We start from the raw sequence: 57,671 nt of genomic DNA on the forward strand, positions 1-57,671 counted from the left end.
GTACGTCCTCATGAACCCTTTATGAGGCACTATATCTCTGCTTTTTGCTTTTGTACTTCCTCATGAACTCTTTATGAGGCACTATATCTCTGCTTTTTGCCTTTTTACTTCCTCATGAACCCTTTATGAGGCACTCTATCTCTGCTTTTTGCTTTTGTACTTCCTCATGAACTCTTTATGAGGCACTATATCTCTGCTTTTTGCTTTTGTACTTCCTCATGAACTCTATATGAAGCACTATATCTCTGCTTTTTGCTTTTTTAACTTCCTCATGAACCCTATATGAGGCACTATATCTCTGCTTTTTGCTTTTGTACTTCCTCATGAACTCTTTATGAGGCATTATATCTCTGCTTTTTGCTTTTGTACTTCCTCATGAACTCTTTTTGAGGCACTATATCTCATCTTCTTGCTAATTTACTTCCTCATGAAACCTAGTTTGCAGGTCCTTTCATCCTTTTGCGTTTTCTCTACTAATAAACCTCAGTATGTTATTACCTTTCAATACATAAAAAAAAAATTGCCTATATTCTTTTATAAGCAATTTTTGCATTTTGTTTATTCAATTTCTCCTGTCCAAGCAAGCATTCCGCCAGTCATATTCACAACATTAAATCCATGACTTTCTAAAAACTGTACTGCTCGACTACTTCTGCCACCAGCATGGCATACAACGATGTATTCATTAGTTTTATCAAGGTCTGCCATACGGAATTCGATTAAACCAAGTGGAATATGCGTCGCACCTGGGATCATTCCGTTTGCTACTTCATCCGCCTCGCGAACATCAATTATATTAATTGAATTTCCATTCTTTAATAAATCTTCAAGTTTTTCTGCTGTAATTTCTCTCATTCATTATTCTCCTTTATTAAGACCAGGTGCTCATTCCGCCTTTTACATTTGTAATATTGGTATAACCCATTTTTTTAAGAACTTTACATGCTTTTTTACTTCTCATTCCACTTTGGCAAATAATAATTGTTTCTTGATTTTTTGAAAGATGATTTAAATTTTGCTTTAACAAATGCAATGGAATATTTTTGAATTCTTTTATATGTCTTCCTTTATATTCTGCAGGTGTTCTAACATCAATGAATTGTTTTTCCTTACTTTTCAATTCATTTTTTAATTCATTTGTTGAAATTTGCTTTACCCCTTTAATTGGAAGAAAAGTTTGTACTAGAAAATAAGCAATTAATACGATGATTAGAATATTTAACATTACTTTTTAGGTCCTACTTTCAAGAAGTTGATGTTCAGAAATATTTTGGCCAGCGATAAGTTTTACGAATATTTTTTATCTGCTTTTTACTAATAAGTTAACTGCTTCTTTTACAAGCTCTTCTGCACTTTCTCCATTTTCATCAGCTAATCTTACACATTCTATTAGATTCGTACTAACGATGACTCCTATTGTACGATCCATTGCTGCTCTTACTGCTGATAATTGAGTGATAACATCTTTACACCCTTTATCTTCATCCATCATTTTTAAAATGCCTCTAAGTTGCCCTTCAATTCGTTTTACTCTATTTTTTATTTGATCATCATAAGACATAGAATTCTTTCCTTTCTTAGTAAAATTTTTACATTAGTTAAATTGAACTATATACCCAGATAGGTATGAAGTCAATAAAATTGCCGTCATTTTAGATTACTAGAAAGAGAAGATAGTTAATTTCATTTTAAACAGCATAAAAGCCTGGTATTTAACTATTCCAGGCTTTACTTCTTCACATATTTATTACTAAGAAAGGTATGGTGATGATCGCTACGATCATTAATAACCAATTATTCTTCTTAATATGAATAATTTCTTCCTCCAATAACAGCTCTTCATTTTTTTTCATTATATATTCCTACTTTCAGTTTTGATTAATTTATTCTTATATTTAAGATTTATTTCCTTAAATAAAGCTTAAAATACCTGTAAGTATCAATTTTATTACTTTTTTATTTTATATAATGAAAATGAAATTTTAATGAAAAACCTTTTTTTAATTTCTACAATCCCTATTTATTCCATTTTACTTTTTCTACTAGTGTATTATTCTTACTCGATCAAAAGGAAAAAAAACTCCTTCAACCTTTCCGACTATTTCAGACTGTTTAATATACCCTAAACCATTTCTGCTATCTTTACTATTTAGTCGATTATCACCCATTACTAAATACGACCCGCTAGGTACTTTAACTTGATTAAATTGAAGATATTCTTTATAGACATTTTTTAAATGATCATTTAAATAGTTTTCAGCTAAATGTTTTCCATTAATATATAGGTTCCCGTTCGTTAAATTAACGTTATCACTTGGCAATCCAATGATTCTTTTGACATAATACTTAGGGTCATTTTGTTTTTTTATAATGACAACTTCGCCTCTATTTATTGATGAAATATGAAATGAGGCTTTATTTACAAACAAATAATCATGATTATGTAAGGTGGGTTGCATCGAAGCACCTTGAACAATAAAGGGTGAAAAAATAAAAATCTTAACAATTAATGCGATTGTAAAAGAATAGACTATTATTTTAAAAGTTTGCCATGAAGATTCCTTTTTTCGTATTTTCAAATTTGTATCCCCTTTAAATTTATTGTCTCCACATTTTACCATAACATGATTAATTATTTGAATATTCCTTACAAATATTTAATGAAAAAAATAGCAAAGCTTTCTGTTTCACTTTGCCATTTCTTCAATGATTAAATCAGATAAATTAAACTTGTTTTGAGACAGATTCTACTGCTTGCTCTCTAAGTCGGAATTTCTGTATTTTTCCAGAGGCAGTCATGGGATACTCTTTTACAAATTCTATATATCGAGGAATTTTATGTTTTGAGATTTTTCCCTTACAGTACATTCGAATATCCTCTGGTGTAATTTTTATTCCTTCTTTAAGAATAATGCAAGCCATTACTTCTTCCCCATACACATGATCAGGTACTCCAACAACTTGAACATCTAACACATCTGGGTAAGTATATAAAAATTCTTCAATTTCACGAGGGTAAATATTTTCTCCCCCACGGATAATCATGTCTTTGAGCCTACCTGTAACTTTGCAATAGCCATTCTCATCCATGATTGCTAAATCTCCTGTATGTAACCAACCATCTTCATCAATCGCAGTACGAGTAGCTTCTTCATTTTTGTAGTAACCTTTCATAACATGATAACCTCTAGTACATAGTTCACCTTGTACACCACGTGGTACTTCATTTGAAGTGCCTGGTTCTACTATTTTCACTTCAACATTTGGTAATGCCTTACCAACCGTTTCAACTCGTACCTCAATTGGATCATTCGTTCTAGTTTGTGTGATAACTGGAGAAGACTCCGTTTGACCATATGCAATTGTAATCTCTGTAATACCCATTTTTTCGATTACTGCCTTCATAACCTCAATTGGACAGTTTGAACCTGCCATAATTCCAGTTCGTAATGTTGACAAATCATATTTAGAAAAATCAGGTTCATTTAATTCTGCGATAAACATTGTAGGAACTCCATGTAATCCAGTACATTTTTCATCTTGTACAGTTTGAAGTACTCTCTTTGGACTGAAGTCTTGTACAGGTACCATCGTTGCTCCAACAGTAACACAAGCCATGGTGCCTAAAACACATCCAAAGCAATGGAAAAATGGAACGGGTATGCATAAACGATCTGTCTTTTTTAATTCCATACAATTCGCAATATTGAACCCATTATTAACGATATTTGAGTGTGTAAGCATTACACCTTTTGGGAAACCAGTCGTTCCAGATGTATATTGCATGTTTATAACATCGTACGGACTCATTGTTGCAATTCGCTTATCCAACTCTATGTCTGAAGTATTTTTAGCCATAGAAATAAGTTCATTCCAAGAGAATGTTCCAGGATATTTTTTCTCACCTAGAACAATTACGTTCCGTAAAAATGGCAGTCGACTGCTATGAAGTTCTCCAGGAACAGCCTCCTTTAATTCTGGTATAATTTCATAAAGCATTTCAATATATGAAGAATCTTTATACTGATCCATTAAAATAATCGTTGTTGAATCAGATTGCTTTAACAAATATTCTAGTTCTGCTGTACGATAATTTGTGTTTACTGTAACAAGAACTCCACCCATTTTGCCAGTTGCAAATTGGGAAGTAAGCCATTCAGGTGTATTTGAAGACCATATTGCAATATGATCACCTTTTTGAATTCTAAGACTCATCAAACCTTTTGCTACTTCTCTACAGTGATTTTCAAATTGTTCGTAATTCATCCTTAAACCTCTATCCGCATAGACAACAGCCTCATGAGTAGGATGTAATTTCGCTTTTTCTTCTAATAGTTTCCCGATCGTAATATCTAGTAAATTTGTCATCTTATCCTCCTTAATTGGTTCCCTTCCAAAAGGACGCGTTATTAGCACTTAAATTAAACACAATTAAGAATATTCTATGTTTTTAGACTTTTCCCTTTAAAAAAACTTCTTTAAAAGTAGAAAAGCCACAAGGAATTTCTTTTTCCATGTGGCTTTTGTTTTTTAGTTAATTTATTTGAGAGTTAAAATTAAAATATCTTTCCTATATTATACGTTACATAGCAACGTTATTATCATTCTTCACCACTTCTGGTTTAAATTCGCGTTCCCATTTAGCAATTACAACTGCTGCTAAAGAGTTACCTACTACGTTTACTGCAGTTCTAGCCATATCTAGAATACGGTCAATACCAGCAATAAATGCTAAACCTTCAACTGGAATTCCTACTGTACCTAATGTTGCTAATAATACAACGAACGATACGCCTGGAACACCTGCAATACCTTTTGAAGTGACCATTAGAACTAACATTAGTGAAATTTGATCTGTGATTGATAAATGAATACCATACATTTGAGCGATGAAAATTGCTGCTAATGCTTGATATAAAGTTGATCCATCAAGATTGAATGAATAACCAGTCGGAATAACGAATGAAGAAATGGATCTTGGTACTCCGAATTTTTCTACTTTTTCCATAATTTTAGGTAAAACTGTTTCTGAACTCGCAGTAGAATATGCTAAGATCAGTTCATCTTTAATTAATTTAATGAACTTAAATATATTAACTCCTACCATTTTAGCTACTAAGCCTAATACTACAACGATAAAGAATGCCATCGTTATATAAACAGTTATGACTAATTTTCCAAGTGGAATTAAAGATTCTAATCCAAACTTTGAAACTGTAACTCCGATTAATGCAAAAACACCAAATGGAGCAAATTTCATAATTTGATTTGTAATGTAAAACATTGTATCAGCTGTTCCTTGGAAAAATGCTAATACTGGCTTTCCTCTTTCTCCTACCGCTGTAATCCCAAGACCAAACAACACTGAGAAAAAGATAATTGCTAACATATTTCCTTCAACAAAAGCTGAAAAAATATTTGGCGGTACGATATTTACAAATGTATCTGCAAACCCATGACTTTTCACTTGTTTTGCTGTTTCAACATAAGTATTTATATCAGTTTTGTGAAGAATACTCATATCTACACCAGCACCTGGTTTAACGATATTCGCTACTAATAATCCGATTAAAATTGCAATTGTTGTAATAATCTCAAAGTACAGAATCGTTTTTCCGCCTAAACGGCCAAGTTTTTTTGTGTCACCAACACTAGCAACACCTACAATAATACTTGAAACAACGATAGGTATTACAATCATTTTAATCAGACGTAAAAAAATGTCTCCGATTGGTTGTAAATAGTCAGCAACCTTTGGATTTCCATAAAAAATTGCGCCTACAATGATCCCGATAACAAGACCAATTAATATTTGCCAAGCTAAGCCAATTTTTTTCATAATAAAAGTCCCCCTTGTAGTAGAATTTTGCCAAGTTTTTTAATTTACAAAAAATAACAAAACCATTTAAATTTTTTTTAAATGGTTTAAGCACTACTTGGCTTATTAAGATATCGATGGAACTCTCATAAATTACCCATCATTTCCATAATTTACTTTTTGATTATATTCAGAATTTACAATCAAAAAAAGTTATAAAAAACAGTATAACAGAAATCTTTACAATTTCAATTTTACTATATTTTCCAAATTTCGAATAAGGTACATTACAATTCTACTAAAAAACTAAGATTTTGACAAATTCCCTTTATTATTTTTTAATTTTTTTTTAATTTTTAACCAAATAATTACATATTTGTATTTATTTTCAGAAAAAACTTGCATTTTCCAAATCATTTAAAACCCCTTTGTTTACAGGGAATAAGAAGAAAAAAGTTAAATATTATCAAGACTCTTATTTACGAATCTGTTCGTTTTGTTTATTATATAAGATGAATAATTTGGAAATTTAATTTATTTTTTAATAATTAATGAAAATGCTTTCAAAATATTTTTTTTGAAAGTGATTTTACATATTTTGTATAATCAGCCTTGATTATTACTAAAATAAGTTAGTAATTTATGTTTAAGAAGTGAGGTAAATTAATTGAAAACTAAAGTAAACCCAAAAGCAGTTATTGTCATTTTTGGAGCAACAGGAGACCTAGCAAAAAGAAAGCTTTTTATTTCAATATATAGATTATTTTTGAGCCAAAAAATTGATGAAGGTTTTGCGGTTGTAGGTGTAGGTAGAAGACCTTGGTCAAATGATGAGTTTCGTGAAACTGTAAAAAAATCAATTCAATCTATTACTTCATCTGATACTGAAATTGAAAGCTTTTTATCTCATTTTTATTACCATCAATTTGAAGTATTAGAACCGTCTTCGTATATAGAATTAGGAAATTTATTAACAAACTTGGATAATCATTACTTAATTCCTGGTAACCGTGTTTTCTTCCTTGCAATGGCACCTGAATTTTTCGGAACAATTGCTAAACAGTTAAAACAAAATGGATTGGCTGATACTGAAGGTTGGAGTCGAATAGTAATCGAAAAACCATTTGGACATGATTTACCGAGTGCAATTGAATTGAATGATGAAATTCGTGAAGCATTTTCAGAAAATCAAATCTACCGTATAGATCATTACTTAGGGAAAGAAATGGTTCAAAATATTGAAGTAATCCGTTTTGCAAATGCCATGTTTGAACCGCTATGGAATAATCGATTTATTTCAAATATCCAAATTACTTCTAGTGAAATTCTAGGTGTTGAAGACCGAGGAAAATACTATGAGAATTCTGGCGCTTTAAAAGATATGGTCCAGAATCATATGCTTCAAGTGGCGGCACTTCTTGCTATGGAGCCTCCGATTAAATTAACAACTGAAGAAATTCGTAGTGAAAAAGTTAAAGTATTTAAAGCTCTACGTAAAATTGATGAAAACGAAGTAAAAGATTACTTTGTTCGCGGACAATATGATGCTGGTGTAATTAACAGTGAAGAGGTTCCAGCATATAGAAATGAAAACAATGTTAACCCTGAGTCACAAACTGAAACATTTGTTGCGGGCAAACTTTTTATCGATAATTTTAGATGGGCTGGTGTTCCATTCTATATTCGAACAGGAAAAAGAATGGCGACAAAATCTACTAAGATTATTGTTCAGTTTTCAGATATACCAATGAATCTTTATTACAATACAAAAGAGACAATGTCTCCAAATTTATTAATTATACATATTCAACCAGACGAAGGAATTACATTGCAATTAAATGCAAAAAGATCTGGCTCAGAAGAAGGCTACACAAAGCCAATTCAATTAACATTTAATAATAATTGTGTTGATTGTGTTAATACACCAGAAGCATATGAGCGATTAATTTATGATTGTATGTTAGGTGATGGGACAAACTTTACACATTGGGATGAAGTAAAATATTCTTGGAGCTTTGTTGATGTCATCTCAAAAGCTTGGGACAATAATTTAGCACCACTTACAACATATAGTTCTGGTACAATGGGTCCAAACGAAGCTGATACTTTATTGACAGTTGATGGTCACAAATGGTGGCCAGTTACTGATCGATTAAATGAAAATTAAAAACGATTTATCGATAAAAAAAGTTACCTCCTCATAATAGCGAGGGGGTAACTTTTTTATGTTTCAAAAACCATGTTAAATTATGTCCACTGAGTATGGAACTTACCTTCTTTATCGATTCGTTCATAAGTATGCGCACCAAAATAATCTCTTTGTGCTTGAATTAAATTTGCAGGAAGTGTTTCAGTACGATAACTATCAAAATAAGCTAATGCTGCAGAGAAACATGGGATTGGTACACCAGCTTCAATTGCTACTACGCTAATCTTACGTAATGCACCTTGATAACTTTCTACGATTTCTTTGAAATATGGGTCAAGTAATAAGTTAGAAAGATTTGCATCTAGATCGTAAGCTTCTTTAATTTTTTGTAAGAAAGCCGCTCGAATAATACATCCACCTCTGAAAATCATTGCAATATCACCATATTGTAAATCCCAGTTATACTCATCAGATGCAGCTCTTAATTGAGCAAATCCTTGAGCATAAGAACAAATTTTACTCATATAAAGAGCTTTACGCACATCTTCAATAAGTTGCTCTTTATCACCATTATATGTACTAGTTGATGGACCAGATAATAATTTACTTGCTTTTACTCTTTCATCCTTCATTGCAGAAATAAAACGTGCAAATACAGACTCAGTAATAATTGAAGTAGGTACACCTAAATCTAGTGTGCTTTGACTAGTCCATTTCCCTGTACCTTTTTGTCCTGCTTTGTCTAAAATAACATCTACAAGTGGTTTACCTGTTTCTTCGTCTGTTTTAGTAAAGATATCAGCTGTAATTTCAATTAAATAGCTATCAAGCTCACCCTTATTCCAATCACTAAATACATGATGTAATTCGTCAGCACTTAAGCCAAGTACATTTTTTAATAAAAAGTAAGCTTCTGAGATTAATTGCATATCTCCATATTCAATTCCATTATGGACCATTTTTACGTAATGACCGGCACCATCAGGGCCAATATATGTTGTACAAGGCTCATTATTTACTTTTGCAGCAATCGCTTCAAAAATAGGTTTTACTAGTTCAAATGCTTCTTTTTGACCACCAGGCATAATTGAAGGACCTTTTAAAGCTCCCTCTTCTCCACCTGAAACACCTGTTCCAATAAAATGAATTCCACTATCAGAAAGCATTTTGTTTCGTCTTTGAGTGTCTTTATAGTATGTATTTCCACCATCAATTAAAATATCACCTTTATCAAGATGAGGTAATAATTGTTCAATTGTTGAATCAGTAGGTGCTCCTGCTTTTACCATTATCAATATTTTTCTAGGTGTTTCAAGAGAATTTACAAATTCTTCAATTGAAATTGTTCCAACGACATTTTTACCTTCTGCTTCTTTTAAAAATTCTTCTGTTTTTTCAACTGAGCGGTTATATACAGAAATTGAGAAACCTCTACTTTCAATATTTAAAGCTAGGTTTTTTCCCATTACTGCTAACCCAATTACGCCTATTTGTTGTTTAGCCAATTCAATTAGTCCTTTCTAATTAAAATTTGCAAGGGTTTTTAAATTAAAAATTGTAAAAAATTTACTATCCTTAATATATCCTCCGTTTAGTTTTACTATCCTGTTTAATATTCTAACGACTAACCGAGCAAAATCCTTGCATACCATAAACTTAAGGTCAATAATGATATTAACATAACAAGCGCGATGAATAAATGTAAACATGGTCTGTTCATTAAAATTTTATAATTTGAAAAGAAGGGAAACTATGGTAATAAATTACAACGACAATAAATGGACTCAGCTTTTATTTACTTTAATTATAGCAATTATTGGTGGATTTTTATTTCAATTGATTAAACTCCCAATACCTTGGCTCCTTGGACCGATGTTTTTTGTACTTATACTTTCTAAAATTAAAGGGATAAAATTGTATTGGCCGAGTAAAATTCGAGATACAGCCATGATTATAATCGGTTATACAATTGGGCTATCATTTACATCTTCTACGTTTATTCAAATCGGACATCAATTAACTTCTATGATTTTGATGACCTTTCTACTCATCCTTTTTACAATTACCATCTCGATTATAATTTCTAAAGTATTTAAAATACATTATCCAACTGTTCTATTAGGTAGTATTCCAGGTGGATTAAGTCAAATGATTGCTCTTGCAGAAGAGATTAAAGATATTGACTTCACAATTGTCACATTCTTACAAATTTCTAGGCTTATGATGATTATTTTTATGGTCCCATTATTAATTTTCAGTCCATTTTTTAACGTACATAAAAGTTCGATCTCAGAAGCCATTCACCACACTTCAGCAAGCTGGCATGGCTTATTTCCAAATATCATTATTTTTGCGATTGCATGTACGCTCCTGGGGCTTCTAGGGAAGAAAATAAATTTTCCTACTGCATTACTTTTAGGACCAATGATCGCTACCATTATACTTAATTTATCAGGACTACATGGACCTGCCTTACCATCTGTTATTTTAAATTGTTCTCAGCTAATGATGGGAAGTTATATTGGCTTATTATTGAAACCAGAAAACTTAACTAACAAATTAAAAATAGTTTTAGTTTCAGTCTTAAGTGGAGTCGTTTTATTAACATTTTCGCTATTGTCTAGTAAATTTTTAACACATATTCACACCATTGATCATATTAGTGCCTTACTAAGTTTAGCACCTGGTGGAATGGATCAAATGGCATTAATTGCAAAAGAAGTAGACGCAGATATAACTGTCATTATGTGTTATCAACTATTTAGAACACTATTTATCTTTATTGTTGTACCATATTTATTAAGATATATTTTTAGAGCAAGGATTCAAGAAAGTAAGATAAAGAGAATAAGTAACGAATAAAAAAGCAAGGAAAATAACCTTTCCTTGCTTTTTTATTCTTCATAGATCATCTTTCTAGTCATGCCACCATCAATTATGATATTTTGACCGTTGATAAAATTATTTTCTGGATCAGCTAAATAAATACAAGCTTTAGCGATATCTTCAGGCTTACCTACTCGATTTGACCAATGTTGAAGATGATCAGTTTCTTTTAATTCTTCATTTTGATCAACTTGAATCCATCCAGGGCTAATGCAGTTTACTGTTATACCATTTGGCTGTAGCGATGCTGCTAATGAATGGGTAATTGATACAATTCCACCCTTTGATGCTGCATAAGCTTCTGAATTTGGCTCCGACATAATCGCTCTCGTAGATGCCATATTTATTATTCTTCCTCCATTATTCATCACTTTAGCAGCTTCTCTTGAGGAAATAAAAACGCTTCTCAAATTAGTATTAATTACTTGATCCCATTCATCTGTTGATAAACTTAAAAATGGCTTAAAAGCGGAAATTCCTGCATTATTAATTAAAATATCAAGTTTACCAATGTTATCAATGACATTGCGAATAAGATTTATGATGTCTTCCTCTTTACTGACATCAGTCTTAAAAAATATTGCCCTCCCACCATTTTCCTCAATTTTCTTGACAACTCTATGACCTTTTTGTTCATTAACATCTGCTATAAAAACAATTGCACCTAATTTTCCAAATGCAAATGCAATCCCCTCTCCAATTCCATTCGCACCACCGGTAATAATAATTGATTTTCCTTTAAACTTTTCATCCATATTTTTTATACCTCTTCATACAATTTGTCTATTATTATTATTATTTCCAGCATTAACAAAAAAAGCCGTCAAATGACAGCTTTTAATTAATTTAGTTCGAATTAAGTTATCTCAACATTGAGGTTGATTTTTGCTTAAACCAACCTTTTTTAATAAATAGATTAACATATCTTTTTCAGCTGAATTTAGTTGAGAAAATAAGTTATGAATCATTTCACTATGAGCCGGAAAGATGCAACTAATTACTCTTCTACCCTCTTCTGTCAAAGCTGCATAAATAACTCGTCGATCTTTTGGACAATGAACGCGTTTAATATATCCCCTTGCCTCTAATTTATCTAATACATACGTCATATTTCCGCTTGAGATTAATATCCTTTTTCCAATCTGTTGAATTGGCTGATCTCCTTTATGATAAAGCAATTCTAAGACTGCAAACTCAGTCAAATTCAAACCAAAACATTTAATATTATTAATAGAAGCATCAGTCAAAAATCGATTTGATTTACATATTTCAGAATATAACTGGAGCGAATTAGTTGAAATTTCATTTTGATTCAAATCATATCAACCCCTTTCAACTATCTTGAATTAGAGATAATTTTAAAGTATTTTTTGAAAGTAGTCAATGTCCTAAACAATGTTTGTTTAAATAGATAATGAAATTTCTGTGAACGGTTTTAGTTTACATAACAATATTACTAATTGGTGTATGACGCTACAACTTTATTAACATTTACTAAAGTTCAGTACTTTTCAAAAATAGTATTCCAGGGATATAAAAATGGAGCAAATAAAAAATTCGATCAGGATTTGGATTTTAGTACCTTATGATTTTACCTTGCATTAATCCTAGAATGGGCAACAGGTATGAGTATGTATATTTCACTTTATAGCTTGTTTACTTACCCATGAACCTCTTATGAGTAACTACTTTTCTGATTTTTCCATGTTTATTTAATCATGAGTCTCTTATGAGTAAATACATTCCAGTTTTATGCTTGTTTACTTACTCATAAACTCCTCATGAGGATACAAAAACAATACAAATAAAAAGGACATTTTGATTAAAAAATGTCCTTTTTACCAATAACAGCATATATCTATCTTTCAACTATATAACTCTTTAGATTTTACTTTGATTAGCAAGTGCCATTTCTTTAACTTGTTCTTCTGATAAGTCATAGAACTTAAGGAAGATGAATAATGCAATTATACATCCTACTGCTCCACCTAGATTAAATGTCGCCCATAAGGATTTTAGAGTAGTAGCAGTTTGAGTTACGGCATGTCCATTTGTTGCGGCTTTATAGCCTGCAATACCTATGATCCACATACCAAGTCCTCCGGAAATTGCTCCAATAATTTTAGAACTGAATGTTTGCGTTGCAAATATAACTGCTTCAAAACGTGTACCATTTTTATAGCAATCATACTCAACTGAATCAGCAAAGAACATTGGATAAATAACAAGCTGTGGTGCGATTAACATTGCTTTAAGAACTGAAACGCCTAAAAATAATCCGAAATTTTCGTATGCAACAAAGTATGTGACTATTGATAGTAATGCATTTGCCCCTAAAGCAAAAGACATAAGTTTAATCTTTCCATATTTGTTTACTAACTTTGGAACAAAAGGAGCAACTAGAACTACAGGTAGAATACCAATTCCAAGGATTAGTGAAACTTTAGTTGCGTCTTTATAAATATCAGTAGCTACGAAAGGTGCTAAAGTGTTAGTAAAGTTAACGCCGTTTGCAATGATATTTACGATTACGATTGTTTTTAAATATTTATTATTTAATAGTGAATGCAAAATTTCTTTGATTGCTGGTTCTTTTTTATTTGATATAACTCGCTCTTTTACAAATCTTGTCAATGACATGACTAAAAATGCAATGATTGAAAAGATTAATACTGAAATCATGTAATTATTATTAGTAGCCCTTAATACGCTTGGGAATGCAGCTACTGCTACAAGTATACCGACAATCCCTGTAATTTGATTGTTTGCTAGTAGAACTGTTCGTTCTTCAGGATTAGGAGTAATAACCGTCGAAAATGCGAAAGCAGGTGCATCTGCAGCAGCATAAAGTGTACCCCATATTAAATAAGTGATAGCTGCATATCCTATACGTACACCTTCAGAAGCTGCAAGTAATTGATCACTAAATCCGAAACAAAGAAAAGTCATAATAGGTACAGTAATTGATGCTAGATTTACCCAAGGTTTAAATTTACCACTCTTTAAATTTAATCGTTCTATAATTGTAGCAAGCGTTGGATCAACAAATGCATCCCAGATTCTTGCTAGTAAAAGTATACTTCCTACAGTTGTTGCACTAATTCCTAAAACACTAGTATAATAAACTGCTAAAAATGAAGATACAATGAAGAAAATTATATTTTGACCAAAGAAATATGAGCTGTACATGAAACGCTCTGATTTTTTTGTAACAAAAGTATTTTTCGGTTTCGCATTTTTTTCTACAACTATTCGTTCATTTAAAATTGAATTTTTCCCCATAATCCCGCTCCCCATATCTTAATGATTACATTGTTTGCTTTAATAGTTCCGCTGCTGTTTCTTCGTCAAAAATATTATTTAAAAACTTAGATATCATCACTTGTTTTTCTTTTTCATCTAACCCCATGTCAATATCGCTATTTTGAAGAAACTGAAACATCATCATTAAGAACTGCTTAGCCTCTTCCTGTGCAGCCTTTCCGTTAATTGTTGCTGCTTCAAATGAGGCATGATTTAAAGTAATTAAGTTTAACTCTTCCATATATGCTTTTAAACGAATTAAAAAATCCTCATAATTTCGTTCAATTGTCCAACTTGATTCTGCAAGTGCATTGATTCTAGGTGAAATCATATATTCTAATATTTCGGGAGTAGTAACCCTTTCAGTCCAAATTGCGCCTTCAATTCCTAACACGTTTGAAGCATTTAAGGCAGGATTTGGATTATAATCATAAGTCTTTTGTAAAGTTACAATTGAATATGGATAATCAAAATAGCAATTAAACATTTCAGAGAAAATGACTTCTTGTCCATTTTCAAAGTATGACTTGCAATAGCTTTCTTCAGTAAATTCAACCCAATATTGTGTTGTCAGTTTGTTTTCAACCTCTTTAGATCGTAAAGTTTCATTCCAACAAATGACTTGTTTACCATGTTGAGTTAAATGATCAGTTATTCGTTTACTAAATGCATATTGTAGATCATCAAAATTATGGATGTTATTTTTTTTCATAAGTGCTAAACAATGAGGACAGGTTTTCCAATTTGTTTTTGGAACTTCATCTCCACCTATGTGGAATTTAGATGAAGGGAAAAGCTGAACGATTTCATCTAATAGAGCAAATATCCAAGTATATGTTGATTCTTTTCCAGGACAAAGAACTGTCTTATACACACCAGCACTACTTGCTAATTCTATATTTTCCTCAAAACAGCTAAGACTTGGATTAGCGATTAACATGGCAGTAACATGTCCTGGCATATCTATTTCTGGTATAACTTCAACCCCTCTTGCTTCGGCATATTTGATTACATCTTTTATCTCATCTTGCGTATAATATTCTTGATTTTCAGTTAATTTAGGATATACTTTTGATTCAATTCTCCAACCTTGGTCATCGGATAAATGCCAGTGAAGCACATTTAATTTATTTAACGACATTTCTTCGATCATCTTTTTCATTACATCTACGTCGAAGAAATTTCTACTAACATCTACAAGTAATCCTCGATGCTTATATTTCGGATAATCTGAAAAAATAACGCCGTCCAGTTTTTGATTAGAAGTTTTGACTGCTTCGACAATCAATACATATAGAGTCGTAAGAGCGTTGTTTATTCCAGAATCATCATTTGAGAAAACTCTTATTTGATCATTCGAAATATCAACTTTATAACCATTTTTTTCAACTGTTAGATCTTTTATTAATTCAATATCAGCATTTGTATTTAAATCGGTTTCCGACACTAAAATGTCACATTTTGACTTTATTCTGTCTGAAAATACCTCGATCCCAGCATCAATGAAGTCTTTATTTCTAATAGAAAGTGTATCTTTTAAAGCGAAACAACCCTTTTCATTCATTTCAATTTTACCGTTAATCTTTGGTATTAAATTCATAAAGTCCCCTACTTTCATTGTTTTAGTAAACAAAGTTAATTTTTTTGCATATTCGGTTAAACTATCAACTTTTTTCAAATAGTAAAATTATCAAACTGTGGAAACCCTTTCATTTCGTTGTGTCTAAAATATATAATAATTGAAAAGAGTAATTTGATATTTTTTTGTTCATTTTGATAAAAAAATGCATAAAATTGTGAGGTTCTATTTTGAAAAATTTTAAACACATCAATATACAAGAACTAAAAATGAAGATTAACAGCTTCCAGATCGTTTCTGGATTAGACATTATAGGAATTGATCTTGATTTCAATATCGTTTTTTCTTTTTCTTCACCTACATATAAAAATGACCAGCATAATATCTTCATGGACGCGCTTGAAACAATAAAAGAGAATTTTGATTCTATTTTAGAATCAAAAAATAATTATTTTAAACTTTATTGGCAAGAAACTCTCTTATATCATGTTTTTTTAATCAAAAACAAAGATGAAATTTTGCTAATAATTTTTGGCTCAAATATTGGATTAAACCGTTTTGATGCACCATCAGAAACAGATCTTTATACTAAATCGGAGCATTTTTTGAAATTATTTCAATGGATCATCGAGCCCTATTCTAATGTTGCTTTCACTGAACCAGAACTGTATCATCTTGAAGGAAAAGAAAATCAATCTCCGTTTGTTCCCGACGTTTCATTAATTGAGCTTTATTATGAAAATGAATCTTTACATGCTAGTTCCGAGGAATTTGAAGAATTTAAATCGATTTTGGTAGAAGGAAAATTTTGGGAATTAGAAAAAAGATTTGATTTTACTAAAGTACTTCAATCTTTCGATCAAATCGAGTTGGCAAAAGGAGATTCTTTAAGATCAATGAAAAATCATTTTATAGCTGCATGTGGGATCATCTCTCAATACGCAATTGATTCAGGTACAGATAATGAATATGCGAGAACATTAGCAGATAAATATATAAATTTAGTAGAAAGTTTAACTTCGAAACTTGATATTTTTAAACTAATGAAAGAAATGATTGTAAAATTTTCAGAATGCATCATCCATTTTTCAAATCCAAATTACTCTAATTTAATAAAAAAAATAATTCATTATATAAATGCAAACTTTTATGAAAGCATTACATTACAAGATGTAGCTCAAAAATTTAATATAAGCCCTTCTCATCTTTCCAAAAAATTAAATAAAGAAACAGGGATGTCATTTAACGATAATTTAAATAAAATTAGAATAAACGAAAGTAAAAAATTATTACTTCAAACTGATAAGTCTATATTAGAAGTAGCGATTGCCGTAGGATTTAACTATCAAAATCATTTTGGTAAAGTTTTTAAGCAAATGGAAGGCGTTTCACCGAATGCATTTCGTAATAATCGTACTTAGTAAAACGATTCTATGTAGTTAATAACGAGTCGATTAAATATGGCTCTTTTTTTATTTTCATTAAATCAGCTGTAAATAGAAATCTCTTTTTTAGAACATATTGAAAAGGTAAATTATGGGTATCCTAACTGTAAGTATCGCAAATCCATAAACAGTTTTATGGTCCATTAGTAAGCGAGACATTTATATTTAGGACGTGAGATTATGTCAGAGACAGATATGTCAAAATACGAGAAGAAAATTGAAGTTCGAAATATACGTATGGAAGATATTAGTGAAATTATGAAGTTATCAAACCGTTGTTTTCCTGGTATGGAAGGATGGAAACGCGAACAATTAGAAAGTCATATTCGCATTTTTCCTGAAGGCCAGTTTTGTGTAGAGTATGAAGATAAAATTATTGGTTCTTGTTCAAGTTTAATGGTTGACTTCGATGAATATGATGACCAGCATACTTGGAACGTTATAACTGATAATGGTTATATTACAAACCATGATCCGAATGGATTTAATTTATATGGAATTGAAGTAATGGTTGATCCTGAATACCGTCGTATGAAAATTGGCCATCGTCTTTACGAAGCGCGAAAGGAATTGGCTCGACAATTAAATCTGCAAAGTATTATCATTGGTGGTCGAATTCCAAATTATCATAAACATAGAGATGAAATGTCACCACGTGAATATGTAGCAGCAGTGGAAAAACATAGTATTTATGACCCTGTTTTATCATTTCAATTAATGGAAGGTTTTACAATTAAACGGATTAATACACGTTACCTTCCGGATGATAAAGCATCAGATTCATTTGCCACTTTGATGGAATGGAGTAATATTGACTATCTTCCAAAATCTAAACGTGTTTATCGTGCATCATTCCCAGTTAGAATATGCGCAATACAATACATGATGAAAAAAATCGATTCATTCTCTGATTTTACGAAGCAAATCGAGTATTATGTTGACGTCGCCGCTGACTTCGGTTCGGATTTTGCTGTTTTCCCAGAGTTGTTTACAACACAATTAATGTCTTTTCTAGAAGAAAAACGCCCTGATCAGGCCGTTCGTAGGCTTGCAACATATACAGAGCAATATATCGAACTTTTTACAGAACTTGCTGTACGCTACAATGTCAATATTGTGGGGGGATCTCACTTCGTTGAAGAAGACGGAAATATCTACAATGTTGCTTATCTCTTTAGACGCGATGGTACGATTGAAAAGCAATTAAAAATTCATGCAACTCCTAATGAGAGAAAATGGTGGGGAATTTCTGAAGGTAACGAAATCCATGTATTTGATACAGATTGTGGAAAAATCGCTATCCAAATATGCTACGATATAGAGTTTCCAGAACTTGCTCGAATTGCAGTTGATCAAGGTGCAAATATCATTTTCGTCCCATTTTGTACGGATGATCGTCAAGGTTATCTCCGTGTTCGTTATTGCGCTCAAGCAAGAGCAATCGAGAACCAAGTATATACTTGTATCGCAGGAACAGTTGGGAACTTAACACATGTACAAAACATGGATATTCAATATGCACAATCTGGTATTTTCTCCCCTTCTGATTTTGGCTTCGCAAGAGATGGCATTGTAGGTGAATGTGATGCAAATGTTGATACTGTCGTAGTCGGAGATGTTGACCTTGAAAAATTAAGACGTTCTCGAAATACGGGATCAGTTCGGCAATTACGTGATCGACGTCGTGATTTATATCGAATTGAATTTAAGAATTTAAAGTTAGAATAGAACTAGATTGTTTAAAAAATTGATATTAAAGGATTAAGCTCAGTCTAAAATAGTATGCTGAGCTTAATTTATTTTATATTCAATTTATATCTTGGCTCCCTATTGTTTGACTGATTTATTACCATATTCAACCATTTTCTCTAGACTCATATCATTTTATATTTTAATTAATCAATTTACTCGTTAATTAAATAAATCAATCTATTAACCCTTAATCTACTTGTAAGTAATAATTTGACATTTTTAGACATTGTTACAAATCTCTACTATTCTAAAAAAATATTAATTTGTTTAATTTTTCCTAAATTTTTTAAAAAGTACAAATATGTATACGATAACTTTTTTTTATGATATCTTTACTTTATAATTTGATTATTCAGAAATAATTACAATTTTAAATTATATGTCGATTTTTTGTATTTTTCTTATTATTTCTAATGAAATCTGTTTTATATGAGGAGTGAAGGTTTTGGAATTTAACGATGTATTACATGGCCACAGATCAATTCGAGAATATGAGGATAAGGAAATAAGCCAAGAACTGTTAGATCAAATATTAGATGCAGGTATTCGTGCGTCTTCAAGTGGTAATATGCAATCTTATTCGATTATTGTCACAAAAGACAAGGAAATTAGAAAGAAATTATATTCTGCACATATGGAGCAATCAATGGTTATTGATGCACCTATTCTTTTAACTTTTTGTGTGGATTTTAATCGAATGAGAAAGTGGCTTACGCTAAATGATGCACCTGTACATTTTGATAATTTCATGAGCTTTATGATTGGTGCCATTGATGCTACATTGGCATCCCAAAACTGTGCTTTAGCAGCTGAGAACGCAGGTCTTGGTCTATGCTACATGGGCTCTACCCTAGCAAATTGTAATCAAATTGGTGAAATCCTAAACTTACCACCAAATGTCGTACCAGTTGTAGGTTATTCTTTAGGCTATCCAAAAGAAAATCCAGCATTACGTGACCGACTTCCAAGACAAGGTCTAGTTCATTATGAACAATATAATGATTATTCAGATGAAGATATTCTTGAAATCTATAAAGAAAGAAATGAAAAAGGCTGGCAACGTTACATGGACGTTCCAAAGCTTAAAGAAATGACAGAGCGACTAGGATTAAAGAATTTAGCTCAAATTTATACGATTGCAAAGTATACACAAGAATCACATCATGAATATTCACAAACAGTACTAGAATATTTAGAGAAACAAAATTTTATGAATAATATATGATAGTTATCAATAAAAAAGTCGATTTCCATTGAGGAATCGACTTTTTAAATTTATCTCTATTAAAACGGAATCGCATTAATAGCATTAGTGATATTATGATTAAGTTAATAATTGATCCATTATAGGTTGTAATCTAATGAATTTTTTATTGTAAGATTGTCTTTCTAACAAAGCTTCAACTAATATTATGGCATCTTCTTTTCGATTTGCTTTTACGTAGCAATCAATAATTACTTTATACTGTTCATCATAAGGTATTTTCTCTAGTTTAACTAGCTCAAAAGCTTTATCGAAACTGTTGGTAGCATTCTTATAATCTTTTATATAAGAATATGTTCCTCCATTACCAACATATAATTCTGCACGTTGTAAATTAGTAAGTGATTGTAGTTTTAGACCTTCTTCTCTTATTTGAAGTGCTTTTTCATATTCTTTTCTTTCATCACAATTAAAAGCCTCGTTATAGAAATGCTCAAATTTTGAAAAACTTTTTCTAGACTTTTTTGTTTTTAATAAAATCAAAATAATAAATAAATCGATGAATATTGATATAGTATCAAAACCTAGATTTAGCGGTTTATACTCTCCCCAGACCTTATAAACATAATGAATGAGATCCCATATTAGCTTAAAATACAATATATATAGAAGATATTTTCTCAAACAGATCCCAACTTTCTAAGATTATTTATGTTTATTATAACAATCTAGAATTTAAATGGGGAATTAAAACAAAAGATCCTTTAAATTATATAGAAAAATATTCATTAAGATTAATAGTCTTGTAACTCGAAAAATAATAAAATTCAATTAATAACCTGATCATTTATAAAGATATACATATAAACTAATACCCTCTTGCTTAATATTATAATTCTTAAATTGAGTTTCATTTAAAAACATCTCAAAATTTTCTTTTGTATAAGCACCTTTTTTCAAGAAAGTTTTAAATGCAAATTTAACAAAATACTTATCAAACCCCTTCATTCCAGTTTTTCTAATTTCACCTTCAATATCTTGTGCAGTTGCATTAAAATTCATATCGATTATAAGTGATGTTCCACCTGGTTTTAATACCCGGTACATTTCTTTGAGTGCTTTTACTGGATCCATAAAGTTCTTAAATGCAGCACTGCAAACAATAAAATCAAATGTGTTATCATCACAAGGTAGATTTGATGCATTACCTTCTTTAAAATTTACTAAAACATTTGCTTCCTTTGCATTATTTTTTTCGATGTTAACAAAATCTGAACTTAACTCTACTCCTGTAACATCAAAACCCATTTTTGCAAGCTCAATAGATAGATATCCTGGTCCAGGAGCAACTTCTAAAATCCTTGCACCATGATGAACTAAAGATTGTATTTCAGTTGCATATTCTTGCATTTGTGTTAGACGACTTTTTCGTGAGTTTTTGTCATACCATTTTGCTGTATACCCATAAATTCCAACATCTTTTTTCTTGCGCATATTTTTCATCATCATATCCACCCTATCTCTTTTTAATGTTATCAATCATTGTTCACAAGCCTTAATATATAAATTTATTTGATTTAGCTAGTAGGTAATTTGTTTGAACTTTAAAGTAGTTTATATTTCTAGTACAATAAGAGAACAAAAACGTCTAACAACGTTAGTTATCTAACATCGTTAGAGTAACATCTAACACTGTTAGAGTCAATGACAATTATTAAATTTTTGGAGAGATTTTATGGCGATAACGAAAGAAGGAATTGTAAAAGCATCCCTCGATATTTTAAATCGTGACGGAATAAGTAATTTATCGATGCGCACATTGGCAAAAGAACTTGAGATCAAAGCCGCATCCTTATATTGGCATATTAAAGATAAACAGGGTTTGTATGATTTAATTGCAGAGCACTTAAATAATGAAATTGTGCTACCTGAAGAATTAGATGATGCTAGGGAAGCTTTAACAGCTCTAGCATTTGAAGTGCGAAGAGTCTTATTAAAAACACGAGATGCAGTAGAAGTTTTTGCGCAATCAATGCCAACTACACCGAGTAGATTAAAAGCAGTGAAATTCACTTTAGAAAATTTAACTAAATACGGTGTCTCTGATCAAAACTGTCTAGTTGCTGGTAACCTTTTTAACAACTATGTATTATCATTTGTAGCAGATGAACATCGTGCAATGCAGTTCACATACACTCCCGAAGAAGTAACTGCATTTACATCATTTTTTGGTGAGCAGTATCATTATAGTTTTGATTTTGAAGAACAATTTCTATATGGATTAAGGGTAATATTTGCTGGATTACATACCGATTAAATAAAAGAAGTCACATCATACTTTCGATGTGACTTTTTGAAATAGAATTTCTTCAATTTTTAATCCGTTAACTTTCATTGAAACGAAATAGGATCTGAAACCTAATCAGCTCCTATTTTAGTTTCATTCTTTTCCTTACTAACTGGTTTCCCGTATTTATCCAATAATGGGGTAAGTCCTCCAATATAGCCATCCCAACTAAATAAATATTGTATTCCTGTCTCTTTATCTTTTTTACGACAGACATCATTTTAGCTTCTTTATAGATTACAAAAATCTATTATCTAATCTTTTATAGACAAATGTATCCTCCTTAATCAAACCGTACTGTATCAAAACCATCCATTATATCTTCTAATTCAGTTAAAAAATTTAATTGGACTGGACCTGGAATTTGCTCCATCCACTTTTTAACTTCAGGTAACTCTTCGGCCTCTTCAATATTTGTTGGTTTTGGATCAAGCGTTTCCCACCATTTCTTCACTTCATCAATAAATTCATAGAAATAGCGTTCAAATCTTTCTGCCCACTCTGCTCCTTCATCATCAGTCGTTTTTTGCATCATGCTCCAAGCTTCCATTGCTGTTTCAAAGTATTCATCAATCTTTTTCATGGTATTTTCCTCTCTTGATATAAGTACTACTTACTCTATTATATAAATTATTGATTAAAATCAATTCTTGTGTTGGTCATTTTTCAATTCAATAACCTCACCAGTGATTTAAAATCTTGGTCGATCATTATTATGTGTCTGTCTCGTAATTTCTTCATGTAATTTTTGACTTTCTGTTTTATCTGGCGCTTTTGTTCCGAACTTTTTTTGCATAAAGAAACCAAATGCAATTGCGACAACTATAAATCCCCAAAATAGATAGCCAAATAGTGTCAATTCTATCACTCCTGTAATTAATAGTATAGGCAAAATAAAAATCGACTTTACGTCGATCTTGTTGTTTTAAAATAGATTTAAGTAAACTGCATATTTACTATTTACAACCTATGAATTAATTCATTTATTCCAGGTATTAATATCATAATTATTGAGCAAGTAACCAATAGTATTGTGACTTTATTAGATAATTTCACCTTACCTTTACCATTGTACCATCCACTAAATTGGATTTTGTTTCGATATAAGACAAATATTAATAAAAGGATTCCAAATGAACTCCACCATCCCGAATTTGAAAGATTCACACCAATACCTATATATATTTCTGATAAAACTGTTGAAAATAGAGCACCTAGTATCCCGAAGATTACGATAATTCTAATCAATTCTAATATTAGTCCCATTGAAGCTGACATTACCTTCATTTAAAGCCTCCAAAAGTTTATTTTACTTTTTAAAATAGTTCTATCTAAATATATATTCGATATTTGGTAATTTTCACCTTTTTTATTATATTTACATGATCAATATTTTAAACGTTTTCAGTAAAAAAATTGAATGTAGTATTTCGGTCAATCATATTATTTTAATCGTCCTTTACCGATTGAGGAAATCTGCCTTTCAATGGAGATAGGAATAAACTGATTTGAACTTTTCTAAAGGGCGAATTATTACGTCCTTTTTTTGAGCTCACTTTTCTAACAAGATTGTCAAAGCTTCTCGTGAGGAATAAAGTGTAAATAGTTAGAAAATACTATTGAAAGGTTTTTAATGTTCAGGGGGGATACTTTGTTTAGTCAGGTCGTAAAATCTATACCCAATTTACTTACAATCGGAAATTTAATTTGTGGTGTTTTATCGATTACACTTAATATGAGTGGTTTAATCATGTTATCCTCAATTTTTATTTTCATCGCTGCTATTTTTGATCTTCTTGACGGTAGAGTTGCAAGGAAACTAAAAGTGAATAGTGAATTTGGTGTAGAGCTAGATTCTTTAGCAGATATTGTTAGTTTCGGCGTTGCCCCAGCGCTCTTATTTCATTCCATTTCAGCACCATCAATCTTAACCTCACTTGCATTTATCCTTTTTCCTACGATGGGGGCATTAAGATTAGCAAAATTTAGTGCTAATCCTACCATAGGTTTTTTTAAGGGTTTACCTATCCCTGCCGCTGGTTTACCTTTAGCTGGTATGGGAATGTTTTTTTATAGTAATGCATGGATTACTTTAATTCTTGCTTTCTTAATGGTGAGCCCAATTAGGTTTAAAAAGCTTTAACAAACTTCAATCTAAAATGCTATTACCATCTTTAGAGGAAATAGCATTTTTAATTTGTATTGAAAAATTTTTGTAGCATTACTTTACTTATTATTAAATGAAATGATTGCATTTTTTAAGGTGTAAAGTTTTGCTGTGAAAATATAAAGTTCATTATAATTATTTTCCACGTATTCATCAATAATGCTAATCCCTTTTATAAAGTTCTCGATCAATAAATATGTATATTTTCCGTCCCATGCGAACCGATTAATTCTGAATAATTCATCTGCTAATACTTGGAATCTAAATTCTTCAATTAATAGTTTTATTTGATATATTTTGTCTTTATTATTAGTAGTTGTGTATTTACTATTTTCATAACTATTATGTACTAATTTGACAAAATCATTTATATCTTCAGCTAACATATTCGCTTTTTGCATCTCAAATTTCATATCTCCATCCCCTATAGTGTTAAAAATATACATCACTAGAGTGTATGTTTTTATTTTAAATCATATCACAAACATTCCAATTAATCTCGTATCCTACTACTTCATTAAAAAAGCTCACTTTAGAGCTAATAATCATATCTACATATCTACTAGTGTTGTTCCTCCACTATCCACAATTTTTTATTGTTTGGCATCAACTTCTGTTCCACCTCATACGAAACAATTCAACGTTTAAATTTTGAGTTGATTAATAGATTTAATGGTAGTTAAACGGTATACCAACTATTTTAAATTGGAAGGAATGGGTTCGACTCTCCCAACCATTACACCAACATAATTGATTTTTTATTCACAAGTACCCCTCTCTTTAACTCATAAAAAAGAGACGCTATCCCTCAAAGAATCGCATCTCCAAAAAATTCTTCTCTTGTAATCATTCAAAAAACCAAAATTCTTATTTAAAACCTATTTAATATAAGTTAATCCGATTCGATTATTAAAAATTTGATTTCGATTTTTGAAAACAAATGATCCATCAACATAATCAATGACTAGTTGGTCTTCGTAGACATCTTCAAAATTTTTATTTACCATAAATTCAAACTGGTCTCCAATGATCATTTTTTCATTAGGACCACATTCTCTTTTATTAATAACTTTTATCTCATAAATGTTATTAACGACATCACAGCTTCCACGGTCAAATTCTAATTGAAGTATTTTATTTTGATCTACTGCGCCAAGTATTTCTTTAGCTGCATCAGTTATTTTAAAATTCATACTAAAAGTCTCCTAATTTAGATTAAACGTTTAAAAATTTCACACACACTGCTTCAGGTACTTGTACGCCTGATTGAAGCACTGTTAATTTTCCAGTCGTTTTATTTCTTGCATATAATACTAGAGTCCCTGACATTTCATTTGAACCAACTAAGTAATTCTCAGATGGATCTAAAACGAAATCTCTTGGCCAATTACCCTCACTTGAGGTAATTTCCACTAAATCAAGCTTACCAGTATCTTGATTCACACTAAATACTGCGATACTATTATGACCACGATTTCCTGCATATACGAATTGACCGTCTTTTGAAATATGGATGGCACTTCCTTGATTGTTTTCAGTAAAATCGCTAGGGATTGTAGAAATATATTGTAAATCTGTAAAGCTTCCATCTTCATTTAATTGTAGCGCAATTACTTCTGAACTAAGCTCCGTCATAATATAAGCGAACTTTCCATTCGGATGGAATGTGATATGACGTGGCCCACTTCCAGGTTTAACAGATAGACTGCTTACTTCAATTAAAGAATTGTTTTCGATTTTATATGTAATTAATTGATCGGTTCCTAAATCAATTGCGACTACATATTTTTCATTTAATGTATAACCAGAATAATGGGCATGAGGTTTTTCTTGGCGCTCTTTATTTGGACCTGTTCCCTCATGTTGCATAATCGATTTAACCTCACTAGCAAAACCATTTTCTTGATTGATTTTATATAATTCAATTGTACCTTTATGATAATTTGCTGTAACAATATTTTGCTTAGCTGAGTCAACGCTAATATGACAAGGTGAAGCGCCTTCATTAAGCTGTTCATTTAATTTTTTAAGCTCACCACTGTTTTCATCAATTGAATAAACAGCAATTCCACCTAAGTTTCCTTCTTTTGCAACAGCATATAGATTCTTATTGTCTTCACTAATTGTTAAATAAGTTGGATTTCCTAGTTCAGCAACCGCTTTAACTTCAGTTATTCTTTCTTTTTCTGTATCAAGTGTAAATTGATAAATACCTTTACTTTCACTTTTTGTATATGTACCTACATAACCAACAAATTTCTGATTCGAATTCATTACTATTTCCTCCTCTATTCCTTGTTTTTATGTAAATACCCCCATTTCATAGCTACAAATGAGTTACAATGAAGATGGGGGCTTTATACTTATTAGATTTAAAGTTTGTTACGAATTATAATGAAGTTTTTGCCCAGTCAGCAGCAAATTTTTCAATACCTTGATCTGTTAATGGGTGTTTAGATAATTGCTCAATAACACTGTAAGGAATTGTTGCGATATGAGCTCCAGCTAATGCTACACGAGTAACATGGTCTGGGTGACGAACTGACGCTGCAATGATTTGAGCGCCCATATTATGAACTCGGAATAATTCAGCAATTTTAGCAACTAATAATACACCATCTTCAGAAATATCGTCTAAACGACCTAAGAATGGAGATACATAAGTAGCACCTGCTCTAGCTGCTAATAATGCTTGGTTAACAGTAAAGATTAATGTTACGTTTGTTTTAACACCTTTTTTCGTTAAGTAGCGGCAAGCTTCTAAACCAGCAAGTGTCATTGGTAATTTAATTGTAATATTTTTATCTCCGCCGTTTATTTTAATAAGCTCGTCAGCTTCAGCGATCATTTCTTCAGCAGATACAGCATTTGGCGTTACTTCAGCAGAAACAGATTCTACTTCAGGAACTAATTTTAAAATTTCTTCGATACGGTCTTCGAATTTAACGCCTTCTTTTGCTACTAAAGATGGATTTGTCGTTACTCCAGATAATACGCCCATTTTATAAGCTTTTTGGATGTCTTCTACATTAGCTGTGTCAATAAAAAATTTCATTTTTAAATTCCTCCAATTTTTAGGGATATTTCCTATTTTATACTTTATTTATTTCTTTTCAACTGCATGTCCACCAAATTCATTACGAAGAGCCGCAACAACTTTACCAGTGAACGTATCGTTATCTAATGAACGGTAGCGCATTAATAATGACATTGCAATAACTGGTGTAGCAGCTTGAAGGTCTAAAGCTGTTTCAATTGTCCATTTTCCTTCACCAGATGAATGCATTACGCCTCTAATTTCATCAAGCTTAGCATCTTTTGAGAATGCATTTTCAGTTAATTCCATTAACCAAGAACGAATTACAGAACCATTATTCCATACTTTCGCAACTTTTTCATAATCATAATCAAAGTCACTTTTTTCTAATACTTCAAATCCTTCACCGATTGCAGCCATCATACCGTATTCGATACCATTATGAACCATTTTTAGGAAATGTCCACTACCAATTTTACCAGCATATAGGAAACCATTTTCTACTGAAGTATCTTTAAAGATTGGTTCTACGATTTCCCAAGCTTCTTGGTCTCCACCAACCATATAACAAGCACCGTTACGAGCGCCTTCCATACCGCCAGAAGTACCAGCATCCATAAATCGTATACCATGTTCTTTTAATTCATCATAACGTCTAATTGACTCTTTATAATGTGAGTTTCCTGCTTCAATGATAATATCCCCTTCTGATAAGAATGGTTTAACATCATTAATAACTGAATCAACAACACCATGTGGTACCATGATCCATAGAACTCTTGGAGTATCAAGATTTTTAACTAACTCTTCTAAGCTTGAAGTACCAACAGCACCATAGCCTTTCATTTCTTCTACTGCAGCAGTATTTAAATCAAATGCTACTACTTCATGATTATGATCCATTAAATTTTGACCTAAGTTTAGACCCATTTTTCCTAATCCAATTAAACCAACTTTCATTACGTTATCCTCCCATATTATCTACAGTAATATTAATGTTTTTCTCTAAGTAAAAATTTTTATGATAAAAAAATAAATAAAATATTATTTGATCAAGAATTTAATAAAGTTTTACTTACGTTTACTACATTCTTAGTACTAAAACCAAATAATTCCATTACTTCATTACCTGTTCCAGATGCTCCAAAAGTCTCAATTGAGATTTTTTTACCTTTAAAACCAACATAGCGTTCCCATCCAAGTGAAATCCCCATTTCAATTGAAACACGGTTTAATACATGTGATGGTAACACAGACTCTTTGTATTCATCTAATTGCTGATCGAATAGCTCCCAACTTGGCATTGCTACAACACGAACTGATAAGTCTTCTTTTTCTAATTCATTTTTACTATTCACTGCAAGTGATACTTCTGAACCTGTAGCGATTAAAATTAAGTCTGGTTGATCGTTCGTTTCTGTTAAAACATATCCACCTTTTGAAAGATTATCTAATCTAGACGCTGTTTCTTCATAAACAGGTAAATTTTGACGACTTAATACTAAAGCGATTGGTCCATTTGTATTTTGCAACGCATATGCCCAAGCATTAGCTGTTTCATTTGCGTCTGATGGACGAATAACTGTTAAACCAGGTATAGCACGTAAAGCAGCTAAATGTTCAACTGGCTCATGTGTAGGGCCGTCTTCACCAACTGCAATTGAGTCATGAGTGAATACATATGTTACTGGTAATTTTTGTAATGCTGCTAAACGAATTGATGGACGTAAATAATCATTAAATACGAAGAATGTACTTACAAAAGGTTTAACTCCACCATGTAATGCCATACCATTTGCAGCTGCACCCATCGCATGCTCACGTACACCAAAATAAATATTGCGTCCAGCAAATGATTCTACAGCAAATTTACTTTCATCTTTAATATCTGTCATTGTTGAATGAGATAAATCTGCGCTTCCACCGAAAATTTCAGGAACTGTTTTAATGTAGTGATTAATTGCTTCTCCACTTGCAACTCGTGTAGAGATTGTTTTATTCACGTCAAAAGTTAATAAATCTTCTGTTTCGATTAAAACTTCACCTTTAATTGCTTTTTCAAGCTGTGCAGCTAATTCTGGGAAAGCTTCACGGTATGCATTAAATAATTGATTCCACTCAGCTTCTTTTTCACTGCCTTTTTCTTGTATTTCTTTGAAATGACATTTAACTTCTTCTGGTACAAAGAAATCTTCTTCGTAGTTCCAAGCATATGCTTTTTTCGTTTCTTTTGCTTCTTCAAGACCTAATGGATTACCATGGGCTTTATTTGTACCAGCCACTTTTGGACTTCCGTATCCAATAATTGTTCGAACTTCAATAATTGTCGGTTGGTCTGTGTTTTGTTTAGCTTGTTCGATCGCTTTAGAAATTTCTACATGATCGTTTCCATCTTCTACTCTTAAATATTGCCAGTTAAATGATTCAGCTCTCTTTTTCATATCTTCTGAATAAGAAAGATTTAATGTACCATCTAATGAAATATCGTTTGAATCGTATAGTACAACTAACTTCCCAAGTTTCATATGGCCAGCAAGTGACATAGCTTCGTATGCAACACCTTCCATTAAATCACCATCACCAACTAATGCATAAGTAAAGTGATCGATAATAGAAAGTTTATCTTGGTTAAATTTACCTGCTAAATGAGCTTCAGCCATTGCCATACCAACAGCAGTAGCGATACCTTGACCTAATGGGCCAGTCGTAGCTTCAACACCATCAGTGTGTCCAAATTCTGGATGACCAGGTGTTTTACTATTTAGTTTACGGAAATCTTTAAGGTCTTCGATTGAAACATCATAACCTGCAAGATGTAGTAAACTATATAACATACTTGAACCATGACCAGCTGATAAAACAAAACGGTCACGGTCAAACCATTTTGAACTTTTTGGATTATGCTTTAAATGCTCTGCCCATAATGCATATGCCATTGGCGCTGCACCCATTGGTAAACCAGGATGACCTGAATTAGCTTGGTTTATCGCATCAATTGAAAGTGTACGAATTGTATTAATTGATAATGTAGAAATCGAACTCATAATTTAAATACTCCTTTTTAGATCTGTTTTGTTGTTTTCATTATCTTGTACAAAATCTGTATCTAACCACCATTTGAAACCATCTTCTGCTAATAAATCATCAGCAGCTTCTGGACCAAATGAACCGGATTTATAAGTATGAAGTGGTACTAAATTTTCTTCAAATGCTTCTAAAATTGGTTGAACCCATTGCCATGATAATTCTACTTCATTCCAATGAGCAAAAAATTTCGAATCGCCTCGTAACGCATCGTAAACTAATAACTCATACGCTTCTGGACGATCTTCCTTATTCGCAAAATACTCAGCTTGTACAGGTTCAATATTACCCTCTACGTTTTTACTATTTAAATAGAAAGAAACTCTTTCATTAGGATTAATTTCAATAACCAATAAATTTGTTCCATTGTCAGTTCTAAGGTTTTGAATCGGACTTTTGAATTCAAAAACGATTCGAGTTGATTTTTCTTTCATTCTTTTACCTGTACGGATATAGAATGGGATTCCCTTCCAAAAATCGTTTTCGATTAATACTCTAGCTGCTACATAAGTATCATTTTGTGATGAAAACTCAATTCCTGGTTCTTGTCTATATGCAACTACTTTTTTACCATTTTGTTCACCAGAACCATATTGACCTCGAACTACATGAGAAACTACTTCTTCTTTTGATAGAGGTCGAAGAGATTCAAGAACCTTTTTCTTCTCAGCTCTCACATCGCTTGCAGTATTTTGTTTCGTTAAATGCATAGCAGACATCATTAACATTTGTAACATATGATTTTGGAACATATCTCTAATTGCACCAGATTTATCATAATAACCCGCACGTTCTTCAACTCCGACTGTTTCACTTGCCGTAATTTGAACATTTGCGATATATTGATTGTTCCATAACGCTTGTAAAACTGGATTAGCAAACTCTAAAGCTTCTAAGTTTTGAACCATAGGTTTGCCTAAGTAATGATCAATTCGGAAGATCTCATCTTCATTAAATGACTTACTTAATTTTTCATTTAAATCTCTAGCAGTTTTCAAGTCACGTCCAAAAGGTTTTTCAATAATTAGACGCTTCCAACCTTTTGTCGTACCAAGTCCACTTTCCTTAATATTTGATGCAATAACTTCAAAAAATTCTGGTGCTACAGATAAATAAAATAATCTGTTTTCAGGTATCTGTAATTCCAGTTCTCTTTCTTTGACTAAATCTAATAAATCAACGAATCCATCTTTGTTCGTGATATCTAGCTGTTGGTAACGAATTGAATCTAGAAATTCTTGGACCATTTTTTGATCTTTTAAAGAACGTCTTGAAAAAGTAATTAGTGATTGCATTACTTGATTCTGAAATTCGTCATTTGAAAAATCTTTTCTACCAATTCCTATGATTGAAAAAGACTCTGGCATCTTTTGATCTATATATAAATTATATAAAGCAGGAAAAATTTTTCGTTTTGCTAAATCGCCTGTGGCTCCGAACAATACAAATGACATAGAATCCATTAACTAAACCTCCTCTTAGTCGAACATTTAACTAGTTGATAATAAAAAATATATTTTCAAACGATCTTTTATTTTTATTTAGAGCTAATGTTAGTTCAAATAATTCATTCCAATTATTCATTCGGAAAATATTTTTTACCCAAACCTATAATACATGAAAAAAATTTTTCTTTCCAATAAAATGCTTATGTTTCTATTTATTGGATTTTTTTAATTTCATTAAAAAAACCTTAATTAACTTTTGACGTTAATTAAGGCTTTAGAATGATATATTATGTGAAAATCAATCTTAGGCTTGTCAATACTAGACCAATAATAAATCCACAAACCGCTCCATTTACACGAATCCAAGTAATATCCTTACCAATTTTATTTTCCAATAAATCAGTTATTTCTTCGGTAGATAATTTTTCAATATTGTATCTTACTAAATCACTAATTTTGTGATGATATTTTTCAATTGTATTGGTTAATAGTTTCTTAAAACTTTGCTCAACAATATCAATCCAATTCGAATTTTTAATGAAGCTGATTATTTTTTTAATCGCATTTAAAATAAATGCTTCGTCATTAATTTTTGTTCTAAACAGTTTAATAGCTTGATCTACTATATATTCATAGCCTTTATTTTTCCATTCTTCTAATTGGCGAATAATGTTTTCATTCGATTTATTTTTTTCTGCTTCCAATCGAATAAACGATAAAATGAAATTCCTTCTGTCACTATTAGGGTGTTTTAATTCCGTTAGTAAATCCATTAATCCGCTATGTATAAATTCTGTTATTTTCTCTTCTCCAATCATTGGGAGAAAAGCTTTTATCATAAAAAACTTTCGCTCGATAAACTGTATAACTTCTTTGCCGATTAATTCCTTAATATGTGGTTGGCTAACAGTTTCTTCGATTTTATTAATTAAAAATTCATATGTCTTTGCATCCCATTCTTTTTCAATAACAGTATCGACAGCTTTACTTAATAAGTTCTGAGAAGATATGGAATCAATTGTCGGTTTAAATGTATTTAATAAAAATGCTTTGATTGTATCATCCTGGGTAGATGCACCAAACTGCTTGATTGAATGAACCATTTTATTTCTTGATTCATCATTTTCAAGCATCTTTTCAAATGCATTTATACCTTGATTAATCCAATCACGTTCTTCTACCTTTTCAATTAAACTTTCTTTACTTAGCCATTGATTATTAAGTGTGCTTAAAATCCCCTCTGTAATCTTCTTTCTATTTTTAGGCAATAAGGCTGTATGTGGGATCGGTACACCAAGAGGATGACGAAACATTGCAGTAACTGCAAACCAATCCGCAAGACCACCTACTAAAGCTGCCTCAAATCCACCAGAAAGGATTTGAAATAATTTAGTTTGAAACGGCATTGTTGCAGCGAAACCACAAGTAGCCACTATAAGTGAAATATTGGCTAGCCGTTTTGAATTCTTTTCTTTCATTTACTAAAAGCCTCCTGTATCTATTTGAAAATAGTATATCATTCCTTTAATTTATTTTCTAAAATCAATTCAATTAAATCATAAAAGATTTTGTCCGTAACCATAATTGGAAAGTTTTTTAAATTAACTATCAAAAAAGAGACTGTTTTCACAGCCTCAACGGATTGAGTATTGATCTACTAACTAATTTTTAAGCAGTTGAGTCAATTAAAAATTCAATTGAAAATGATGACAAGTAATATTTAATTTATTTTTAAGATAAAACCTATGAGCATCGTAGCGTTGTACCCCTGAATCTAAATGGAATTGTTCGCAATTATTTTGTTTTGCTTCATGTATTAACCAGTTCCACAAAAGTTGTGCATAGCCCATTTTACGATGATTTTCACTTGCAATTAAGTCATCAACATAAAAATATTTCCCCCATGCTAATGATTCTGTTACACGATAACCAGCAACGGCTGTTACTTCATCGTTTTCGATTACGGCTACAAGATGATAATTATTTGTGTTGATTAATCTGTTAATCGTGTTTACAAATTCTTCTTCTCTTAATTGTGGACGTAATTGACTTACTGTTTGAAACGTTTTCAAAATATCCGAACTACTTTTCATTATATTTACTTCTGCCATCTTTTATCTCTCCATTCACAAAAAACGTTCTACTATAAAAATACCATAATTTTCTATCGTTTTTTTATCTTTGCTTTTTGCCTTTTTCAATTCTTTCTCTAGAATAATAGGGGCGCACTGTTTAATATCAACCCAACTACCCCATTCTTTTTTCCGGAAAAGTGAAACAAGCATTTGTCTTACATAGCAATATGAACATGCAAATGAGCAACCAGTATAAGGATTTAAAGAGTGAGTATATCCTGAGAGAAAACCTGTACCTTTATTTAGAATGGTTTTTGGATTTTTATAAAATATTTCACTTTTCATCCAAACACTTCCTAATTAATTTTTCCATTTCTAGTTTCTAGTTTCAATTTTTAAAAGACTTTTCTTCATGTCTAATCCACCACGATAGCCAGTTAATGATCCATCCTTCCCAATTACGCGATGACAAGGAATTATGATTAATATTGGATTTGCACCAATTGCTCTCCCGACTGCTCGAACAGCTTTTGGCTTATTTAGGTAGCTAGCAATGTCGGAATAAGTATTAGTTTCTCCATAACCGATTGAGCAAAGCGCACTCCAAACTAAATTTTGAAAAGCTGTTCCACGTAAATCAAGTCTACTATTAAAATTAGTCCGCTCGCCCTCTAAAAATTCAATTATCTCTTTTTTATAAGCTTCTACTATTGACTCATCTTCTATCATTTCAAATCTAGGAAAGTATTTATCCTTAAATAAAAGTAACTCTTGAATGCTTCCACATTGTGAGCCTACGAAACATAGTCCTTTTGTAGTTGCAGCGATATGAATCTTCCAGTCTTTATGTTCGATTAAAGTCCAATATAATTTTTCAGTTGATTGCAATTTAAATCACCCTTTACTCTTCAAGTTCTTATTTAAATTTTATTATAGACTTAATTAAGAAAAATGGACGGATATGAGAATGAAAGAGCAAGAATTTGAAAAAGATTTTAGAATAAACTGCAAATAAAGTCTTGGAGAACTCAGTAAAAAGGCTTTGAGAACTGCAAATAAGTGCTGGATATCTGCAATTATGTCCTGGTGAACTGCAAAAAGGGAGTCTATCTGTGCAAATAAAAGTGTACTGCAATTAAAATTTGAAAATAGCAAATAAAATTACCTAAACTGCAATTAAATTCAAAAGAATCGCAAATAAAATAAAAAATTACCCATACCAGTTAGGGTATTATAACCTAAAGTTTGTGCACTAGAGTGTAATTTCAATTGAAAGGTAGTAAATATACTCTAACCTTTCTAGAATGAATAAAAAATTGATATATATCAGCTAATTATCTGCAAGGAAGAGATCAATTCCGTCAATAATACCCCTAATGCCTCGTACATTTTACTAAATAGGAGGGGGCAAATTCACAGCATTTCACTTAACAAATCAAACAGCCCCTTACCCATCCACAAAGCTCCAATAATGTATTCTATTTCTGCTTCTCAATCATATCCAATACTAATTTTTCAGCTGCATTTTTATATAGATTACTCATATTAACGAAAGAAGTAATTAAGAGCAATTGTTCGATATATTCTTTACTTTCATCATCAATCAGTTCAATTTCTTTGTTTACATTTTCACTAGATTGTTGAAGTTCAGTTTTAAACTTTTCGAGGTTTAGTTCATTTAAATGTAAAAAACTCGAATAAATTTCATCAATATTTATTTCATTGTTTTCAAGGATTCTTTGATTTAAACCGTTTAAAGTTTCTTTTATATCATTAATCGAAAGTGCACCCTTTAAATGGTAAATTAAACTGATTAAAATTATATGATTCTTTGTATATTTCTTATTTTTTATTGGGAAAAGCAATTTTGCTTTAGCGTAATTATTAATCATTGTTTTTGTCATTACTTTTTCATTAGAATTCGGTTTCGCAAATTTATTATCAAATAGTTGGATTACTTGATCCATATAAAGGTCAAGATTAGGAATATCATCTAATAATATTTTTTTATCTAAATCTATTTCTTCTATTAATTCATTAATCTTTTTCATTTTACGTCCTCTTTTTATGTAATTTACAGTTTAATTTTAACATAAATAAATTGTTCTTTAAACACTTGACTATATAACGTCGTTAATGATAACTTTATATGTAGTTATCAAAACTACATAACATAGTTGGAGGAGATATACATGGGGAACTTTATGCGTGAACCTATTAATTCCATGACACATTTAGTCGGTGCTGTATTATCATTATTTGGGTTACTAGCGATGGTTTTAAAGTCAACTTTTTCTGGTGGAAGTGTGTTACAAACATCTGCGGTTATTGCATTCGGTGTAAGTATGATTCTTCTCTATTCAGCTTCAACGACCTATCATATGGCAAAAGCTAGCGATAAAATAATCGCTTTCTTAAGACGGATGGATCACTCAATGATCTTTGTCTTAATTGCAGGTACATATACTCCATTTTGTATCATTAGTCTAAAAGGAACATTGGGTTGGATCATTTTTTCGATTGTATCTTTCATTGCATTTTCTGGCGTTTTGTTCAAGTTGATTTGGTTTAGTTGTCCAAGATGGTTATCAACAGCCCTTTATATCGCTTTAGGATGGGTCATTATACTTGCTTCGGCACCTTTATCTGATGCGATTAGTATGAAAGGAATGTTCGCGTTAATCTTAGGTGGAATTTTCTACACGGTTGGTGGCGTGATTTACGGAATTAAACCTAAATTTTTATCTTTTAAAAATTGGGGATTCCATGAAATTTTTCATATTTTCATTATGCTTGGAACACTTTGTCATTTCTTCTGTGTTTATTACTTTGTAATCTAAATAAACAAAAAACCATCCTCAATGGATGGTTTTTTATTATTTTAAGATACCTGTTCCAACAATTTTCACTTCAACTTTTGGTTTAATTGTAATTTTACCATAGTCTTTGTTCCAATCCAGTTTTTTCCATACTTCTGGATGAAATGAAATTAACTGTCTGCCAATTCCTAAAGCATCACAATCTGATTCTTGAACTGTTTTAATTATTTTTTCAGCTTTTAATGTTAGTTGCTTTGAAATTTTTTTATTTAACATATCAATTTCTTTTGTGGAATCTAATTCATCATGTGGGTACTCAAGTGTATCGACGTCCAGTTTTAGATTTAAATTTACGGTTATTTTATTGTCTTTTGAAACTTTAATTTCCATTTTTGGCTTATTTTTTTTCACTTGAATCGTTATATACCGTTCCCTAATATCTTTTGCTTTCGGTCTAACTTCTACATTAAATCTTGCGTACTTCTTCATTTGATCTTTAAATAAAAGTAACATAGTAGGTTCATCACCTAAAAGATTATACCCTGTATATTTGTGATCGTTAAATAATGCTACCCCAGAAATATCAATCAATTTATCATCATCTTTTTCAATTAGCGGTAAAAAAATATCTTCACCTGGGTCGAACATAATTGTACAAATCGTTTGGACATTTCCAATAGGAATCATCGTATGGCTTTCTGCGTTAGTTATTAGATCTAAAATTTCTTCACTTACAAGGGTTTCCTCTACTTTGCTTAATTTTAAAACATCTACCGCTCGGCCCTTAGTAATAATAACTTTTGCCCCTAATGAACTTCTTGGGTCTCTATATATAACATCGAATATAGGATAAATATCCTGTTTAGACAATTCATCACCAAGTAATAAAACCCTTGTTTTATTAGTAGCATAATCTCCCGCTATTTTTCGAGTAATTTTTATTCTTGCATCACTTATTGTTTTTCCAGTAACAGTAATAATGACATTTGTTGTTTTAACTTGTGAAGGATCACTTCCACCTTGACTATTTGTTTTAATGACTGCAGTTACTTGTAAATTATTATCCTTTGTTAAATCATATCCCGCACTATAAACTAACCTAGACTCTTTTAGTAATCTTTGATCCCAACAACTAGTTAAAGGCAAAATACAAATTAAAGAGATCAATACTATTTTATATTTCATATGGCTTACCGAGTTCTTTCTTTTTTCTAATAAGCGAAATAATTAATAAAATTAAAGGTAATACAAAGATAAAAACATAACTTGTAAAAGAAAGTATTGTCCCAAATTTCATTACAAATTCTTCACTATTTGGTAAAAAAGTACAGATAATCACGATGACAATTCCTATAAAAATAGTTGTTTTACTATGGCTTTTAAACTTTAAGAGTTTGCTGATTCCGAAACTAGTTAAATATAAGTAGGTCACAAATGAAGTTAAGATTGGTACAACCCAAATAGAAAGAAAGACAAGATCTAGTCTTTCAATTACTTCATAAGATAATGATTTTAATAAATATAAGATTGGCTCAGGTACGATTTCAATTTCTGCTTTGCTAAAACTCATATAACTTGTAATTAAAAAAAATGTATATAAAAGGCTAACAAAACTAATTGCGATCGTTCCAGCTTTTAATATTTTATTTGGCTTTCCTTTTACATACGGAAATAATACTAAAATGAATTCAAATCCCATCATGGAGATTAGCGCATCGTGAGCTCCAAGAAGAATGTTTTTAACCCCCGCTTGTCCGACTGGAAATAAATATCGATAATTTACATTATTGTAAGAACAAAATTCAAAGAAAATCAAAAATAAAATTAAAATACAAACGAAAGTAAAAAATCGTGCGATTACTTTCATATTTTCTTTTGCTAAATAAACCCCTGTGCCAACTATAAATAGGATTAATACAAAAGGTGGAGTAAATGTAAGAATCCATTTTTTAAGTACAGAAATGGTGATGATCACGACATAAATCGCCACAATAAAGAAAAATAAGATATAAAGATACGAAATTACAGTCCCAATATATTTACCGACTATTTTCGATACATATTCATAGATCGTTTCTTTTGGAAATCTACTACCAAGTAACCACATTATTAGTAATAGTACAAATATCCCAACCCCAGCAATTAATGTTGAAATCCAACCGTCGTGATCTGCATGTTTATGGACTACATATGGTAGTGAAAGTAATCCCACACCAATTTGAGCTTGAATGATGACGAATGTGAATTGCGTTATTGAAAGCATCTTTTCATTTTTCATCATTTTTCCATCCTCTAGAATTATTTTCTCGTTTAAAATTCTTTGGTAAAGGTGCAAATGGTCGTTTTTTCATTTTCCATGATGGCGCACGAACAACTGTATCTTTTAGGTCTGATTTTCTAAATGGAGCAAATGGCGCAAAATATGGTGACCCAAACGATTCAAGTTTACATAGATGGATTAGGATAAAACTGAGTCCAAAAACAATTCCTATTAATCCAATTAACGATGCTGCAAACATTAGTGGAAATCCAAGCAATCGGACAGAGGTTCCCATTTCATTGTCCGGTACAACAAATGATGCAATTGCAGTAAGTGAAATGACGACAATCATCGTATTTGAAACTAAATTTGCCTGTACAACAGCAGTTCCAATAACTAAACCTCCTACAACACCTATTGTTTGTGCAATTGGATTAGGTAGTCTAATTGCAGATTCTCTAAGCAATTCTAACGTTATTTGCATTCCTAGAGCTTCAATTAACGGTGGGTATGGAACGTTTTCTAATGAACTTTTTACATTAAATACTAGATCTATTGGAATAATTTCAAAGTGAAAAGAAACTAATGCAATATATAAAGCAGGCAATGATATAGAAATTAAAAAACTAACCAATCTTAAAATACGTGCAAATGAAGCGACCATCCATCGGCTATTGTAATCATCTGGTGATTGATAAAAAGTGAAAAAAGTAATTGGTAAAACAAGTGCTGAAGGGCTACCATCTGTTAAAATAGCAACCTTTCCTTCCATTAAGTTTCCAGCTATTCGGTCAGATCGCTCAGTTGTTAATACTTGCGGAAAAGGTGAATAAGGGTCATCTTCTATGAATTCCTCAAGATTACCTGGTGAATGGATATAATCAACATTTATATATGAAAGTCTCCTATGGACTTCCTTAACTAACTCCTCATTTGCAATCGTATCAATATATATAACTGCTAATCGCGTGTCAGATTCTACCCCTAATGATAAAGTTTTAACAACAAGATTAGGATTACTAATTCTTCGTCTTATTTGATTAATATTTGTCAGTATACATTCTACTAATCCGTCATGGGAGCCCCTGATCGTTTGCTCACTAATAGGCTCTTGAATAGATCTATTTTGATAGGAAGTAGTTTCTAAAATAACTACATTTTTTTCAAATTCTGTGAAAATGAGCGTGTTTCCTTTTACAATACTGAGAATACATTCATCAAATGAATCTGAACTTTTAACATCATTAATTGCTACTGTATTCGGAATCGTATCCTTGGGATTATTAATAATTTGTTGAATAATTTGGACTTCAAGAGCTTCTCTACCTACAATTGTACTAATATAGACAACTACAATCTTTTTATGATGAAACATTAAATGTCTGATTGTTAAATCACTTGTATTTATTAGTGATTTTTTTACATTTTCTACATTCTGATCCAAATTCCCACTAATTTCGATTAATGAACTTCGATTATTTTGGTTATGTTTATTAGAACGCATTATGCATTTCACCTAATTTCCAAACTCACACAATAAATTAGATTTATTTTGTGTTAAATTAAGGTTATTATTCACTTGTAAATTCCAGTATTTGTAAAAATGTTAACATTTGAATAAAAAAGGCGATCCTATAAGTCAAAATAATGACTTTAAGGTCGCCTTTTTATTGTATTTAATTATTCATTTACTCTTTTTTTCCAAATACCAAGCATGATCGCTGTGATAAACGAACCAATTAAGATAGCTAGTAAATACAATACTGGTTTATTTACTAACGGAATAACAAATGCTCCACCATGTGGGGCAGGTAATGTAATACCAAATGCCATTGCAAGTCCACCTGCAATTGAAGAACCTACAACAGAACTGACAATTACCCTTACTGGGTCTGCAGCAGCAAATGGTATCGCTCCTTCTGTTATAAAAGAAATCCCCATAATATAATTTGTTATACCTGATTTACGTTCCATTTCCGTAAACTTCGATTTGAAAAGTGTAGTAGCTAAAGCAATACCTAATGGAGGTACCATACCACCTGCCATTACTGCAGCATGTGGTGCAAAATTATTTGCTGCAATTGCAGCTATACCAAATGTGAATGCAGCTTTATTTATAGGTCCACCCATATCGACTGCCATCATTCCACCAAGAATTAATCCTAACAATACAGCGTTTCCACCATTTAAACTACTTAACCAATGAGTTAAAGCTGAATTTAAATAAGTTACAGGAGGATTAACGACTAATTCCATTAATATACCAGTAATTAATAATCCAAATACTGGATATAATAGAACCGGTTTAATACCTTCTAATGATTTTGGTAACTTAGAAAATACTTTCTTTAGTCCAAGTACAACATAACCAGCTAAGAAACCTGCAATTAAACCACCTAAGAATCCCGCGCCAGCACTTGAAGCTAAAAATCCACCAACTACCCCTGGTACAAATCCAGGTCGATCGGCAATCGAACTTGCAATAAAACCAGCTAATATAGGAACTAAATAACTAAAAGCACCGGTTCCTCCAATTTTCATTAACAATTCAGCAACAGGACCTTTTGTATGAATTCCTCCAAAAGCAAAGGCTAACGCAATTAGAATTCCTCCACCAACTACAAAAGGTAACATATTACTTACACCATTCATTAAGTGCTTGTAAATTCCTGAACCTTGATTAGTTGAAGAACTTCCACCACCATTATGATTAGCATGAAAAATTGGTGCATCTTGTTTAACAGCTCTTTCAAGTAATTCCTTTGACTTACGAATTCCATCTGCTACTGGTACTTGGATGACATGCTTTCCATCAAAGCGATTTACTTCAACTTGTTTATCCGCTGCTACGATAATAGCTGTTGCTCTATTAATCTCGTCTTTTGTTAATTCGTTTTTTATCCCTGTTGATCCATTCGTTTCAACTTTTAAATCAATATTTAATTCTTTTGCTTTTGCCTTTAAAGCATCTGCCGCCATATAAGTGTGAGCAATACCTGTTGGACATGCAGTAACTGCAAGGACTAGTGGATGGGAAGAATCTTCTATAACTGTTTCTTCTTTTTCATCATTTAACGATTTTTCTTTTTGATCGATTAACTGAATAATTTCATTTGCATCCTTTGCACTTAATAAAGATCCGCGAAATTCTTCATCCATTAATAGTGAAGATAATCTAGATAAAGTTTCTAAATGCGCATTATTTGCGCCTTCACTAGCTGCAATCATAAAAAATAAATGTGCCGGTTGACCATCAAGTGATTCATAATCAATCCCATCTTTTGATCGACCAAATGCAATGGCAGGAGTCTTAACCGCCGCAGTTTTAGCATGTGGAATTGCAATACCTTCTCCAATTCCCGTTGTACTTTGACCTTCACGTGTTAAAATCGCTTGTTTAAACTGTTGTTGATCGTTTAATTTCCCTGCCTGATCTAAAACCTGTATTAATTCATCAATTACTGACATTTTTGATGATGAATTCAAATCAATGAGAACTGTATCTATTTTTAATAATTCTGTGATTCTCATATTTCTTCCCCCTAATCTTTTTCAATCTTTACTTGATTAAGTAATTCTTCAATTTTCTCTCTTTTTGTTAAATCCTCTGAAAAAGCGGTAGCACTACCGGATGCTACACCTACTTTAAATGCAGTTTCAATATTATTTGTTTTTACATAAGTACCAACAAAACCAGCCACAAGTGAATCACCTGCACCGACTGAATTAATTACTTCCCCCTTTGGAACATTTGATATATAAACTGAAGACTCTGTTATAAGAATCGCTCCATCACCTGCAAACGAAATTCCTACATTTTGAGCACCCATTTCAACTAATTTTTTACCGTACGGGATTGCTTGTTCAATTGAAGTAATTTTGACATCAAATAAATCACCTAATTCATGATGATTTGGCTTGATAAAAAATGGACGATGTTTAACCACATCTAAAAGTACTTTTCCACTTGCATCTACAATGATATGAATTCCATTTTCTTGTCCCCACAAAGTCAATTGTTCATATAAATCAGATGGTAATGTATTAGGGATATTACCAGCTAATACAACATAATCACCTTTTTTAATTTGTTTTAATTTATAAAAAAATTGATCTAATTTTTCTTCAGAAATTGCAGGGCCTTGTCCGTTAATTTCCGTTTCTAGTTGAGATTTTAATTTTATGTTAATTCTAGAATCGCCTTCTACTTGAACAAAGTCAGATGTAACGCTTTCATTTTCCAAGACATTTTTAATAAAATCTCCTGTAAATCCTCCAACGAAACCAAGTGCTATGCTTTCGACATCTAATCTTTTCAAAACTCTAGAAACATTAATTCCTTTACCACCAGGAAATTTATTTTCCCTTTTCATTCGATTAATTTTTCCTAACCCTAGATCCTCTACTTCAACGATGTAATCAATTGAAGGATTAAGTGTTACTGTATAAATCATGATTTCACTACCTTTATCAAAGATGTTTTTTCCGCTAATTGTTTGGCTAGAGTATCATCTATTTCGTCCGTTAAAATAATCGCTTCCTCAATTTCACCAATCTTCGCAAAACTTGTTTCACCAAATTTACTGTAATCAGCTATAATAAATACTTTCTCTGAAATAGAGATTGCTGTTTTCTTTACAAACGCCTCTTCAGGATCTGGTGTAGTGTAGCCAAACTCGGGATGGATTCCGTTCGCCCCAATAAAACATTTATCAAACCGATAATTCTTTAGACTTTCAGAAGCCATACTTCCAATCAACGCTTTTGTATGCCCTTTCATTTTTCCACCTATAAGATATGCGGACACTTCATTTTCGAAAAGAGCCTCAACATGCATTAATCCATTCGTAACGACTGTTACTTCTAACCCCTTTAATAAAGGAATCATTTCGAATGTAGTACTACCAGCATCTAAATATATACAATCGCCTTCATTAATTTGGGTTACTGCAAGCCCGGCGATTAATTTTTTACTTTGAACGTTTTTGGATGTTTTTTCAGTCATACTTAATTCAGTGGCTTTACTATTGATTGAAGCTGCACCACCATGAACTCTTTTTAAGAGTTTAAGAGACTCAAGCTCAACTAAATCACGACGTATTGTTGACTCAGAAGTATTTGTAGCCTCTACAATATCCCTTAATTTCACAATACCCATTCTTTTTATCATCTCTATAATGAATTGTTGTCTTTCCGGAGTTAACATAGAATTCATCCTTTCATAAAACCAAGTATAAGACACAAAAAATAAAAAATCAATCACTTTCTTCCAAAAACGTTCATTATCAATCTAAATCACTCGAAAGCATTCAAAACCATTCAAATTTGTAAAAATTTACAAGCTACATTAAACTAAAAATAAGAACTTAAATTTATTTTTTATATTATTTCTTATGATTACTCATAATATTTATCTAAATAAGTAATACTCAATTTTTAGATTCATAGAGTCTGAAAAAATTTTGGTTTACAATTATTAAAATAGAAATGAGGAATACCTTTTGAAAGAGAATATCCAAATTCGTGAAGAACTTATTGAAGTGATTGATCATTTAACAGATGAACAGTTAAATAAGAAGGTAAATAATGAAAAATGGTCCATTATGCAAGTACTTGAACATTTATACTTAATGGAATCTAAATTAGTAAAGCTAATGACACGTACATTTAATGAAGCACCTAGTGAAGTTATACAAGATAAGCCAATTCATCTAGCAACTGATCGTACTAAAAAAATAACCTCTCCACCTCATTTTGAACCAACTGATCAATTCATTACTAAAATAGAAATGAATGAGAAATTGAACCAATCTAGAAAATCACTACATGAATTTGTTGAACTAACTAAAGATCATAAATTGGATGATAAGGGAATGCCACATCCGATTTTCGGACAAATCAATTTAAAACAATGGATTCCTTTTATAGGTGTTCATGAAAAACGTCATATTGAGCAAATTAGAGAATTAAAAAACGAATTATTTATTAAATAATCGGATTATAGGTACATGGAAGTTGATTATAGAAGTTTTCCTAAAAACAAAAAAGAGCTTACGCTTTGTAAGCTCTCTTTTATATTGAAGAAATTGCCTCTAATTCTTTTTGGTAAAGACTAAGGATTTGATCTTTATGTACTTCTAACTGGTTTGACACTTGAGAAATTGAATAGCCGATAAATAATGGAGATACAACAAATCTAGGAATAATTTTACAAATAATTTTCCCCTTCCATTTATAAAAGAATAAGTTGTAGCTTTGAAGTCCTTTATAAAAATGGTTAAGTAAGTAATGTGTAACCGTTTGTAAGTAGACGGCCATTTGTGGAACAAATTTCGGATCATCAATAAGAATATTGAATTCTCTAAATCCCATAATTGGATGAGTAGAAATGTTTAATTCATATCCATTACCCGACGAAATGGTAATCCCCTCGAAATATACATCTGTTACCTTTTTGTCGTAATCAATATTTTTTAAGCCAACAATTTGCATATGCGGATGACTTAGTGTTCCCCCTGATAATGGGCCATGATTTTTATATAAAATAACAGATTTATATTCCCCTGTTGATTCCATTTCATCCCATTTATCAATTGCAAAGGCTAATAATTCTGTCAAATGTATTAATGAATATTTCGAAGGATCTCCTTCACAATCATCGCTTTCTATAATAACAGTTTGAAAAGTATCTTCTAATGTTGGAAATTTATTTTTCAAATAAATGATCGAGCCAGATGTATCGATAATATCCGTTAAGTTTTCACGATCACAGAATGGGCATTTAACTTCTTTATTTTTAATACTATCAGGTTTTTTAACGCCTATATCCATCTTAAATTGTAAAACCTCATTTTGAATATCCATTACGGTTTCCCCTTTGAATAAATTGTAAAAAAGTTACTCTAAATATTCTCCTCTTTGAAAATACATCATTTTTTAGTTAATACATTATTGTTTTTTTCTTATTTAAAATTGCCATCTTATTTCAGCAACTTAGCAAAATGTATTTTCTATTACTTAAAATAATAATAAACGATACAATGGATTATCAATTAAAACGCTCATTAATAACCATTAATTTTTAGATTTAACAATTTACTTAAATGAAATTCTATTTTCACCTTAAATACTTAAAGTTAATTTATAATCGCATAAACAAAAATCTCATGTAAAATTAAATCAAATTAATTTTAGTGACTTAAAATAGTATCTTTTTCAACTAAGTTTCAAATACTAACAACGATATTCAATTGAATATCAAAGATATCCTAAATTATCTTAGGGGTGAATCAAACATGACATTAAAAAATCATTTAGATCCTCATTCTCAGAAATTTTACCACAATTGGACTAGACCTAAACATGCTAAATCACAAGTCAATGGACATACTATGGAGTCTCAGAACACGATCATTTTAAGAAGCAATGCTAAGGCACATAGATGGTAAAAATGGATAATTAAGGAGCAGGAAGACATTTAGATGTCTTCCTTTCTTTTATCAAATAAAAACTAGCCATGACATTTGCCATGGCCAGTAAAACAATTATTATTTATTTGTTCCATGTTGCTTAGTAGGTAATTTTTCGTTTGGTGTTCCATTACCTTGGTGTTCTTTATTTTTTTGGTCTTTTCTTTGTTTTTCATGTAATTTTTCGACAAATTCATGTGTATCTTCCATTTTTTAATCCTCCTTAGTAAAGAATCTAAATGTTACTTTAACCAATCAGGTAGGAAAAAATTCATATTAGCGTGATATAGAAGTTACATAAGAATTTGTATCAAAAATAAAACAGATCTTACAATCAAGATTGATTGAGCAATTCCAAATAAGAATCCTGTTATGAAACGTAAGAAATTATTACTTTCTCTCCATTTCCACTTTTGTGTATACCCATCAATTAATAACGGAATCATTAAAATAGGAATGTACCACCAAAATATAAATGATGAGATCATAAATAGAAATGGAAGAAACAAATAACCCAGAAGTATGGCAGTACATCTTGCACATAGTGGAAAAGTATAAGAGCCTATTTGAAATGACCTTTCTTGCTTACGATGACATGGAATCCAATTTAAAATCAAAATTAATCCCCCTATTAGCTTGGACAATCTGGGCTACAATCACAATCTGGTGCACAATCCGGTGTGCAATCAGGTATGTGATGATGACAATCAGGGATGTCACAATCTGGTATAAAACCAAAATCACCGCAATCACACCAATCGAATCCCCTTTTCTGTCTCCTTCGCTCATAGTAAATAATCATAATAATTCCAAAAACGATACTTGCACTAATCAAAATTAGTCCTTTTACTAAAAAACCCTTTATAATTAAAACAATTCCTAAAATAAGAAGAATGAAAAAACCACTGATTAAGAAAAAGACCAACTTTACCACTCTTTCTTAAAAATAATGAAAGACTAACCTGATGTTAGTCTCAGACTGATAATCAAATTTTTTGAACTTTGTGTATTTACTAAAGATTAAACTGATATTAGTCTTGTGCTTAGTCACATAAAACTTTGTAATAATCCAAATAAGTCTATTTTGAACGCTGAGTCGCTGCACCAACTAATATAAAAATAGCTGATAGAATATGCATAAACATACCTAATATTGGAATCCATGCAAAACAAGAAGTTACGATTCCAAAAATATTTCCATTAGCAGAAACACCAGCTTTTTTCGCTAACACGAGTGTAATAATGTGGAGGATTAAAGCTATAAATAATGGCGTATATCCAAAACCAATAACGATTGATCCACCTAAAACGGGTATCCCGAGTAATGCTTCAAAACCACCCGAAATCCATTTCATATTTTTCACATTAGATCTCATAAAATCCCCTTTTCAACTTAAAAATGTTAATTTTTTCTAATAAATACTATTGTATTCGATAAATTCTTTTACGGATAGTTTTTATTATAAATTCCATTTAAATTCAGTCTAAAGAATGAGAATTTCAGAAAGTGTAAAAATTAAAAAGCAAGAGACAAAAACTCTCTCTTACTTTTTTATCAGTTATATTGTTGTAAAAAAGCCCTAACCGAATTTACAATTGATTGCACATCTTTAAGTTGCTCATTTTTAAAGCTAAGTGATGTTTTCTTTTCATCTAATCCCAATGACTCTTGTAGTAAACCTGTTAAACCACGATATGAACCAGCTTTATCTACTGCTACCACCATAAACAGTCCATCTTTATTCGGTTCGATCATACATTCAATTTCATCAAATCGCCATTCTCTTTTAGAGCTTGGAACAAACTCCCACTCTTGATAGAATCGACCATTTTGAGCCTCCACTTCAACCTGACGTAAACGAAAGCCCAAAATTTTAAATGCTTCTACAAAGTTTGCTAATTCTTCATGTGCATGAACCTTTAAGAAATCAGTATCTGTTGGGTCTATACTTAAATCGATATCTAAATCAGTCTCAATCCAAACTTGGCCATGTCTTAATGTAATCGGTGTGTAAAATGGCAATTGGAACGAAAAAGGAATTACTTTTTCTTCATTCGCTTCAATTTTCATTTTGCTGGATACACGTTCTTCATGTAATTGGATTTTAACGTTTACCTCATCGTCTCCACTTTTCTTTTTAGCATAAGACTTTAATTTAAGCCCAATATGATTAATTTCTTGTGCAACTGAACCACCTTTAATTTCAACTACACCTTCAACATTTTTTCCTGGATATAAATCTTTCGTATGAATAATTGTATCTACCGAAGCTGCTCCAATTCCTAGTCTAGCTAGTACTTTTTTAAACATCAGATCCCCTCCAAAAAAATTACTACATTTCCATTATATAGTAGATTACCATTCTTGAATAATCTAAATTTAGTGATTATTCCCTTCTATACATTATGAATATAGAAATAATTATGAAACTTATGAAAGTAGAATTAGTAGACAAGTTATTAGTAGGATAAGCATATTTTATAATATGAAATTAATAATGGAGGTGTCATATGCACTTTATTTTTATTAAGAAAAAATGGTTATTAATTTGCTTTCTCCTTGTAGTGATTGGATTAAGTGGTTGGTATTACTTAACTCCAAATTCAGTTCAAACTGCAGTAGAGCAGCAGCACGTAAAAACAATAGACATCGATATGATTACAGCCGAATTCAGTACAAAACTAGATGATGGAACGGAAATCGAAGCTTATAGATGGGATCCAGGTACGATCGTTGTTCAAAAAAACCAAAAAGTAAATTTAAAAATTCATGGAATAAACGGAAAAGAACATAGTTTCCATATCGAAGGAACAAATATCACGGGTGTAGTTGTCAAAGGTAAAACGACTGAGGTACCTTTATTCTTTAAAAAAGAAGGTACATACCGATTAATTTGTGATACACATTCCCATGACGGGGCACCGATGATTGGTTATATTGTTGTAGATTAATTATTTAATAACAGAAGCCAGTAAATCAATCTGGCTATTATGAACAACTAATTGTATTTCATGAAAAAAGATAGTAAAAATAGTCTAGTTTACTATATTTACTATCTTTTTCTGATTCTTGTTTATTTAATTGATACTTTACGTACATTTTTACCCTTTTTTAAAGTAATTTGTTTACTCCAAGTACCTTCCATTGGGAGTTCCAAGCTCACTTCATATATACCTGTATTTATTTTCGTCATACTCGCTTCAACATGATGATTCATACTTTTCATTTCCATTTTAAAATTAATCGAATCTACATCAACTTCTTTACCATCTGAATCTACTAAATTTACTTGATACACATGTGTATGGTTATTATTTGTTAATTTTTTTTCGTTAATTGAAAATTTAATATGATCTAAAAAAGGGCTCGATTTAACTTCAGCCCTATTTCCACAGGCAGAACAAACTAGTAAAATACATAACATAGTTATGAATATGTAAAAGAATTTCTTCATTAACATCACTCCTTTTTAGATAAAATCCTCACCCTTACTTTACTTAAAAAGGTTCATTAAATTTGTGATAAAAATGTGAAAGCATAAATTAAAAATAAAATTATTGTAATCTCATCATACAATTAAGCTTTTTCAACATATAATTGAACGTTATAACTCAAACAACTTAGAATCCTACATAGGGAGGAGTTTAACTTAATGTTCTTAGAATGGGCTAGCATTGTCTTAACTGTTCTACTTTCATCATATGTCATCTTAATCGCAAATAGAAAAAAAGAAAAACTTTCTTGTACAGCTGGAAAAATGATCAGTATGACGAATTCTATGATGACAAGTGTCACCGTGGGTACAATCTTTGGTATTTTTTTTCGGAATACAGATTTAACAATCCCTACAATTATTTCAATGACTGCAGGCATGTTAATAGGATACTTAACGGGTAAACCTTTATCATTAATGGCTATACTAGAAGGTATAACTGCTGGAATTATGGGTGGAATGATGGGAGCAATGCTTGGTATAATGCTACAGGAAACTTATTTAAACATATTAATCTATTTTATAGATGTTGTTTTTGTATTAGTTACAATCCTATTAATTAAAGTGATTGATCAAGAAGTTAGCAAATTCAATAAAAATGAAAAATCTATCCAATCAATTTGATCATTAAAATAGCCTACCTCTTTTAAATTAGGTAGGCTATCATATTTTAGTAAAAAAAAATTAAATACGACCCAAATGAGCTGTATTGCATAGCAATTGAAATTCAAACTCTTTTTCTTCACCAAAATTTATTTCTTTTAAATCATCCTCTTCAATAATTACCGTTTCTCAGACTCTTTTTAAATGAATTGATAACAACTTTAATCCTCCAGCTTTAGTAAATTATTCATTAACTTGTTTTTCTTCTCTACGTTCATATAATATCCCTGCGATTAAGGCAAGTAAAACATTTGTTATTAACAATGGACTAAATCCAGAACCACAAACTAATGATAAAAAAAACGCAATAATAACGAAAAGGACTGGCAAATTCATTTTGTATTCTCCTTAAATGAAAAGTTAAATAATTTTGAAATATTTAAGACTATTTTATATTAAAATATTTTACCATGAATTAACCATTTTCTAACAATTCAAAAAAAAAAAAAAAAAACGATTCATTTGAATCGCTTTGTAGTGATTATTGGTTGATTATTTCGAAATTTCTTGTCTTACTTCAAATCGATTATCAATTCTACTTGCCCCCAGGCATTTCTATACTATCTGAACGATTCTCGTTTTGAACAAATATGACTACTCAGTTATCATTTATAATAACCTACTCACTCTAAACATTGTGTTTAGGAAGTTCATATGTTCCAATTGGTGAAGTTGAAGTAAGAAATTCTTGATGACTTTCTATAAATAATTTACCTATCTGAGCCCTTTTCTCTATTGCTTTTTGATGAAGCTCAGATTCCCTTATCATCATTTCAATCTGCTCATACTGTTCAATACTTTCATATTGCCAAATCGCTTCAATTTTATCATTCGATTCGTTTACCCACCTGCCAATCAATTTAGCGCCATGCTTAATTTGATTCGGATATAAATATTGATGAAAAAAATCATTAAATTGTAATAATTTTTCTGGGTTTATTTTATAAGACTTCTTTCTATAGATCATTTTTATTTTCCACTCCATAAAGTGAATTTAGACAAGCGTTTTTTTAATAAATTGATTTACTTCCTTAAAAAATAGTTCCTTCTCTTCTAAAAATGGATAATGATTACTTTCATTTAAAATGACTAATTTCGATTTTTCTATTCCTTCAGCCATTTCTTCTGAATATTCGATTGGACATTGTACATCATGTTTGCCACAAATGATTAAAGTTGGACAGCTTATTAATGCTAACTTTTTTGTTACATCGTAAATTTGATATTCCCTATTAAAATAATTAAGTCGAATTGCAGATATTTTTTTAGAGATTGGTAAATTAAAATAGTCATGGTATCGTTCAGGTTTATGTAAAGATAGCTTTGTCCGCTCAATTGATAGAGCTTTTCTTTCTTCATTAGACAATTCATTACTTTTTAATCTTTCAATTAATTCTTGCATGTTATTAAATTGCGGATGAGCCCGGTTATAAATACAGTTTTTTGAAAATGTTGCATAGTCTCTTGCTGCAGCCCCAACGATAATATTATGATTTAAAGAATTTGAAAAATAGATCGCATAAATGATTCCAAGCATTCCACCGGTAGAATGTCCAGCAAAATTCCAGGATGAATAACCTAATGATTTCCTAATTTCTTCTAAATCAAAAATTGTTTCTAACATACTCAATTCATAAGGAAAATGTGCTTTTTCAGAGTTACCCGTTTCTCTTAAATTTATTAAAAATACTTTAAATAATTTAGTAAAAGAATTGGCAAAATAATCTCCAGTATCATTAAACTCTGAGTAATTATGTGTGACACATAAAGGCTCTCCCTCACCTTTACAAAATACTTCAAATGTACCTCGTTTCGTATTAATTAGTCTCCGTTCCCATTTCTCCATAGCGTAAAAACCTCTATTTTTTGACATACCCTACTATTTCTTGAAAATAGGTACTAATTCCTATCATTTAAAATATTGATCACATATTATTCAAAATTAATAATACGGAGAATTCAGTTATCTCTGAACAATATAATACCAAACTGCTTCTTCTCCAAAGTAGTCACCAGTTGGATTAAATCCGGATTGCTTATATAAATTCATAGCAAATTTATTATCCTTATGAACTGTTAAGCGAATTTCATTGCATTGCTGAAATTTATTCATTATCCATTTTATCATTTCAGCAAATGCTAATTTACCATAACCTTTACCCTGAAACTGTTTATCAATTAAAAACCCATTTATCCAATAACTATTTGTTGTATGTTCTTCATAAGCATGCATAATAAATCCGACCATTTTCTGATCATCATAAATTGCAAATGGGATATATTCCACATTTTCGCCATCTGGTTTTATATATACTTTTGCAATGGATACTGCAACCGAAGGAACAAAATTCAATTGTTCACCTTCTACATCAAGTTTTAAAGCTTCTTCCCAATTTTCTCTTGTTACGATTTCTAAATGAATAGTCATCGATAGCCTCCCTTTCAACTTAAATTTAAACCCCTTATATCATATCACTTTCTTTACCGAATTCAGAAATTTCCGAAATTACGGTAAATGAAATTTTTAATTAAAAGCGAATATTTTTTGGTCTTTAGGTAATAACAACCTTGAAAAGCAATTTTTCATATTTACTACCTAATTTTTATTTAGCTAGTACATTTAATATATATGAAAGGAAATTATTATGAAAAAAATAGTTATTATTCTCTCGATCTTATTTGCATTTGCATTTGGTTCATTGGCTGGCATTGGTTTTAGTAAAGCTGAATTTGCAAGAAGCACACAAGAACATAATGTTATGTCTACTAATTGGTTTCAATCCTCTGCGGAAAATAAAGCTTTGCAAATTCAAATTTATAATCAGGCAAAAGAAGAGCTTGCTGAAACAATGGTTAAAAAGAAAGCAAGTGATAAATTAAATAAAAAGGCAAAACCAGCCGCAGTAGTTTTAGACATTGATGAAACAATCCTTGATAATTCCCCTGATACTGCTTGGTCCATTAAAAATAATACTTCCTACCCACAAGGCTGGGATGAATGGATCCATATGGCAAAAGCTGATTTAATCCCAGGTGCAAAAGATTTCTTGCTCGCAGCGAAAAAAATGAATGTAGATGTTTTTTATCTTACAAATCGTCCTGAAAAAACACGAGATGACACAATTAAAAATTTGAATTTACATGGATTACCGAATGTTGACTCAAAACATTTATTTTTAAAAACAGATACAGCTCAAAAAGGACCACGACAAGCAGAGATTGCAAAATCTCATGAAATTGTTATGTTAGTAGGCGATAATACAAACGATTTATCAGATATTTTTTATAAAGCGGATTTGAAAACTCGAAAAGATAATGTCGAAAAAATTGCAAAGGACCTAGGTATAAAGTATATCCAATTACCAAATCCGATGTATGGAGACTGGGAAGATGCGATCTATCATTACAAAATGTCAAAAACTGCAGATGAAAAAGCAGTCGATCGTTATAAGGCATTACAACCAATGAAATAGATAGCTTCCTAAGGTTAGATGAGTTAGTTTTAACTTATCTAACCTTTTTTCTTTATTATAAATCCAATATTCGATTGGATAATTACTATTTTCATATGATTAAATTATATCATTTCTTGTATTATTTAACTCAAACAGATCCCCCTTTTTATCAATACTACGGATTTTAATACATTTAAATTCGACAATACTCCCGAAATACCACAATTAATATGCCCTAAAATTTTTTTTCAAAATTTTCTTTAAACATTAGTCTGATAGGCTTTGATTTAAGCAGGAAAATGCCAACACAATGAGGAATTTATTCTAAAAACAGATTTTTTGTCTACGGATATTGTAGCCTTGATTCAACAATCTTAATTTTAGTTTTTTCTTTTCTACAAAAATGATTTGCGAAATTTGTTCAAAGCAATGATTTCACCAATTTTTCCTAGGATTTGTATTAATGAAATATACAAGGAGATGTGACAAAATGTTAGAAGAAGGAAATATAAAGGAAACCGAACAAACCATTTTTAATCATACTGGCCCGATTATCCAAACAATTGATCGCGAGATTGAGATACTTTCTCGGAAAGAGGAACCGTTAGTTGTCTTACTTGATAATGTTTTAAGTGATGAAGAATGTGACGAGCTAATAAACCATGCAAAATTACGTATGAAACGGTCAAAAATTGGGTTAACTCATGTGGAAAATGAGATGCGAACAAGTAGTGGTATGTTTTTTGAGGAAAGTGAAACGGAACTGATCAAACGCATTGAAAAACGAGTCGAAACGATTATGAATATTCCAATCGAACATGCAGAACCATTACAAATTCTTCATTACGAGCCTGGTCAGCAGTATAAACCGCATTTCGATTACTTTTCTAATCATCGGACAAATAATAATAGGATCAGTACACTTATTCTCTATTTAAATGATGTGGAAGAAGGCGGAGAAACGATTTTTCCTACACTTAATTATTCTGTTACCGCCAAAAAAGGCACTGCTTTATACTTCGAATATTTTTATCAGGACGAAGCAATCAATGAACTAACCATTCATGCAGGTAGTCCTGTTATTAGCGGAGAAAAATGGGTTGCGACTCAGTGGATGAGACGACAACGTATTCGTTAGTATTAAAAAAATAAATAGATTTTAAAGTCAATATTTTGTATATTTAGGACCTTATATTTCAGATAATTCTAATAATATTCGGTCCTATTTTATGTAGACTGTATTCATAATTGTTTTTCCAGTAGCCATGAACACTCTTTGAGGTACTATAGTTCACCTTTTTCCTTTTTAACTTCCTCATGAACACTCTATGAGGTACTATAGAACTCATTTTTCCGTTTTAACTTCCTCATGAATCGCCCATGAGTTACTTTAATTCTATTTTTTTCTTATTTTACTAACCCTAAAACACCTCATGAGTTACTACAAACAGTATCCCCCTAATTCCCCGACTCATTAATGCTCAACGGAAATCACCATCAAAAAAACGCAAGGTATCGACCTTACGTTTCACAAATCAATTGTTTATTCAACTTCCTTCAAAAAGCCTTCAACTACTCGAATATACTCTTCTGGCTCTTCTATGTACGGCATATGTGCACTTTGCTCAAAAACGTGGAATTTTGCATTAGGCGTTAGCTCGCTAAAATATTCTGTTGATTTAGGTGTTGCTTCATCGTATCTACCGCAAGTGTACATTGTAGGGATTTGGATGTCTTTTAATTTTGAAGTGCAGTCAAAATCCTTTAAGTTTCCAGTTACATGAAACTCGGATGGTCCCCACATAATATTGTATAATTCTGGATTTCTGTAGTGTTTTCCTTTTTTAAGGAATTCTGGATATGGATCTAATCTGCATACAAAATGCTTGTTAAATACAGCGTTGGCATTTTTGTATTCCTCTGAATCTGTTGTATCATTTTCCTCGCACTTTATTAATGTTTCTTGTACATCAAGCGGGAGTAGTTTTCGATTTCGGTCCTGATCCTCAGCCCATAATGGAGCGCTTAAACAAGGGCTTGAGAAGATTATACTTTTCACTCCATCTGGTTTCGATAAATAATAAGCTGCAGCAAGTGTTGTACCCCATGAATGACCAAGTATATAAAACTCATCAAGCGATAGAGCTTCTCGGATTTGAGCTAATTCTTCCACGAATCTATCAATATTCCATAAAGTAGTATCTGTTGGACGGTCTGACTTTCCACAGCCTAACTGATCATAAAAAATAACTGGGCGATCTTCTGCTAATACGTGTAAACCTTGCATAGAATAATGCGATGAACCAGGCCCTCCATGTAAAACAACAACAGGGATTTTAGATGAATTTTTATTATGAAACTGATACCAAACTTTCCCACCTGTTACTTCAATAAAACCCTCAATCACATTCATTTATTTCTCTCCTCTTCATTCAAAACAGTAAATTAATACCCATCTCAAACATTGGTTTTTTTAATAATATAAGCAAGTGCTAAAGGAATCATTGGAAGAAATCCAACCAACCTAAACCAACTCTCTGCACCACCAAAATATAGTGTTGGTAATATTAATGCAATTCCGCTCACTATTAATGTTTTCCAGGATTTTTTCCATAGTCCCAAAACTAAAAGAATGAATCCAGAACTAATTAACAACCAAAAGATTAAACCTCCCCAATAGAAACCAGCATGTTCCATTAATTCACACCCTAGTCAGTTTTATGTATGACAGGAAAATATTTAAAGATCATTCCGATAAAAAAATAAACGATAGGTATTATTTCATATGTATGCTTGAAAATTTCTATATTTATCTGAATTTTACCACATTTCTATTTTAAATAGAAAAACATTATGTAATTACAAGTTAAGGTGATTAAAAATAGTTATTTTTACTTAAACAGCCTTATTCAAAGAAATTGCGTAAAAGTCATGAAATTTTATGAGATGAAATAATATAGGAAAGTAAGGCATTTAAAAGCCAATGGGGGCGATTTAATTGGCATATGTAGAAATTGATTCTCATACAAAGCTCTATTATGAAGATCACGGAGAAGGTCAAACAGTTGTTTTTGTTCATGGAGTAATGATGAGTAGTAAGTTTTTTCATAAACAAGTACCGTATTTTAGTAAAAATTATCGTGTCATTACTTTAGACTTACGAGCACATGGAAAGTCCTCAAAAGTTCAATATGGGCATACAGTGGCACAGTACGCT

General features: G+C 31.2%; 61 protein-coding genes and 2 pseudogenes (1 of these 63 running past the window's edge). 15 read left to right on the top strand and 48 right to left on the bottom strand.

Features of this window, described 5'->3' with window-relative positions:
* Positions 1-558: 558 nt before the first annotated feature.
* The 6 genes from ACFVRR_RS06955 to ACFVRR_RS06980 all read right to left on the bottom strand — a co-directional run bounded on the left by ACFVRR_RS06955 (position 559) and on the right by ACFVRR_RS06980 (position 5,839).
* Complete coding sequence (locus ACFVRR_RS06955; protein WP_387326251.1) at positions 559-855, bottom strand: rhodanese-like domain-containing protein; 297 nt, start codon at positions 853-855, stop codon at positions 559-561.
* 16 nt (positions 856-871) lie between these two features.
* On the bottom strand, positions 872-1,225 hold the full coding sequence (locus tag ACFVRR_RS06960) for a rhodanese-like domain-containing protein (RefSeq protein WP_387326254.1): 354 nt from the start codon (positions 1,223-1,225) through the stop codon (positions 872-874).
* A 75-nt stretch (positions 1,226-1,300) separates the two neighbouring features.
* The gene (locus tag ACFVRR_RS06965) at positions 1,301-1,561 is read right to left on the bottom strand and encodes a metal-sensitive transcriptional regulator (protein WP_098234579.1); all 261 of its coding nucleotides are present in this window, start codon (positions 1,559-1,561) and stop codon (positions 1,301-1,303) included.
* A 481-nt stretch (positions 1,562-2,042) separates the two neighbouring features.
* Positions 2,043-2,579, bottom strand: a complete 537-nt coding sequence (gene lepB, locus ACFVRR_RS06970; RefSeq protein ID WP_387326258.1) for a signal peptidase I — start codon at positions 2,577-2,579, stop codon at positions 2,043-2,045.
* Positions 2,580-2,724: 145 nt separating this feature from the next.
* A complete protein-coding gene (locus ACFVRR_RS06975) occupies positions 2,725-4,368 on the bottom strand; it encodes an AMP-binding protein (protein ID WP_387326261.1) in 1,644 nt (547 codons plus the stop codon).
* Positions 4,369-4,582: 214 nt separating this feature from the next.
* On the bottom strand, positions 4,583-5,839 hold the full coding sequence (locus tag ACFVRR_RS06980; RefSeq protein ID WP_387326264.1) for a cation:dicarboxylate symporter family transporter: 1,257 nt from the start codon (positions 5,837-5,839) through the stop codon (positions 4,583-4,585).
* A 646-nt stretch (positions 5,840-6,485) separates the two neighbouring features.
* Here ACFVRR_RS06980 and zwf (ACFVRR_RS06985) point away from each other — a divergent pair.
* The gene (gene zwf, locus ACFVRR_RS06985) at positions 6,486-7,985 is read left to right on the top strand and encodes a glucose-6-phosphate dehydrogenase (RefSeq protein WP_387326267.1); all 1,500 of its coding nucleotides are present in this window, start codon (positions 6,486-6,488) and stop codon (positions 7,983-7,985) included.
* A gap of 80 nt (positions 7,986-8,065) precedes the next feature.
* On the opposite strand, the gene gndA is transcribed toward zwf (ACFVRR_RS06985), so the two are convergent.
* Positions 8,066-9,472 carry an NADP-dependent phosphogluconate dehydrogenase gene (gene gndA / locus ACFVRR_RS06990; RefSeq protein WP_387326270.1) on the bottom strand — a complete coding sequence of 469 codons (1,407 nt, stop codon included), beginning with the start codon at positions 9,470-9,472 and terminating at the stop codon, positions 8,066-8,068.
* A gap of 247 nt (positions 9,473-9,719) precedes the next feature.
* Here gndA and ACFVRR_RS06995 point away from each other — a divergent pair, with 247 nt between their 5' ends.
* Positions 9,720-10,829 carry an AbrB family transcriptional regulator gene (locus tag ACFVRR_RS06995; protein WP_387326273.1) on the top strand — a complete coding sequence of 370 codons (1,110 nt, stop codon included), beginning with the start codon at positions 9,720-9,722 and terminating at the stop codon, positions 10,827-10,829.
* 32 nt (positions 10,830-10,861) lie between these two features.
* On the opposite strand, the gene ACFVRR_RS07000 is transcribed toward ACFVRR_RS06995, so the two are convergent.
* From ACFVRR_RS07000 to ACFVRR_RS07015, 4 genes are all read right to left on the bottom strand, one after another.
* The gene (locus tag ACFVRR_RS07000) at positions 10,862-11,608 is read right to left on the bottom strand and encodes an SDR family NAD(P)-dependent oxidoreductase (RefSeq protein WP_387326276.1); all 747 of its coding nucleotides are present in this window, start codon (positions 11,606-11,608) and stop codon (positions 10,862-10,864) included.
* Between the two features lie 111 nt (positions 11,609-11,719).
* Positions 11,720-12,169, bottom strand: a complete 450-nt coding sequence (locus tag ACFVRR_RS07005; protein WP_387326279.1) for a MarR family winged helix-turn-helix transcriptional regulator — start codon at positions 12,167-12,169, stop codon at positions 11,720-11,722.
* Between the two features lie 565 nt (positions 12,170-12,734).
* A complete protein-coding gene (locus ACFVRR_RS07010; protein ID WP_387326281.1) occupies positions 12,735-14,135 on the bottom strand; it encodes an MFS transporter in 1,401 nt (466 codons plus the stop codon).
* A gap of 25 nt (positions 14,136-14,160) precedes the next feature.
* On the bottom strand, positions 14,161-15,756 hold the full coding sequence (locus tag ACFVRR_RS07015) for a beta-N-acetylhexosaminidase (protein ID WP_387326284.1): 1,596 nt from the start codon (positions 15,754-15,756) through the stop codon (positions 14,161-14,163).
* A 209-nt stretch (positions 15,757-15,965) separates the two neighbouring features.
* Between ACFVRR_RS07015 and ACFVRR_RS07020 the strand changes: the two genes are divergently transcribed.
* From ACFVRR_RS07020 to ACFVRR_RS07030, 3 genes are all read left to right on the top strand, one after another.
* The gene (locus ACFVRR_RS07020) at positions 15,966-17,156 is read left to right on the top strand and encodes a helix-turn-helix domain-containing protein (protein WP_387326287.1); all 1,191 of its coding nucleotides are present in this window, start codon (positions 15,966-15,968) and stop codon (positions 17,154-17,156) included.
* A 204-nt stretch (positions 17,157-17,360) separates the two neighbouring features.
* Complete coding sequence (locus ACFVRR_RS07025) at positions 17,361-18,908, top strand: bifunctional GNAT family N-acetyltransferase/carbon-nitrogen hydrolase family protein (RefSeq protein WP_069032142.1); 1,548 nt, start codon at positions 17,361-17,363, stop codon at positions 18,906-18,908.
* Positions 18,909-19,377: 469 nt separating this feature from the next.
* On the top strand, positions 19,378-20,157 hold the full coding sequence (locus ACFVRR_RS07030) for a nitroreductase family protein (RefSeq protein WP_387326291.1): 780 nt from the start codon (positions 19,378-19,380) through the stop codon (positions 20,155-20,157).
* A 99-nt stretch (positions 20,158-20,256) separates the two neighbouring features.
* On the opposite strand, the gene ACFVRR_RS07035 is transcribed toward ACFVRR_RS07030, so the two are convergent.
* On the bottom strand, positions 20,257-20,820 hold the full coding sequence (locus ACFVRR_RS07035; RefSeq protein WP_387326294.1) for a hypothetical protein: 564 nt from the start codon (positions 20,818-20,820) through the stop codon (positions 20,257-20,259).
* A 159-nt stretch (positions 20,821-20,979) separates the two neighbouring features.
* The gene (locus ACFVRR_RS07040; RefSeq protein WP_387326297.1) at positions 20,980-21,639 is read right to left on the bottom strand and encodes a class I SAM-dependent methyltransferase; all 660 of its coding nucleotides are present in this window, start codon (positions 21,637-21,639) and stop codon (positions 20,980-20,982) included.
* A 232-nt stretch (positions 21,640-21,871) separates the two neighbouring features.
* On the opposite strand from ACFVRR_RS07040, the gene ACFVRR_RS07045 reads away from it, so the two are divergent.
* The gene (locus ACFVRR_RS07045) at positions 21,872-22,453 is read left to right on the top strand and encodes a TetR/AcrR family transcriptional regulator C-terminal domain-containing protein (protein ID WP_387326300.1); all 582 of its coding nucleotides are present in this window, start codon (positions 21,872-21,874) and stop codon (positions 22,451-22,453) included.
* A 101-nt stretch (positions 22,454-22,554) separates the two neighbouring features.
* Here ACFVRR_RS07045 and ACFVRR_RS07050 read toward each other — a convergent pair.
* The 4 genes and pseudogenes from ACFVRR_RS07050 to ACFVRR_RS07065 form a co-directional block, all read right to left on the bottom strand.
* Positions 22,555-22,671 (bottom strand): annotated as a pseudogene (locus ACFVRR_RS07050) (DUF6440 family protein); the annotation flags it as partial.
* A gap of 95 nt (positions 22,672-22,766) precedes the next feature.
* On the bottom strand, positions 22,767-23,066 hold the full coding sequence (locus tag ACFVRR_RS07055) for a hypothetical protein (RefSeq protein WP_387326303.1): 300 nt from the start codon (positions 23,064-23,066) through the stop codon (positions 22,767-22,769).
* Positions 23,067-23,174: 108 nt separating this feature from the next.
* Positions 23,175-23,342 (bottom strand): hypothetical protein, encoded by a 168-nt coding sequence (locus ACFVRR_RS07060; protein ID WP_156339587.1) that lies wholly within the window; start codon positions 23,340-23,342, stop codon positions 23,175-23,177.
* A 101-nt stretch (positions 23,343-23,443) separates the two neighbouring features.
* On the bottom strand, positions 23,444-23,770 hold the full coding sequence (locus ACFVRR_RS07065) for a hypothetical protein (protein ID WP_387326306.1): 327 nt from the start codon (positions 23,768-23,770) through the stop codon (positions 23,444-23,446).
* A 364-nt stretch (positions 23,771-24,134) separates the two neighbouring features.
* On the opposite strand from ACFVRR_RS07065, the gene pssA reads away from it, so the two are divergent.
* Positions 24,135-24,626: a CDP-diacylglycerol--serine O-phosphatidyltransferase gene (gene pssA, locus ACFVRR_RS07070; protein ID WP_387326309.1), complete on the top strand. Its 492-nt coding sequence runs from the start codon at positions 24,135-24,137 to the stop codon at positions 24,624-24,626.
* Between the two features lie 83 nt (positions 24,627-24,709).
* Here pssA and ACFVRR_RS07075 read toward each other — a convergent pair whose 3' ends face one another.
* The 12 genes and pseudogenes from ACFVRR_RS07075 to ACFVRR_RS07130 all read right to left on the bottom strand — a co-directional run bounded on the left by ACFVRR_RS07075 (position 24,710) and on the right by ACFVRR_RS07130 (position 36,345).
* A complete protein-coding gene (locus ACFVRR_RS07075; protein WP_387326312.1) occupies positions 24,710-25,063 on the bottom strand; it encodes a hypothetical protein in 354 nt (117 codons plus the stop codon).
* A 465-nt stretch (positions 25,064-25,528) separates the two neighbouring features.
* A complete protein-coding gene (locus ACFVRR_RS07080; protein ID WP_387326315.1) occupies positions 25,529-25,843 on the bottom strand; it encodes an iron-sulfur cluster biosynthesis family protein in 315 nt (104 codons plus the stop codon).
* A 22-nt stretch (positions 25,844-25,865) separates the two neighbouring features.
* Positions 25,866-26,924, bottom strand: a complete 1,059-nt coding sequence (locus ACFVRR_RS07085) for a lactonase family protein (protein ID WP_387326318.1) — start codon at positions 26,922-26,924, stop codon at positions 25,866-25,868.
* Between the two features lie 115 nt (positions 26,925-27,039).
* On the bottom strand, positions 27,040-27,705 hold the full coding sequence (gene fsa / locus ACFVRR_RS07090; RefSeq protein WP_387326321.1) for a fructose-6-phosphate aldolase: 666 nt from the start codon (positions 27,703-27,705) through the stop codon (positions 27,040-27,042).
* Between the two features lie 48 nt (positions 27,706-27,753).
* Positions 27,754-28,647, bottom strand: a complete 894-nt coding sequence (gnd, locus tag ACFVRR_RS07095) for a phosphogluconate dehydrogenase (NAD(+)-dependent, decarboxylating) (RefSeq protein WP_387326324.1) — start codon at positions 28,645-28,647, stop codon at positions 27,754-27,756.
* Positions 28,648-28,739: 92 nt separating this feature from the next.
* A complete protein-coding gene (gene tkt, locus ACFVRR_RS07100; protein WP_387326919.1) occupies positions 28,740-30,734 on the bottom strand; it encodes a transketolase in 1,995 nt (664 codons plus the stop codon).
* On the bottom strand, positions 30,735-32,234 hold the full coding sequence (gene zwf / locus ACFVRR_RS07105) for a glucose-6-phosphate dehydrogenase (RefSeq protein WP_387326327.1): 1,500 nt from the start codon (positions 32,232-32,234) through the stop codon (positions 30,735-30,737).
* 272 nt (positions 32,235-32,506) lie between these two features.
* Positions 32,507-33,697, bottom strand: a complete 1,191-nt coding sequence (locus ACFVRR_RS07110) for a DUF445 domain-containing protein (RefSeq protein ID WP_387326330.1) — start codon at positions 33,695-33,697, stop codon at positions 32,507-32,509.
* A gap of 207 nt (positions 33,698-33,904) precedes the next feature.
* Entirely contained in the window at positions 33,905-34,330 is a 426-nt protein-coding gene (locus ACFVRR_RS07115; protein WP_387326334.1) for a GNAT family N-acetyltransferase, read from the bottom strand.
* A gap of 54 nt (positions 34,331-34,384) precedes the next feature.
* Positions 34,385-34,639 (bottom strand): annotated as a pseudogene (locus tag ACFVRR_RS07120) (radical SAM protein); the annotation flags it as partial.
* A gap of 30 nt (positions 34,640-34,669) precedes the next feature.
* The gene (locus ACFVRR_RS07125; RefSeq protein ID WP_387326337.1) at positions 34,670-35,182 is read right to left on the bottom strand and encodes a methylated-DNA--[protein]-cysteine S-methyltransferase; all 513 of its coding nucleotides are present in this window, start codon (positions 35,180-35,182) and stop codon (positions 34,670-34,672) included.
* 590 nt (positions 35,183-35,772) lie between these two features.
* On the bottom strand, positions 35,773-36,345 hold the full coding sequence (locus ACFVRR_RS07130; protein ID WP_387326340.1) for a DUF1836 domain-containing protein: 573 nt from the start codon (positions 36,343-36,345) through the stop codon (positions 35,773-35,775).
* Positions 36,346-36,486: 141 nt separating this feature from the next.
* Here ACFVRR_RS07130 and trhA point away from each other — a divergent pair, with 141 nt between their 5' ends.
* On the top strand, positions 36,487-37,134 hold the full coding sequence (trhA, locus tag ACFVRR_RS07135; protein ID WP_387326343.1) for a PAQR family membrane homeostasis protein TrhA: 648 nt from the start codon (positions 36,487-36,489) through the stop codon (positions 37,132-37,134).
* A 36-nt stretch (positions 37,135-37,170) separates the two neighbouring features.
* Here the strand turns inward: trhA and ACFVRR_RS07140 are convergent, their stop codons facing one another.
* From ACFVRR_RS07140 to ACFVRR_RS07165, 6 genes are all read right to left on the bottom strand, one after another.
* On the bottom strand, positions 37,171-38,298 hold the full coding sequence (locus ACFVRR_RS07140; protein WP_387326346.1) for a Ger(x)C family spore germination protein: 1,128 nt from the start codon (positions 38,296-38,298) through the stop codon (positions 37,171-37,173).
* Positions 38,288-39,394, bottom strand: coding sequence for a GerAB/ArcD/ProY family transporter (locus ACFVRR_RS07145; protein ID WP_387326349.1), 1,107 nt, complete (start codon positions 39,392-39,394; stop codon positions 38,288-38,290). The genes ACFVRR_RS07140 and ACFVRR_RS07145 overlap by 11 nt, the downstream gene beginning before the upstream one ends.
* Positions 39,381-40,877, bottom strand: coding sequence for a spore germination protein (locus ACFVRR_RS07150; RefSeq protein WP_387326352.1), 1,497 nt, complete (start codon positions 40,875-40,877; stop codon positions 39,381-39,383). Before ACFVRR_RS07150 ends, ACFVRR_RS07145 begins: the two co-directional genes overlap by 14 nt.
* Positions 40,878-41,053: 176 nt before the next feature.
* Positions 41,054-42,904 (bottom strand): PTS fructose transporter subunit IIABC, encoded by a 1,851-nt coding sequence (locus ACFVRR_RS07155; protein ID WP_387326355.1) that lies wholly within the window; start codon positions 42,902-42,904, stop codon positions 41,054-41,056.
* An 11-nt stretch (positions 42,905-42,915) separates the two neighbouring features.
* Complete coding sequence (pfkB, locus tag ACFVRR_RS07160) at positions 42,916-43,827, bottom strand: 1-phosphofructokinase (RefSeq protein ID WP_387326358.1); 912 nt, start codon at positions 43,825-43,827, stop codon at positions 42,916-42,918.
* Positions 43,824-44,579 carry a DeoR/GlpR family DNA-binding transcription regulator gene (locus ACFVRR_RS07165; RefSeq protein ID WP_387326361.1) on the bottom strand — a complete coding sequence of 252 codons (756 nt, stop codon included), beginning with the start codon at positions 44,577-44,579 and terminating at the stop codon, positions 43,824-43,826. The genes pfkB and ACFVRR_RS07165 overlap by 4 nt, the downstream gene beginning before the upstream one ends.
* 295 nt (positions 44,580-44,874) lie before the next feature.
* Here ACFVRR_RS07165 and ACFVRR_RS07170 point away from each other — a divergent pair, with 295 nt between their 5' ends.
* Positions 44,875-45,366: a DinB family protein gene (locus ACFVRR_RS07170; protein WP_387326364.1), complete on the top strand. Its 492-nt coding sequence runs from the start codon at positions 44,875-44,877 to the stop codon at positions 45,364-45,366.
* Positions 45,367-45,445: 79 nt separating this feature from the next.
* On the opposite strand, the gene ACFVRR_RS07175 is transcribed toward ACFVRR_RS07170, so the two are convergent.
* On the bottom strand, positions 45,446-46,231 hold the full coding sequence (locus tag ACFVRR_RS07175) for a DUF4931 domain-containing protein (RefSeq protein ID WP_483867341.1): 786 nt from the start codon (positions 46,229-46,231) through the stop codon (positions 45,446-45,448).
* 437 nt (positions 46,232-46,668) lie between these two features.
* On the opposite strand from ACFVRR_RS07175, the gene ACFVRR_RS07180 reads away from it, so the two are divergent.
* Positions 46,669-46,821, top strand: a complete 153-nt coding sequence (locus ACFVRR_RS07180) for a YpzG family protein (RefSeq protein WP_069032114.1) — start codon at positions 46,669-46,671, stop codon at positions 46,819-46,821.
* Positions 46,822-46,920: 99 nt separating this feature from the next.
* On the opposite strand, the gene ACFVRR_RS07185 is transcribed toward ACFVRR_RS07180, so the two are convergent.
* The 5 genes from ACFVRR_RS07185 to ACFVRR_RS07205 form a co-directional block, all read right to left on the bottom strand.
* Entirely contained in the window at positions 46,921-47,052 is a 132-nt protein-coding gene (locus ACFVRR_RS07185) for a DUF4023 domain-containing protein (RefSeq protein WP_056466015.1), read from the bottom strand.
* A gap of 83 nt (positions 47,053-47,135) precedes the next feature.
* Positions 47,136-47,459 (bottom strand): DUF2085 domain-containing protein, encoded by a 324-nt coding sequence (locus ACFVRR_RS07190; protein WP_387326371.1) that lies wholly within the window; start codon positions 47,457-47,459, stop codon positions 47,136-47,138.
* Between the two features lie 14 nt (positions 47,460-47,473).
* On the bottom strand, positions 47,474-47,677 hold the full coding sequence (locus ACFVRR_RS07195; RefSeq protein WP_387326374.1) for a hypothetical protein: 204 nt from the start codon (positions 47,675-47,677) through the stop codon (positions 47,474-47,476).
* Between the two features lie 244 nt (positions 47,678-47,921).
* Entirely contained in the window at positions 47,922-48,218 is a 297-nt protein-coding gene (locus ACFVRR_RS07200) for a hypothetical protein (protein WP_387326376.1), read from the bottom strand.
* 179 nt (positions 48,219-48,397) lie between these two features.
* Positions 48,398-49,153, bottom strand: a complete 756-nt coding sequence (locus ACFVRR_RS07205) for a sporulation protein (protein WP_387326379.1) — start codon at positions 49,151-49,153, stop codon at positions 48,398-48,400.
* Between the two features lie 200 nt (positions 49,154-49,353).
* Between ACFVRR_RS07205 and ACFVRR_RS07210 the strand changes: the two genes are divergently transcribed.
* On the top strand, positions 49,354-49,794 hold the full coding sequence (locus ACFVRR_RS07210) for a cupredoxin domain-containing protein (protein ID WP_387326381.1): 441 nt from the start codon (positions 49,354-49,356) through the stop codon (positions 49,792-49,794).
* Positions 49,795-49,916: 122 nt separating this feature from the next.
* Here ACFVRR_RS07210 and ACFVRR_RS07215 read toward each other — a convergent pair whose 3' ends face one another.
* Positions 49,917-50,297 carry a FixH family protein gene (locus ACFVRR_RS07215; protein ID WP_387326384.1) on the bottom strand — a complete coding sequence of 127 codons (381 nt, stop codon included), beginning with the start codon at positions 50,295-50,297 and terminating at the stop codon, positions 49,917-49,919.
* A gap of 198 nt (positions 50,298-50,495) precedes the next feature.
* On the opposite strand from ACFVRR_RS07215, the gene ACFVRR_RS07220 reads away from it, so the two are divergent.
* On the top strand, positions 50,496-50,960 hold the full coding sequence (locus tag ACFVRR_RS07220; RefSeq protein ID WP_387326387.1) for a hypothetical protein: 465 nt from the start codon (positions 50,496-50,498) through the stop codon (positions 50,958-50,960).
* A gap of 222 nt (positions 50,961-51,182) precedes the next feature.
* Here the strand turns inward: ACFVRR_RS07220 and ACFVRR_RS07225 are convergent, their stop codons facing one another.
* From ACFVRR_RS07225 to ACFVRR_RS07240, 4 genes are all read right to left on the bottom strand, one after another.
* Positions 51,183-51,335 carry a hypothetical protein gene (locus tag ACFVRR_RS07225; protein ID WP_176522564.1) on the bottom strand — a complete coding sequence of 51 codons (153 nt, stop codon included), beginning with the start codon at positions 51,333-51,335 and terminating at the stop codon, positions 51,183-51,185.
* A 292-nt stretch (positions 51,336-51,627) separates the two neighbouring features.
* Complete coding sequence (locus ACFVRR_RS07230; RefSeq protein ID WP_387326390.1) at positions 51,628-51,966, bottom strand: NIPSNAP family protein; 339 nt, start codon at positions 51,964-51,966, stop codon at positions 51,628-51,630.
* 27 nt (positions 51,967-51,993) lie between these two features.
* Entirely contained in the window at positions 51,994-52,845 is an 852-nt protein-coding gene (locus ACFVRR_RS07235) for an alpha/beta fold hydrolase (protein WP_387326392.1), read from the bottom strand.
* A 117-nt stretch (positions 52,846-52,962) separates the two neighbouring features.
* Complete coding sequence (locus ACFVRR_RS07240; RefSeq protein WP_387326396.1) at positions 52,963-53,427, bottom strand: GNAT family N-acetyltransferase; 465 nt, start codon at positions 53,425-53,427, stop codon at positions 52,963-52,965.
* A gap of 217 nt (positions 53,428-53,644) precedes the next feature.
* Here ACFVRR_RS07240 and ACFVRR_RS07245 point away from each other — a divergent pair, with 217 nt between their 5' ends.
* Positions 53,645-54,472 (top strand): 5'-nucleotidase, lipoprotein e(P4) family, encoded by an 828-nt coding sequence (locus ACFVRR_RS07245; RefSeq protein ID WP_387326399.1) that lies wholly within the window; start codon positions 53,645-53,647, stop codon positions 54,470-54,472.
* Positions 54,473-54,944: 472 nt separating this feature from the next.
* The gene (locus tag ACFVRR_RS07250) at positions 54,945-55,592 is read left to right on the top strand and encodes a 2OG-Fe(II) oxygenase (RefSeq protein WP_387326402.1); all 648 of its coding nucleotides are present in this window, start codon (positions 54,945-54,947) and stop codon (positions 55,590-55,592) included.
* 405 nt (positions 55,593-55,997) lie between these two features.
* Here ACFVRR_RS07250 and ACFVRR_RS07255 read toward each other — a convergent pair whose 3' ends face one another.
* Both ACFVRR_RS07255 and ACFVRR_RS07260 read right to left on the bottom strand, forming a co-directional pair.
* A complete protein-coding gene (locus ACFVRR_RS07255) occupies positions 55,998-56,867 on the bottom strand; it encodes a proline iminopeptidase-family hydrolase (RefSeq protein ID WP_387326404.1) in 870 nt (289 codons plus the stop codon).
* A 44-nt stretch (positions 56,868-56,911) separates the two neighbouring features.
* Positions 56,912-57,151, bottom strand: coding sequence for a hypothetical protein (locus ACFVRR_RS07260; protein ID WP_387326407.1), 240 nt, complete (start codon positions 57,149-57,151; stop codon positions 56,912-56,914).
* Between the two features lie 301 nt (positions 57,152-57,452).
* On the opposite strand from ACFVRR_RS07260, the gene ACFVRR_RS07265 reads away from it, so the two are divergent.
* Positions 57,453-57,671: the start of an alpha/beta fold hydrolase gene (locus tag ACFVRR_RS07265; RefSeq protein WP_387326410.1), read on the top strand. It continues 642 nt past the right edge of the window; 219 of the gene's 861 nt are visible here — the first part of the coding sequence; the start codon lies at positions 57,453-57,455; its stop codon lies off the right edge, out of view.

The organism is Gottfriedia sp. NPDC057948 (genome assembly GCF_042887255.1).
Taxonomy (GTDB): Bacteria; Bacillota; Bacilli; order Bacillales; family Bacillaceae_G; genus Gottfriedia.

Coding starts and splice junctions, on each gene's coding strand:
- ACFVRR_RS06955 (WP_387326251.1), bottom strand. CDS start 855: ATGAGAGAAATTACAGCAGAAAAACTTGAAGATTTATTAAAGAATGGA.
- ACFVRR_RS06960 (WP_387326254.1), bottom strand. CDS start 1,225: ATGTTAAATATTCTAATCATCGTATTAATTGCTTATTTTCTAGTACAA.
- ACFVRR_RS06965 (WP_098234579.1), bottom strand. CDS start 1,561: ATGTCTTATGATGATCAAATAAAAAATAGAGTAAAACGAATTGAAGGG.
- ACFVRR_RS06975 (WP_387326261.1), bottom strand. CDS start 4,368: ATGACAAATTTACTAGATATTACGATCGGGAAACTATTAGAAGAAAAA.
- ACFVRR_RS06980 (WP_387326264.1), bottom strand. CDS start 5,839: ATGAAAAAAATTGGCTTAGCTTGGCAAATATTAATTGGTCTTGTTATC.
- ACFVRR_RS06995 (WP_387326273.1), top strand. CDS start 9,720: ATGGTAATAAATTACAACGACAATAAATGGACTCAGCTTTTATTTACT.
- ACFVRR_RS07000 (WP_387326276.1), bottom strand. CDS start 11,608: ATGGATGAAAAGTTTAAAGGAAAATCAATTATTATTACCGGTGGTGCG.
- ACFVRR_RS07010 (WP_387326281.1), bottom strand. CDS start 14,135: ATGGGGAAAAATTCAATTTTAAATGAACGAATAGTTGTAGAAAAAAAT.
- ACFVRR_RS07015 (WP_387326284.1), bottom strand. CDS start 15,756: ATGAATTTAATACCAAAGATTAACGGTAAAATTGAAATGAATGAAAAG.
- ACFVRR_RS07025 (WP_069032142.1), top strand. CDS start 17,361: ATGTCAGAGACAGATATGTCAAAATACGAGAAGAAAATTGAAGTTCGA.
- ACFVRR_RS07040 (WP_387326297.1), bottom strand. CDS start 21,639: ATGAAAAATATGCGCAAGAAAAAAGATGTTGGAATTTATGGGTATACA.
- ACFVRR_RS07045 (WP_387326300.1), top strand. CDS start 21,872: ATGGCGATAACGAAAGAAGGAATTGTAAAAGCATCCCTCGATATTTTA.
- ACFVRR_RS07055 (WP_387326303.1), bottom strand. CDS start 23,066: ATGAAAAAGATTGATGAATACTTTGAAACAGCAATGGAAGCTTGGAGC.
- ACFVRR_RS07065 (WP_387326306.1), bottom strand. CDS start 23,770: ATGAAGGTAATGTCAGCTTCAATGGGACTAATATTAGAATTGATTAGA.
- ACFVRR_RS07075 (WP_387326312.1), bottom strand. CDS start 25,063: ATGAAATTTGAGATGCAAAAAGCGAATATGTTAGCTGAAGATATAAAT.
- ACFVRR_RS07080 (WP_387326315.1), bottom strand. CDS start 25,843: ATGAATTTTAAAATAACTGATGCAGCTAAAGAAATACTTGGCGCAGTA.
- ACFVRR_RS07085 (WP_387326318.1), bottom strand. CDS start 26,924: ATGAATTCGAATCAGAAATTTGTTGGTTATGTAGGTACATATACAAAA.
- fsa (WP_387326321.1), bottom strand. CDS start 27,705: ATGAAATTTTTTATTGACACAGCTAATGTAGAAGACATCCAAAAAGCT.
- gnd (WP_387326324.1), bottom strand. CDS start 28,647: ATGAAAGTTGGTTTAATTGGATTAGGAAAAATGGGTCTAAACTTAGGT.
- zwf (WP_387326327.1), bottom strand. CDS start 32,234: ATGGATTCTATGTCATTTGTATTGTTCGGAGCCACAGGCGATTTAGCA.
- ACFVRR_RS07110 (WP_387326330.1), bottom strand. CDS start 33,697: ATGAAAGAAAAGAATTCAAAACGGCTAGCCAATATTTCACTTATAGTG.
- ACFVRR_RS07115 (WP_387326334.1), bottom strand. CDS start 34,330: ATGGCAGAAGTAAATATAATGAAAAGTAGTTCGGATATTTTGAAAACG.
- ACFVRR_RS07130 (WP_387326340.1), bottom strand. CDS start 36,345: ATGAAAAAGATTAATGAATTAATAGAAGAAATAGATTTAGATAAAAAA.
- trhA (WP_387326343.1), top strand. CDS start 36,487: ATGGGGAACTTTATGCGTGAACCTATTAATTCCATGACACATTTAGTC.
- ACFVRR_RS07140 (WP_387326346.1), bottom strand. CDS start 38,298: ATGAAATATAAAATAGTATTGATCTCTTTAATTTGTATTTTGCCTTTA.
- ACFVRR_RS07145 (WP_387326349.1), bottom strand. CDS start 39,394: ATGATGAAAAATGAAAAGATGCTTTCAATAACGCAATTCACATTCGTC.
- ACFVRR_RS07150 (WP_387326352.1), bottom strand. CDS start 40,877: ATGCGTTCTAATAAACATAACCAAAATAATCGAAGTTCATTAATCGAA.
- ACFVRR_RS07155 (WP_387326355.1), bottom strand. CDS start 42,904: ATGAGAATCACAGAATTATTAAAAATAGATACAGTTCTCATTGATTTG.
- pfkB (WP_387326358.1), bottom strand. CDS start 43,827: ATGATTTATACAGTAACACTTAATCCTTCAATTGATTACATCGTTGAA.
- ACFVRR_RS07165 (WP_387326361.1), bottom strand. CDS start 44,579: ATGTTAACTCCGGAAAGACAACAATTCATTATAGAGATGATAAAAAGA.
- ACFVRR_RS07180 (WP_069032114.1), top strand. CDS start 46,669: ATGACATTAAAAAATCATTTAGATCCTCATTCTCAGAAATTTTACCAC.
- ACFVRR_RS07185 (WP_056466015.1), bottom strand. CDS start 47,052: ATGGAAGATACACATGAATTTGTCGAAAAATTACATGAAAAACAAAGA.
- ACFVRR_RS07200 (WP_387326376.1), bottom strand. CDS start 48,218: ATGAGATCTAATGTGAAAAATATGAAATGGATTTCGGGTGGTTTTGAA.
- ACFVRR_RS07205 (WP_387326379.1), bottom strand. CDS start 49,153: ATGTTTAAAAAAGTACTAGCTAGACTAGGAATTGGAGCAGCTTCGGTA.
- ACFVRR_RS07210 (WP_387326381.1), top strand. CDS start 49,354: ATGCACTTTATTTTTATTAAGAAAAAATGGTTATTAATTTGCTTTCTC.
- ACFVRR_RS07215 (WP_387326384.1), bottom strand. CDS start 50,297: ATGAAGAAATTCTTTTACATATTCATAACTATGTTATGTATTTTACTA.
- ACFVRR_RS07220 (WP_387326387.1), top strand. CDS start 50,496: ATGTTCTTAGAATGGGCTAGCATTGTCTTAACTGTTCTACTTTCATCA.
- ACFVRR_RS07225 (WP_176522564.1), bottom strand. CDS start 51,335: ATGAATTTGCCAGTCCTTTTCGTTATTATTGCGTTTTTTTTATCATTA.
- ACFVRR_RS07230 (WP_387326390.1), bottom strand. CDS start 51,966: ATGATCTATAGAAAGAAGTCTTATAAAATAAACCCAGAAAAATTATTA.
- ACFVRR_RS07235 (WP_387326392.1), bottom strand. CDS start 52,845: ATGGAGAAATGGGAACGGAGACTAATTAATACGAAACGAGGTACATTT.
- ACFVRR_RS07240 (WP_387326396.1), bottom strand. CDS start 53,427: ATGACTATTCATTTAGAAATCGTAACAAGAGAAAATTGGGAAGAAGCT.
- ACFVRR_RS07245 (WP_387326399.1), top strand. CDS start 53,645: ATGAAAAAAATAGTTATTATTCTCTCGATCTTATTTGCATTTGCATTT.
- ACFVRR_RS07250 (WP_387326402.1), top strand. CDS start 54,945: ATGTTAGAAGAAGGAAATATAAAGGAAACCGAACAAACCATTTTTAAT.
- ACFVRR_RS07255 (WP_387326404.1), bottom strand. CDS start 56,867: ATGAATGTGATTGAGGGTTTTATTGAAGTAACAGGTGGGAAAGTTTGG.
- ACFVRR_RS07260 (WP_387326407.1), bottom strand. CDS start 57,151: ATGGAACATGCTGGTTTCTATTGGGGAGGTTTAATCTTTTGGTTGTTA.